This is a genomic window from Pararhizobium sp. O133 (assembly GCF_051669845.1).
Taxonomy (GTDB): Bacteria; Pseudomonadota; Alphaproteobacteria; order Rhizobiales; family Rhizobiaceae; genus Pararhizobium.
Genome location: NZ_CP196426.1, coordinates 1,263,530 through 1,318,092 on the forward strand (window position 1 = coordinate 1,263,530; position 54,563 = coordinate 1,318,092).

A 54,563-nucleotide genomic window follows, 5' to 3' on the forward strand; every position below is an offset into this window, starting at 1 on the left:
GTCTAAGAGTGTGATTGGCATTGAAATGCAGGGCCCGGGCGGCGATTCGAGGTTGTCCGGAGCGTATCGGGAAAGCGTGATGGCGGCAGGAAAGACAGTCAAAGCGGCGATCGAAGAGTTGCGCAACGCAGTCGGCAGCCTCGAAAACGCCATTGACGGGCGCTTCGACCGGGAGCGTGACCACGGCGAGATCGAAGGCGAGGTTCGCCGCGTCAACACCGACCGGTCGCGCCTCGCGCAGGAACTGGACCAGTCGCAGTTCCGCGCCAATCGCCTTGAGGAAGTCAACCGCGAAGTCTCGCGCCGTCTGGTGACGGCCATGGAAACGATAAGGGCAGTGCTGGACCGCTGAGACGGGGTCCGCCTGCGGGTCAGGTGACGAATGGCGCAAGTAACGGTGATGATCGACGGCAAGGCCTATCGCATGGCATGCGAGGAGGGCCAGGAAGATCACCTGACCGAACTGGCCACCCGCTTCGATCAATATGTCAGTCACCTCAAGAGCCAATTCGGCGAGATCGGCGATCTCCGGCTGACCGTCATGGCCGGCATCATGGTGATGGACGAACTCAGTGAAGTGGACCGCAAGCTGAAAAGCCTGCAGACCGAAGCCGACAATCTCAAGCAGGGTCGTGACGCCACCCAGTCCGACAATGCCCGGGCCGAGGAGGCACTCGCTTCCGCGCTGTCCGAGGTGACGGCGCAAATCCACGGCATCGCGCAGAAGCTGTCGGGCAAGCCGGCTTCCGTTTCCAACTGAATTTTGATTAGTTGCCACCGCGCCACTGGCGCAAGCCATCACCACACTCTATATTGCCAATGCGGTCTGCGCTTCCCGACAGGAACCACAATCCCTGGGGCCATACTCGATCCAACGGGAGCTGTCCCTGACCTGGCCCGTGGGCTAGGTCACATGGCGCCCACCTACGTTTGTAGGCACCCAGGATCGTAAACATCCATCGGTCGTGTGGATCGCACTTTCTCTTCCCCAAAAATTCACGCCTGCCCCGACGCCCGAAACGCCTCACGAATGGCATTGCACATCGTCTCGACGATCCGCTTGTTGCCGCGCGGTCGCGCCTTCAGGATGACATTGGAAAAGTCGATGACGTCGTAGCCGTCATCCGCGGTCAGTTCGCGGCAGCCGGCGGGGATGCTGCTGCGGGTCAGCGGCGCGATGGCGAGGCCGGACGTGACGGCGGCGATCAGGCCGCTGCTGGTGCGGCTGACATAGGCGACGCGGCTTTCCCTGTTGCGCTTGATCAGGCTTTTCAGCGCCAGTTCGTCGCACCATCCGTTCTTGAGATAGGTATAAGTGGCGATCGGTAGCGGGTGGCGGAGATGGGTCTGGTGCTGATCCGATGTCACCCAAACGGTTGGGTCAACCATCAGCACTTCGTTGCGCGTCGGGCCTCCGGGCTCGAAGACGATGGCGATGTCGATCTCGCCGGCATCGAGCGCCGCGAGATTGTGCATGGAGACCCCTTGCTGCACGGTGACCTCGACGCCCGGATGAACGGCAGCGAAGGCGCCGAGCGCCCTGGGCAGGGTCGAATTGATATATTCCTCGGAAATGCCGATCCGCACAGACCCATCCAGCGCCGGAAGGCGGATGGCGGCGGCGGTATCATCCAGTAGCGTCACGATGCGGCGGGCATTGTCGAGAAGCCGGATGCCGTGACCGGTCATGTTGACACCGCGCGATCCGCGCTCGAACAGCGTCTCGCCGAGGATATCCTCGAGCTTCTTGATCTGCATGCTGACGGCCGATTGCGTGCGGCCGACCGTTTCGCCGGCCTTGGTGAAATTGCCGCTTTCGGCCACGGCGACGAAGGTGCGCAACAGGTCGCTTTCGAGGGGAGGGAACATCACGGCCGCCATCTGTTTTTCTGATGGCAGACATTTTTGCAATTCGTTTGTCTCATGTCAAATCCGCGCCGATACTATGCCCGCATAGCAGGGAGTGCGGATGATGGCCCATGTGACGGAACACGGTTGGATCGAGGTCGGGCAACGGCTGCAAGACCTGTGGACGCGGGTGCATGGGTGGTTTGTTGTGGAGGCGGTCGAAGTGCATCTCGACGAGATCATCCGCCGGGGCGGCAATCATTTGCTCGATGATATCGGTGTCGAGCGAACACGATCAGAGGATCAGGCCCTGACAAAGGGCGTACGGCACCGCTTCTGGATGTTATGAAATCAGGTCCATGCGGGCGGCGCGAAAGACCGCTTCGGCGACATTGCTGGCCTGCAGTTTCCGCATCGCGCTGTCGAAAGCCTCGTCGATCCGGTCGTGGGAAATATCGGTTTCCCGCGTAATGTCTTCGCGGTTGCGGCCGCGCGCCGCAAGCGACAGGCAACGAAGTTCCAGTGGATCGAGTTCCGTCAACATCTTGTCCTTCATGGACATGTCCGGCTCCGCTTCAAAGCTGAACAGTTCCCCGCAACGCCGGAAGCGGGCACAGAACTGTTTTCATGATGATAATGGTTTCTGTCTCTCGCATATCGGGACAAGCGCGCGAAAGCGTAACTGGTTGGCATGATGAACAGACCTCTAATCTGTTTCAGAATGGGAAAGGACGGTTTTCCGTCGCAAAAAGTTGCAGGGCGGACGTTTGCGCGGCCCCTGTCCACGCTTTATGGTCTATGAAAGACAGTGGCAGCCGGGAAGACATGCTGATGACACCGAGGGAACTGAAGGCCGCGTTGCGCACCGAGCGACTGGCGTTGCGTGATTCGATGACCGCGGAAGCGCGGATCGAGGCGAGCCTCGCGATGCTCGACCATGCCGGCGATACCATCGAATTCGAGCCGGGGCAGGTCATTTCCGGCTTCTGGCCCATCCGCTCCGAAGTGGACGTTCGGCCGCTGATGGCGCGCCTGCGCGAACGCGGCGCGCGTCTGTGCCTGCCGGTTATTCTCGACAAGCAGACGATCGTCTTTCGCGAAATGGTGCCGGGCGCGCCGGTCGTCGCCACCGGTTTCGGCACGGCGGGGCCGGGGGAAGACGCGCCGGAAGTCGACCCGGATATCATGCTGATCCCGCTTTCTGCCTTCGACAAGGCCGGCCACCGCATCGGCTATGGCGCCGGTTATTATGACCGCGCGATCGACCGCCTGCGCCAGAAAGGGCATATGCCGGAACTGATCGGGATTGCATTCGACTGCCAGGAAGTGGCATCTGTGCCCGCTGAGCCGCATGACGTGGCGCTGGCTGCCCTCTTGACGGAAAGCGGGCTCAGGATTTTCGGGCTAGGAATAAGCAAATATGAGACTTTTGTTTCTGGGTGACATGGTGGGCAAGACCGGCCGGACGGCGGTCTGGGAAAAGCTGCCCGGCCTGATCAGCGACCTGAAACTCGATTTCGTCATCGTCAACGGTGAAAACGCCGCCGGCGGTTTCGGTATCACCGAGGAAATCTTCATCGAGACGATCAATGCCGGCGCCGACGTGGTGACCACGGGAAACCATGTCTGGGACCAGAAGGAGGCTGTTTCCTTCTGCCAGCGACATGACCAGTTCCTGCGCCCGGCCAATTATCCGGCGGGCACGCCCGGCCGGGGCTCGAACCTCTATTTCGCCCGCAATGGCGCCCGCGTGCTCGTCGCCAACGTCATGGGACGTGTCTTCATGCACCCGGAACTGGACGATCCCTTCAAGGCTGGTGAGGCGATCCTCGCCGCCTGTCCGCTGAAGGAACAGGCCGACGCCATCATTTTCGACTTCCACGCCGAGGCGACCAGCGAGAAGCAGTGCTTCGGCCATTTCGTCGATGGTCGCGCCTCGTTCGTCGTCGGCACCCACACCCATGTGCCGACCGCCGATGCCCAGATCCTCAACGGCGGCACAGCCTATATGTCGGATGCCGGCATGTGTGGCGATTACGATTCCTCGCTCGGCATGGAAAAGGAAGAGCCGCTCAACCGGTTCATTTCCAAGATGCCGAAAGGCCGTTTCGAGGCGGCGTCAGGTCCCGCCACCCTTTGCGGCGTCGGCGTCGAGATTTCCGATCGCACCGGACTTGCGGAAAAGATCGCGCCTCTCAGGATCGGGCCACGGCTGGCGGAAACGATCCCGGCGTTCTGGAGTTAAGCCGGTCTGTCGATCCTTGCTCTGCGATTAAATGTGATACAAAAATCATGAAAATCGTTTATGATGAAAACAAGCGAATATTGAACCTGAGAAAGCATGGGCTCGATTTTGCAGCGCTTCGCCCGGAATTTTTCGCAGCAGGCATTGTTGTGCTGGCCAAGTTGAACCGGCTAAAAGCGATCGGCCCCTTCGATGGAGAGACCGTATCGGTGGTATTTTTTCAGTTGGGCAGTGAAGGCCTCTCCGTGATCTCGATGAGACCCGCAAGTCGAACGGAAAGGAAGCTCTATGGCAAACGTTAAGAAGGTTGAATTTGATATCCCGCCTATTACAGACGAGGAGGAAGCGCGGATTCAAGCCATGATCGCTAGTGATCCTGACAACCCGGAATGGACAGAAGAAGATTTCAAAAACGCCCGGCCCTTTGCCGAGGTTTTTCCTGAACTGATGGAAAGCATCCGTCGTTCGCGCGGGAGGCCCGTGGTCGAGGCGCGAAAGCAGCAGATCTCGCTGCGACTCGATCCAGACGTAATCGCCAAGTTCAAAGCGACAGGTAAAGGCTGGCAGGCGCGGATTAACGACATCCTGAAAGAGGTCAAGCTCTAACGACCTTCCGCAATGACGCGATTGTGAGCGCTTGGCTGCAATCGGCGCTTTACCCCGCATTTTCCATGCCTATCTTCGTCGGTCATGCAAACCTGAGCCGAAGGTGCATGATGACGCGATTGTTCCTATTCGCATTTGCCGCCATCGTTCTTCTGCATGTGCTCTGGCCGATGCCGGCGCATGCGCAGGATGCGCGCCTGCCGGTCAGCCAGTGCCAGGCGATTGCGCAAGGTCTTCCCGATGTCACTTTCGCCAATTTCAAGCCGGCGGTCCTGCTCAATGTCCAGGCGGCGGCGGAAGAGGTCACGATTACCTATATCGGCCATTCCACCTTTCTCATCGAGACGCCTGATGGTGTTTCCATCGCGACCGATTTCAGCGGCTGGTATGCGCCGCCAAAGGTGCCGGATGTGGTGACGATGAACAAGGCGCATTCCAGCCACTATACGCTGACACCCGATCCGGCGATCAGGCATGTGCTGCATGGCTGGGGCGACGACGGAAAGCTTGCGGATCACGACATCGTCGTCGGCGACACCTATATCCGGAATGTAACCACGGACATCCGGTCTTTCGGTGGAGCGATGGAGCCGGACGGCAATTCGATCTTCATCTTTGAAGTGGCCGGGCTCTGCATTGGTCATCTCGGCCATCTGCATCATGAACTCGATGATACCGACTATGCCGAGATCGGCCGGCTCGACGTGGTGATGGTGCCGGTCGATGGCGGGCTGACCATGGGCGCCGAAAGCATGAGCCGGGTGGTGACACGGCTGCGCTCGTCGCTGATCCTGCCGATGCACCGGCGCGGACCGCCGGTCACGAACTTCCTTCAGATGTTCGGCGATGGCTTCGACAAAAGTTTTGCGACGTCGGACAATCTTCGAGTGTCCCTGCGTTCCTTGCCAAGGAAGCCGCTGATTTATATCCTGCAGGGCGTTTGATGCCGGATTTGATGGAATGAAATTGATTACCGCCTGCCTGCTCGCGTTGTTCTCCATGTCGTCCTTCGTCCTAGCCGATGGCGCACCACCGCCGCGGATGCCCACCGCAGATGGAGGCAAGACAGCTGATGTGCCGGAAGAAGCGCCCGACGTGACGTCTCACGGCAAGCAGGAAGAGTTCGTCCTGCCCTCCGGCAATATCGGCTGCATCTATACGCCGAAAGGCGGAACGGCGGTCTACCAGCCGGCGGATGGCGGCCCGGAACTCTCCTGCGACCGGATCGAGCCGCGCTATGTTCGCGCGACATTAGCCCGAGAAGGTGCGGCCACGCTCTACAAGGATGTCAGCGACCAGAGTTGCTGCTCGGCCGGCCCGGTGCTCGACTACGGCGAGACATGGACAGCCGGCCCGTTCTCCTGCCTATCGACCCGAACCGGTCTTTCCTGCAAGCGCGACGACGGTCATTCCTTTTTTCTCAGCCGCAAACGTCTGGCCGCCAATTGACCGGCTCAGCGGAAAAAATCGGCGTCCTCTGGACGCAAAGCGCCAATGAAATTATAAGGCGCCCAATTCCAAACACGACAAGCATGTGAAGAGGGCGTCATGGCCGGTCATTCCCAGTTTAAAAACATCATGCACCGCAAGGGTCGCCAGGACTCGATCCGCTCGAAAATGTTCTCGAAGCTCGCGCGCGAGATCACCGTCGCGGCCAAGAACGGCCTGCCTGATCCGACGATGAACGCGGCGCTCCGCCTCGCTGTCCAGAACGCCAAGGCGCAGTCCATGCCGAAGGACAACATCGACCGCGCGATCAAGAAGGCTTCGGGCGCCGATGCGGAAACCTATGATGCGGTCCGTTACGAAGGCTATGGCCCGGGCGGCACGGCTGTTATCGTCGAGGCGCTGACCGACAATCGCAACCGCACCGCCTCCAACGTCCGCTCGACCTTTACCAAGGCCGGTGGCGCGCTGGGAGAAACCGGCTCGGTTTCCTTCTCCTTCGACCATGTCGGCGAAATCACCTACAAGCTTTCCGCCGGCAGCGCCGACAAGGTGATGGAAGCGGCCATCGAAGCCGGTGCCGAAGACGTCATCAGCGACGAAGACGGCCACTCTATCATTTGCGGCTTCGAGGATATCGGCGAAGTCTCCAAGGCGCTGGAAGCCTCGCTCGGCGAAGCCGAAACGGTCAAGGCGATCTGGAAGGCACAAAACACCGTACCCGTCGACGAAGAACGCGCGCAGTCGCTGTTGAAGCTGATCGACACGCTGGAAGACGACGATGACGTTCAGAACGTCTACACCAACTTCGAAGTTTCCGACGAAGTTCTGGCCAAGCTGTCGGCCTGATCCGATCAAACGTGAACCGGCCCGCATGGACTGGTTCACGCCGCGGCCTGTCGGAATTGGCAGGCCGGCTTCGCTCATCGATGGTTAGGCTTGGCCTTTTTAAGAGGATAGCTGATCATGCAGACCGTAACGAAACTCGCCGCACCCGTTCCTGCCGACGGAGATTCCGCCACATTGGATGGCTGGGTCGTGGTATCGGGCACACCATCCATGAAGACCTGGGCGCTGCACACATCGTCCGACGGCTCGATGGTCTCCGGCTACTGGGAAGCGACACCCGGCACCTATCACGCCACCTACACGGCTTACGAATTTGTCCACATGATCGCCGGCACCATCATCATCACGCCGGATGGCGGAACGCCCGTCACCGTGGGTGCTGGCGATGCCTTCGTCGTCGAGGCCGATTTCAAGGGAACCTGGGAAATCATCGAGACGGTGCGCAAGCACTTCGATTTCAAGGTTTCAGCCTGATCGCAGTAAGCCCCGGATCATCTCCGGGGCTTATTCATTAGGCAGCCTTTGCCAATTCCTGTTGCGCGCCCGCAAACAGGCGCACCGATTTCAGCCTGGCGTCCATGTCGTAGATCGGCATTGAGACGATCAGCTCATCGGCCTCTGTCTGCGCAAGGAAGCGGTCGAGCTTGGTCTTGACCGTTTCGGGGCCGCCGACGACCGCATAGGTCATGGCATGATCGACGAAGATCTTTTCGTTTTCGCTCCACAGGCCATCCATGGAATCGACCGGCGGCGGAAACTGGCCGCGCGCGTTGCGTCTCAGTGCCGCAAAGGATTGCTGCATCGAGGTAAAAAGATAATTTGCTTCGGCATCCGTGTCGGCGGCCACGCCCATGATGCCGACCATGGCATGCGGCTGGTCGAGATATTGCGACGGCTCGAAACGTTCGCGGTATATTTCCAGAGCCGAGAGCAGCATGTCCGGCGCGAAGTGCGAGGCAAACGCGAAGGGCAGGCCGAGCATGCCGGCGAGGTGCGCGCTGAAATGGCTGGAGCCGAGCAACCAGATCGGCACATTGCTGTCGGCGCCGGGTACGGCGATCAGGTCCTGGCCGTCCTTGTTCGGTCCGAGCAGGGCTTGCAGTTCAACGACGTCATTGGGGAAATTGTTGGCGCTGGCCTCCATGTTGCGACGGAGCGCCGACGCGGTGCGCATGTCGGTTCCCGGCGCGCGGCCAAGGCCGAGATCGATGCGCCCGGGATAGAGCGCCGCCAGAGTTCCGAACTGCTCGGCAATCACCAGCGGCGAATGATTGGGCAGCATGATGCCGCCGGATCCGACGCGGATCGTCTTCGTGCCGGCCGCCACATGTGAGATGACGATGGATGTTGCAGCGCTGGCAATGCCCTTCATGCCGTGATGTTCGGCGAGCCAGAAGCGCTTGTAGCCGGAGGCTTCCGCTTCCTGCGCCAGGCGCCGGGAATTCTGTAAAGCCTGGGAGGCGTTTGACCCTTGCGTGATCGGTGAAAGGTCGAGGATCGAAAAGGGGACCATGGAAAAAGCCTTTGATCAGCGAATTTGATGAAAGACTATGTAAGATCAAATTTCCGGAATCCAAGCTAAGTGGCAATCGGAATTGCAGCGGCCGTTTATCCACCAGATCGCTGTGGATGTTTTTGTTTTGTTCACATTTTGCTGGCAGCGTCCGGCTATGAGTATTAAGCTTCCCGTCATGCAAAACACGATTCGTATCATCGGCATCGACCCCGGCCTGCGCCGCACCGGCTGGGGTGTTATCGATACGCTCGGAAATTCGCTGCGTTTCGTCGCTTCCGGCACGGTGACCTCCGATGGCGACATGGATCTCGCCTCACGGCTCTGCCAGTTGCACGATGGCCTTGCCGACGTCATCCACCTCCACAAGCCGGACGAAGCCGCTGTCGAACAGACCTTCGTCAACAAGGACGCCGTGGCGACGCTGAAGCTCGGCCAGGCGCGTGGCATCGCCATGCTGGTGCCGGCGCGTGCCGGCCTGCAGGTGGCCGAATACGCGCCGAATGCGGTGAAGAAGTCGGTGATCGGCGTCGGTCATGGCGAAAAGCAGCAGATTCACATGATGCTGAAAATCCTGATGCCGAAGGCCGAGTTCAAGGGCAATGACGCGGCCGACGCCTTGGCGATCGCCATCTGCCACGCCCACAATCGCGGCGGCGCCCGCATGCGCATGGCGGCGCTTGCAGGGTAGTTCGTTCTTGACTTGTTCCGTTCTCGCGATTAAGTAATACCTGAGAGGTATTACCATGCGTGTCACTGAAAAAGGCCAAGTTACCATTCCGAAGAATGTGCGGGCGAACTTGGGTATAGAGCCCGGGTCGAGCGTTGAATTTATCTTGCAGGGAAACGAAGCCGTTCTGCGGCGTGTCGAGCCTGCCCAGGCGGCGATCGAGCGTTCGGTGCAGGAGTTTTCTGATCATCTAAACCGCCATAAGGGGTCGATGAACCTCGGCGATATGGATGGCGGTGAATTTTATCGGCTGCTGAGGAGCTGATGGCAACGTTGGTCGACACGAATGTGCTGATTGATGTGTTCCATACAGGCAGCGTTTTTGAGGCCTGGTCTGCGTTGCGCCTTGCGGACGCGAAACGCATCGGTTCCGTCATCATCAATCCCTTGATCTATGCCGAAATGGCAGCTGGTTTCGTTCTCTCATCGACACTCGACGCGGTCCTGTCTCCGTCCGCTTTCCAGCGGGAGGATTTGCCGTGGGAGGCTGCGCATGCTGCCGGACAGGCCTTTCTGAGGTACCGGAAATCAGGTGGGGACAAGCGGTCACCCTTGCCGGATTTTTATATCGGCGCCCATGCAGCGGTACGCGGTTATCGGATTTTGACGCGTGATCCAGCCCGCTACAAACTCTATTTCCCGTCCGTCGAACTGATCACGCCGGAAACCCACCCATGAAGGATTTTGCGCCATGATTGGCAAGCTCAAGGGAACGATCGACGAGATCGGCGACGACCATGTCGTGCTCGATGTGCATGGGGTTGGGTACGTCGCCCATTGCTCGTCGCGCACATTGTCGAAGTTGGGTTCTCCCGGCGAGGCGGCGATCCTGTTCATCGAAACCTATGTACGGGAAGACCAATTCCGGCTGTTCGGCTTCCTGACGGCGCTCGAGCGTGAATGGTTCCGTCTTCTGCAGAGCGTGCAGGGCGTCGGCTCCAAGGTGGCGCTGGCAGTCTTGTCGGTGCTGACGCCTGGCGAACTGGCAAACGCCATCGCGCTGCAGGACAAGACATCGGTTTCCCGCGCTCCCGGCGTCGGCCCGAAGGTCGCCGTGCGTATCGTCACCGAGTTGAAGAACAAGGCGCCGGCCTTCGCCGGGGAAGCCGCCGCCAATATCGGCCTGAAGCAGGAAATCGGGGAGGGAGTTGCCTCCGCCCCGGTTGCAGACGCAGTTTCGGCGCTCAGCAATCTCGGGTACTCGCGCGACCAGGCGGCAAATGCGGTGGCCGCCGCCCTGAAGAATGGCGGCGAGGGACTGGATAGCGCCAAGCTGATCCGCCTTGGGCTGAAGGAACTGGCGCGGTGATGCCTTGCTTTTGGGATGGCGCCTTACTATTTTTAAAAGGTAAGGAGCAGACTTGGAGGTTGGTTTGAAACATAATGCGACGATCACGTCGAAAGGCCAGATGACCGTTCCGAAAGCAGTACGGGATGCGCTTAACATCCAGCCGGGCGACAAATGTTATGTCTGGGTTCGCAATGGCGAAATGATCGTTATTCCGCGTAACAAGAATTTTGCGGATATGGCGGGTATACTCGGAAAGCCCCCTTATGGAACTGGCGCAACGATTGAAGACTTGTCCCGCGCAGCGATGGAAGGGGCGGCGGAAGATGTGATGCGGTCACTTCGGCAGGCCGATGTCGACTGATGGCTCGAATTGGCGTGGATACCAATATTCTTGTTCGTCTCTTCGTAAAGGATGACGCGTTGCAGTTTGCATCCGTTGTAAAACTTTTGAAAAGTCGTGGCGATAATGATGTCTTTTTTATTAACATTATCGTTCTGATCGAAACTTTATGGACGTTGCGCAGTCAATACAGGTATGGAAAGCCGGCCCTTCTAACTCTTGTACAAGCACTTCTGGAACGCGCAGATCTGGAAATCGATCAATATGAAATCGTTGGAAATGCCGTCAATCTGTCGAGAGTTTTAGGCGCGGATATATCCGATGCAATCATCGGCGAGTTGAACCGCCTGTCCGATTGCAGCTGTACAATGACTTTCGATGCCAAGGCCGCCAAGACAGTCCCCGGAATGGAATTACTCGCATGACTGACGCCACACGTCTGATCGCACCGGAAAAGCGCGGCGAGGATCTCGATACGACGCTACGGCCGCAGACGCTGGACGAGTTTACCGGCCAAGCGGAGGCGCGCGCCAATCTGAAGATCTTCATCGAGGCGGCGAAGAATCGTGGCGAGGCGCTGGATCATGTCCTGTTCGTCGGCCCGCCGGGCCTAGGCAAGACGACGCTGGCGCAGATCATGGCCAAGGAACTCGGTGTCAATTTCCGATCGACCTCCGGTCCGGTCATTGCCAAGGCAGGCGACCTCGCCGCCCTTCTGACCAATCTCGAAGATCGAGACGTGCTGTTCATCGACGAAATCCACCGGCTGAACCCGGCGGTGGAGGAAATCCTCTATCCGGCAATGGAGGATTTTCAACTCGACCTGATCATTGGCGAGGGACCGGCGGCACGTTCGGTCAAGATCGACCTGTCGAAGTTCACCCTGGTTGCGGCCACGACCCGGCTCGGCCTGTTGACCACGCCGTTGCGGGACCGTTTCGGCATTCCGGTGCGGCTGAATTTCTATACGGTCGAGGAGCTGGAATCGATCGTGCGGCGCGGCGCCCGCCTGATGGGGCTCGGCATGACCGATGACGGCGCCCGTGAAATAGCCCGCCGCGCGCGCGGTACGCCCCGCATTGCCGGTCGCCTGCTGCGCCGGGTGCGCGATTTCGCCGAGGTCGCCAAGGCGGAGGCTGTCACCAAGGAGATTGCCGACGAGGCGCTGACCCGGCTGCTGGTCGACAATATGGGTCTGGACCAGCTGGACAAACGCTACCTCACCATGATCGCGCTCAATTTCGGCGGCGGTCCTGTCGGGATTGAAACGATCGCAGCGGGCTTGTCGGAGCCGCGCGATGCGATCGAAGACATCATCGAACCCTACATGATCCAGCAGGGCTTCATCCAGCGCACGCCGCGCGGGCGCATTTTAACCGCAAATGCATGGAAACACCTTGGAATGCAGGTGCCGAAGGATCTGGAAGCCACCCAGTTCCGCCTGTTCCAAGAGGATGATTGATTGATCGACGGCTCGGCTTTCCGAAATTGGTCGGCGGCCGCTGCGACAGAATGGGTGTATGGGGGAACGGTGTTCCTGCTGTATAAAGTGCGACAGGGAACCCGATTGCGTCATATATGACGCACGGCGCTGTAGAGCCCGATAGCCGGCGGTGGCTGTGACGTGGTCGCCATATCGGCAGCGAGCTCCGCGACGGTGCGCTCCAGCAACGCCTTGCCGCCCGGCATCCAGCCAAGTGCGCCGATCTTGCAGCAGCCCATCGCGTTGATCGCCCTATCGTCCCCTTCCGGCGTCGGATGCGGACAGTCGGTCACGCGCTGCAGGACCGACAGGATTTCCCGGTTGCTGGTGAGGACGTCCGAGACATTGAACGTCTCGCCGTTGACGCGGACAGCATCGGCTTCGAGCATCAGCCGGACGGCGCGCGCCACGTCATCGCCGTGAACCTCGGTGCCGGAGCGCGGCGGGACCGGTCGGCCCGACAGATAATCTTCGAAGAGCGAGGCCCATTTGTCCCGGCGGCCCGGTCCGGCCGGCCCGTAGATGCCGGTTGCCCGAAGGCTGGCGGTGACGAAGCCATGGTCGCAGAGCGAAAGCAGACTGCGTTCGGCCTGCAGCTTCACCTCGCCGTAGAGCGTCTCCGGCTTGCCATACATGTCTTCCTTCAGCAGCGTGCCGAGCGGTTGCGGGCCGTAGGCCGCCCGGCTCGACAAGAAGACGCAGCGGCGTACGCCGGCATCGCGGGCCGTCTCGAACAATCGCACGGTTCCATCCAGATTGGCGCGGCGAAAACCATCCGGATCGTCGCCTTCGCCGCCGCGAAACTTTCCCGGCAGATGATCAAAGGCGGCATGGACGAAATAATAGATGTTGTCGAAAGCCTCGATCTGGTCCGCTTCCGGATCGAGCCGAAGCGGCACGAAAGGCACATTCCTGGAAAAGAAGTCCGGTTGCGGCGCGGTGCGGCCGCCGACGGTGACCTTGTAACCGCTGGCCAGCAGGTGCTCGACGATGAAGCGGCCGGCATAACCGGTACCGCCGGAAACAAGAACACGTGTCATGAGCTTCCTGACTTCAACCTGCCGGATTGGGCAGGCTGGTTATCTCCGGAATATCCTCGCCGGTGAAGAAAGCATACCAGAGATCAATCAGCGGCTGCAGCCTCTCCGACTTCGGATGGTCCTTTTCCCATGGTTTCTCATATTGATAATGCAGCACCCCGATCGACGCCCAGTTCCACAGGTCGGGCATGGCAAACCAGACATATTGCAGCATGTTCATCGTCACCGGCAGGCCGTGCCAATCCGGGAAGAAGGCCTGCAGGAAGGTCTGGTCGGTGCGCGGCCAGAAGGCATCCGGCGTATCCAGTCGCGCCAGCATGGCATCGAATGTTTCGAGGGACGGCTTTGCGACGAAGACGCCGGAGTTCAGCCGGTGAAAGTCGGCCAGACTCTCATAGACATTCGGCGCGGCGGAAAATTCCGGATAATCGAAATAGCGGTCGATGTTCTTCAGAACCAGCGCGTCTGCATCGATGAAGAGACAGCGGTCATAGTCCGTCAGTTGCCAGAGGCGCAGCTTGCAGAAATTGTCGAGGGGCGAATGAAAGGCTGGCTTGCGACCCTTGGTGAACGGTGCGTTGCCATGCACGTTGTTGCGGCTGTGGCGGTTGTTGAAGCCGTCTGATAGCGGCAAAAGGTCGGTCGGGACAAGCCGGCAGCCGAAGGCACGCAAGGGCTCCAGCATCTGCGGCTCGACGCCATCGGTGTGCAGGGCGACGATGTCGGCGCCGGTTTGCGTGTGGCGGATCGAGCGGGCCAGTGCAATCGCGCCCATGGCGTAGTCGGCATTGGTCACCAGCGTGACGAATGCGTTGCGCGAGTCGGCTACACCGGACGCCGTGATGCCGCTTTCGGACCCTGACGGTGTCATGAAACCGATTTCAGCCTTCTTCCTTCCGGATCGTGATTGATCTTGGCGGCGATGTCCCTGGTCCAGGCCGAGACCGCCGGAACGCGGCTGCGATCGACGCGGTAGGCGTATTTCTTGCCGACATCGACGATTTCCGCAAGCAGGCCGTCCTGCAGGGTGATCGGGTTCAGGCCGAGGCTGCGAAACTTTTCGTTGCGCACGACAAGTTCGTTTTCGGCGGCTTCCTTGCGCGGGTTCGGCAGCCAGGCGATTTCGGAGCCGGTGAGGCCGGCGATCATCTCGGCCAAGTCGCGAACCCGGTGCGTCTCGGTCATCTGGTTGAAGATTTCAACGCGGCTGCCGCGCTGTGGCGGGTTCTTCAGCGCCAGTTCGATGCAGCGGACCGAATCCTGGATGTGGATGAAGGCACGCGTCTGGCCGCCGGTGCCGTGTACGGTCAGCGGATAGCCGATCGCCGCCTGGATCAGGAAGCGGTTGAGCACGGTGCCGTAATCGCCGTCATAGTCGAAGCGGTTGATCAGCTGTTCGTGGCGGCGCGTCTGCTCGGTATGCGTTCCCCAGACGATGCCCTGATGCAGGTCGGTGATCCGCATGCCGTCGTTCTTGGCGTAGAACTGGAACAGCAGTTGATCCAGGCATTTGGTCATGTGGTAGATCGAGCCCGGATTGGCTGGATAGAGGATTTCCTGCCGTGCCGTCTCGCCACTCTCGGTCTCGATGCCCACCGAAAGGTAGCCTTCCGGAATGGCGGCGCCGACCGTCGAATAGCCGTAGACGCCCATCGTGCCGAGATGCACCAGATGCGCATCGAGGCCGATCTCGACCATAGCGTTCAGCAGGTTATGCGTGGCGTTGACGTTGTTGTTGACCGTGTAGTTCTTGTGCCGGTCGCTTTTCATCGAATAGGGCGCGGCGCGCTGTTCGGCAAAATGAATGATGGCATCCGGGCGGTTTTCGGCAAGCCATTTCTTCAGGAGTTCGTAATCGCGGGCAAGGTCGATCAGATGGAAGTGGATGCGGCGACCGGTCTCGGCGTGCCAGATGCGGGTGCGTTCCTGGATGCTGTCCATCGGAGTCAGGGATTGAACGCCGAGTTCGGTATCGATCCAGCGGCGTGACAGATTGTCGAGAATGTGAATGTCATGCCCGGCATCCGACAGATGCAGCGACGTCGGCCAGCCAACGAAGCCATCACCGCCAAGGACAGCAATCTTCATAGGTCAATCTCCTGTGAGACGAGAGGTCATGGGTACGGTGATAGGGGCGGAATGTGACAGGACGACAATGCTTGCCAAACGGCTTTTGTTCCGCCACAGAAAAAGAAAAATTCGAGGATCGGGATGACTTTGATTGCGCTGTCAGGCGAGTTGACGGACCATGGCCACCGGCTGGTGCAACGGGTCTATTACGAGGACACCGACTTCTCCGGCGTCGTCTATCACGCCCGCTATCTGCATTTCATGGAACGGGCCCGCACGGACTATCTGCGGCTTCTCGGCGTCGAACAGGCGACGCTGGCGATCAAGGGCGATACCGAGGGGTTGGTTTTCGTCGTTCACCGCATGGAAATCGATTTCAAGGCGCCGGCGCGCATGGACGATATCCTGACGATCACCACGACGACGGAAAAGGCAGGTGGCGCCAAGATGGTGCTTGTCCAAGAAATCCATCGGGAAGGGACGCTGCTAATCGCCGCCAAAGTGATCATTGCTGTGATCAACGGGCAGGGCAGGCCGCGGCGCCTGCCGGAAACGCTGGGAAAGAAGTTCCGGGGCGAGGCCTGAGCCTCAGGCTTCGATCGCCTTCAGCATTGCCTTGGTCAGGTTCTGCTTCCAGTCCGCGTCGGCCCAGGGGGCCGGCTCATTTTCCAGCCGTTCAAGGATATCCGGAATATGGAAGCTGTTGGCGGCGTCGAGATCGGCGAGTTCCTCCCAGGTGACGGGCGTGGCCACCGGCCCACTGGCGCGGGCGCGCACCGAGTAGGGGGCAACGGCCGTCGAGCCGCGTTCATTGCGCAGCCAGTCGATGAAGATGCGGCCTTTGCGCTTCGCCTTGGACATGGTGGCAATGTAATTGTCGGGGTCATTGTCGGCGATTTTTGACGACAGGCCCTTGGCGAAAGCTTTGGCGTCTTCCCAGACGGCCGGGCGCGACAGCGGCACGATCACGTGGATGCCCTTGCCGCCGGACACCATGGCCACGGACTTCAGTCCCAGCGTCTGCAACGCCTCGCGCAGCACAAAAGCCGCCTTTTTCACCGTCTCGAACGTCACGCTCGGATCGGGATCGAGGTCGAAGACGAGCCGGTCGGCTGCATCCAGCCGCTTGATCGTCGAGCCCCAGATGTGTAGTTCGATTGTGCCCATCTGCACTGCGGCGACGAGCCCTTTCGCATCGTCGACATAGAGATAATTGGCCGTGTCGCCGTCCGATTCCTCGATCGGCACCTGATGGATTTCATTCGGAAAGCCGTCGCTGGCATGCTTCTGGTAGAAGCATTGGTGATCGGGGCCTTGCGGGCATCGCAGGATGGAGGCGGGGTGATCGGCAATGAAGGGCAGCATGCGGTCGGCGACGACACCGTAATAGCGGGCAAGATCGATCTTGGTGATATCCGGATCGGAAAACAGAAGCCGCTCCGCATGGGTAATGCGGATGCCGAGCACGTCTCCGTCCGTGTCCTTCTCCCTGCGCTTTGCAACAGGCTTTTCCGCGGCGGCCTCGCTATGTGCCGGTTTGCTCTCCTTCTTCGCCGCAGCCTTGGCCGGCGGCGTCTTCTTCGTTTCCGGTATCACGGCGGAAGCCTCCTTGTCCTCGCGCAGGCCTTCGAAGGCACCGTGGCGAATATGACCATCAGCGGTAAATTCGGCGAAATCGACCTCGGCGACAAGCTCCGGGGTCAGCCAGACGGCGCCGCGAGAAATATCTTTCGGTACGGTTTCAAACGGCGAGGTCTTGCGCTTCAATTTCTCGAACCGAGCCGCCAGGTCCGTCATGGTCTCCTCGTCGAAGCCGGTGCCGACCCGGCCCTGATACACGAATCGATCACCATCATAGGCGCCGACCAACAGGGATGCGAAGGCCCTTCCGCGTTTGTCGGACGGCGAATAGCCGCCGATGACGAATTCCTGCCGTTTGGTGCATTTGATCTTCAGCCAGCTGCCGACGCGGCCTTCTCGGTAGGGCGCATCGGCCTGCTTGGCGATGATGCCCTCCTGTCCGGCCTTGCACATGGCCTGAAAGACCTTTTCGCCATTGCCGCGAACATGCTCGCTGTACTGGATGGCGCGGCTGGCCTCCAGCGTATCGAGCAGCTCTTTCAAGGCCTGCTTGCGCTCGACGAGCGGCTTCTTGCGCAGGTCCTGGCCGTCCAGGTGCAGGAGGTCGAAGGCATAGAAGCGCGTCTCACCGCCGGTTTTGATGGCTTTTTGCAGGGCGGAGAATTTCGAGCCTTCCTCGGATGGGGCGACCGCTTCTCCGTCGATCAAAGCGGTATCGCAATCGAGATCGGCAAATGCGTGGGCGATGTCCGGAAACTTTGCCGTCCAGTCGAGTCCCGTCCGGGTAAAGCAGGTGACGCCCTGTTTGCCGATGGAGATCAGCAGCCGGTAACCGTCGAATTTCGCCTCGTTCAGCCAGTCATCGCCAGCGGGCGCGTCTTCGGTCAGCGTCGCGAGTTGCGGGTTGACGAAAGCCGGAGCATCGCCGCGACGCTTCTTCTCCGTCTTGTGCGAGGTTTTCTCCGCGATGGCACCGGCCCTGACATTGGCTTCGGCACTTTTGTTCGACTGCCAGACATGGGCTTTTTCTTCGCCATGGCCGGAGGCGATCTCCTCCATAGAGCGTCCCGTCTTGATGCTCGTCAGGTTTTCTGTGAGCAAGCTCTCGCCATCTTCGGCCATCTCATCGTCATGTTCCTTGATGAGCAACCAGTTTTCGCGCTTCTCGCCATGTCGCGGCTTCATCCGCACCAACGTCCAGCCGCCATGCATGCGCTGGCCGTGAATATGGAATTTCAGTTTGCCGTCCTTCAGGCCCTCGTCCGGATCGTTATCCGGCTCCCACCAGCCTGTGTCCCAGAGCATGACCGTGCCGCCGCCATATTGCTTCTTCGGGATCGTGCCCTCGAAATCGCCATAGGCCAGCGGATGGTCCTCGGTGCGCACGGCAAGGCGCTTGTCATCCGGATTGATGCTCGGTCCGCGCGTCACCGCCCAGCTTTTCAGCACGCCTTTCCATTCCAGCCGGAAATCATAGTGGAGCCGCGTCGCGTCATGTTTCTGGATGAGAAAGAGCTTTCCGGCCTTCGAGCGTTTTGTCGAACCTTTTGGCTCAGCGGTCTTGGTGAAGTCACGCTTGCGATTGTATTCCGTCAGCGGATCGTGGTGCTGGGCCATGGTGCTCACGCAGACTTTTTCTTCGCGGCCGTTTTCTTCGGCGCGGACGATTTGCTGCTGCTTTCCAAGCTCTTCTTCAAGGCCGACATGAGGTCGACGACATTGTCGCCACGCTTGCCCTTGTCGTCGTCGTCTTCGTCCACTTCGATCTTGGCCTTCTTGCCCTTGAGCTTCCGCTGGACGAGTTCCTTCAATGCGGTGGAGTAGTTGTCCTTGAAGTTTGCGGCATTGAATTTTGAGGTCTTCTTGTCGATCAGGGCGGTCGCCACGTCCAGGAGTTCGTCCTCGGACGTCTTGCCGGACAGTCCGTGGAACATCGGATCCGCCTTGCGCAGTTCATCGGCATAATGCAGCGTTTCGAGGAGCAGGCCGTCGCCGCAGGGCCTGATGGCGGCGATGTATTCGCGGCCGCGCAGGGTCAGTTGACCCAGTCCCACCTTGCCGGCCTTGCGCAGGGCGTCGCGCACGACGCGGTAGGCGTCCTCGGCGAGGTCATCGGCAGGCACGACGTAATAAGGCTTGTCGTAGTAGATCGGCGAAATTTCCGAGGAATCAACGAACTGGACGAGTTCCAGCGTCTTCTTCGTCTCGAGCTTCACCGCGTCGATTTCTTCCGGTTCCAGCAGGACATACTTGCCGCTCTCGTATTCATAGCCCTTGACGATTTCGTCGGTATCGACGGGGCCGACGCCTTCGACCACTTTGTCGTAGTGCACCGGCTTGCCCGAGGGCTCGTGGATTTGGCGGAAGGAAAAGCGGGCGCCGGTCTTGGTGGCGCTGAACACTTCGACGGGAATGGAAACGAGGGAGAGGCGAAGCTGACCTTTCCACATTGCACGCGATACCATGTCTCCACCTTTGATGTTTGGGACGTTAGTGTGAAATCTTTCCGCTATCGCTATCGCTATCGCTATCGCTATCGCGGGCGAGCAGCCGTTCCAGTGCCGCGACGTCCTCGCTGGTGATCACCGGTACGGGATCGGATGCCATCGCCTGCAGGACTTCCGGCGATATGGCGTCGTTCTCGATCGCCCATTCCAACGCTTCCCGAGTTTCCCGCTCGGCGCGCAACTGGGCGTAAAGCGCCAGGATCAGACGGTCGCGATGGTCGAAATGCGGCCGGGATCGATGTTTGGACGAGGGTTTTGGCGTGATCGTGCTCATGGCTGCATAACGTGGCGCCGGGCAGAATGTTCCTTGGCCATCACGCCGGTAAGGCTTCCGAGAGCGGCGTTGCAGTGCAGTAAAGTAACACTCCCTTAACCATAATGATGTCTTAATGCCTCTATTAGGGTTTTGTGCAATGCACGTCATCCTTTCACCAAGATTGAACGCAAGAAGGCAGACAGGAAGCTTAAAGACCGGCATGACGTCGGTTCAACGGCAGCTGCCGGGTCAATCTTGCAACAATGACGTTTGAGCACCCTGGCTGTGAGCATGAGACTGCTCTTGCCGGGCGTTTGGATTCGGGGATTTGAGAACGATGGAACAGGTTGGATTGGCTGCGGCGACGACGGACGTGACGCTGTGGTCGCTATTCATGGAAGCGGGCTTCGTCGTGAAGCTGGTCATGCTGGGACTGATCGGCGCCTCGATCTGGACCTGGGCGATCGTCGTCGACAAGACGCTAAAGTTCGGCAAGGTCCGCCGCCAGCTGGATGCCTTCGAGCAGGTATTCTGGTCCGGCCAGTCGCTGGAAGAGCTCTATCGGACTCTGTCCGACCGGGCGACGTCGGGCATGGGCGCGATCTTCGTCTCGGCGATGCGCGAATGGAAGAAGTCCTTCGAACGCGGCGCCCGTTCGCCGATCGGCCTGCAGATGCGTATCGACCGCGCCATGGACGTGACGCTCGCTCGTGAAGCCGAAGCGCTGGAAGCGCGTCTGGGGTCGCTGGCGACCATCGGTTCCGCAGGCCCGTTCGTCGGCCTGTTCGGTACGGTCGTCGGTATCATGACCTCGTTCCAGGCGATCGCCGGCTCCAAATCGACCAACCTCGCGGTCGTTGCCCCCGGTATCGCCGAGGCGCTTCTCGCCACCGCGATCGGCCTTCTCGCCGCTATCCCGGCGGTTATCGCCTACAACAAGTTCTCCGCCGATGCCGGCAAGCTGACCTCCCGCATGGAAGGTTTCGCCGACGAATTCTCGGCCATTCTTTCGCGCCAGATCGATGAGAAGCTGCAGCCTCGCCAGGCCGCACAATAAGCGCTGCGCGACAAGCGCACGGTCTCGCAGGAACAGGGGTATAGACGATGGGTATGTCAGCAGGTGGAGCCAAGGCCTCGGGTGGCCGGCGTCGCGGTGGCCGTGGCGGTCGCGGCGGCAAGGCCGTGATGAGCGAGATCAACGTCACGCCGTTCGTCGACGTCATGCTCGTTCTTCTGATCATCTTCATGGTCGCGGCCCCGATGATGACGGTCGGCGTGCCGATCGACCTGCCGGAAACACAGGCCAAGGCGCTGAATTCCGAAACGCAGCCGATTACCATTTCCGTCAAGAGCGACGGCCAGGTCTTCCTGCAGGAAACCCCGATTCCTGTCGAGGAAGTCGCCGCCAAGCTCGAGGCCATCGCCACGACCGGTTACAGCGAACGCATTTTCGTGCGCGGTGATGCGACGTCGCCTTACGGCGTGATCGCCGACGTCATGTCGCGTATCCAGGAAGCCGGCTTCAAGAATATCGGCCTCGTGACCCAGCCGAAAAAGGGCCAGTAGAGCGCGTACGATGAAGACCAGTCTCATCACATCGGCTGTTCTGCATGCGCTGGTGCTCACATGGGCGCTGGTGTCGCTCGGCAGCCCGGCTGACTTCCAGGTCGCCGATGTCGAGGCGCTGCCTGTCGATATGGTTCCGATTGAAGAACTGACGCAATTGCAGCAGGGCGACAAGGAAGCGCCCAAGGCCGAGGTTCCGTCGGTCACGCCGACCAAGCGTCCCGACACCGTCGAGAATGCCGAGAACGTTGGCGAAAACAATGTCGATCTGAAGTCGGCCCCGGTACCGGACGCCAAGCCGAGCAACAATGAGTCAGCGGCGGCACCGGAGAAGACCGAGAAGGCCGAACCAACGCCGGATCCGGCCAAGGAAGAAACCAAGGAAGTAACCGAGGAGAAGCCCGCTTCCGAGCCGGCGACCGAGGTTGCCTCGCTTCCCGAACCGAAGCAGGAAGTCAAGCCGGACCCGAAGCCGGAGGAGCAGCCGGCCGAGGAAAAGCCTGCTGAGAATACAGAGGCCGAGGCCTTGCCGGACAAGGTGCCGACGCCGATGGCCAAGCCGAAGGTCGAGCAGAAGGCACAGACGGCCAAGACCCCGGACCGCAAGAACGAAGAGAACAAGAAAGAGAAGAAGAAGGCCTCGTCCGCCAACGAATCCGATTTCAACGCGGATGAGATTGCAGCCCTTCTCAACAAGACCGACCCTTCCAATGGTGGCGCCAAGCGCGGCAAGACGGAAAAGGCGTTCGGCGCCTCCAAGACAACCGGCAACACGCTGTCTCAGAACGAGATGGATGCGTTGCGCGGGCAGATCCAGAAGAACTGGAGCTCCTTTGCTGGCATCGAGGGTCTGGACGGCATGATCCTGACGGTGAGCTTCGAGCTCGACCCGCAGGGCAATATCGTCGGCCAGCCGGAGGTCGAGACCAAGGGCGGCTCGGAAGCGGCGCGCCGGACGATGGCCGGCAGCGTGCGCCGCGCCATCCTCAAGTCGCTGCCGTTCGAGGGCTTGCCCGCTGATAAATACGATTCCTGGAGAGAGATGGTCGTCAATTTCGACCCGAGCTCCATGTCGATCCAATGACAAGCAATGAATGAATGGCTGAAAGGCTTGGATAAATGCTGAAACGCAATCTCTTCCGTTTTTTCGTCGCCCTCGCGGCGGTCGTCACACTGTCGACCTCGCCCGTATTGGCGCGCGTTGAACTCAACATCAACAAGGGCAATGTCGAGCCCATGCCGATCGCTATCAGCGATTTCCTGCAGGGTGAGCTTGGGCAGAAGATCTCCGACGTGGTCGCGGCCGACCTGAAACGTTCCGGTCTGTTCGCGCCGATCGACAAGAACGCCTTCATCGAGAAGATTTCCAACCCGGATGCCGCACCGCGCTTCGAGGACTGGAAGGTCATCAATGCGCAGGCACTGGTCACCGGCCGCGTTACCCAGGAAGGCGATGGCCGCCTGAAGGCTGAATTTCGGCTATGGGATACGTTTGGTGGCTCGCAGATGACCGGCCAGCAGTTCTTCACCCAGCCGGAAAACTGGCGCCGCGTCGCCCATATCATCGCCGATGCGATCTACAAGGAAATTACCGGCGAGGACGGTTATTTCGATACGCGCATCGTCTATGTCGCCGAAAGCGGCCCGAAGACGGCCCGCAAGCGTCAGCTGGCGATCATGGACCAGGACGGCTTCAACGCCCGCGCGGTCACCAATTCCAACGATATCGTGCTGACGCCGCGTTTCTCGCCGAACAAGCAGGAAATCACCTATATGTCCTTCGAGGGCAACGAGCCGCGCGTCTACCTGCTGCAGCTCGAAACCGGACAGCGCGAAGTCGTCGGCAATTTCCCCGGCATGACGTTTTCGCCGCGCTTCTCGCCGGATGGCCAGCGGGTCATCATGAGCCTGCAGCAGGATGGCAATGCCAATATCTACACGATGGACCTGCGTTCGCGCACGACCACACGCCTGACATCAACCGCCGCCATCGACACCTCGCCGTCCTATTCGCCGGACGGTAGCCAGATCGTCTTCGAAAGCGATCGTGGCGGCCGTCAGCAGCTCTATGTCATGAGCGCGGCTGGTGGCGGTCAGAACCGCATTTCCTTCGGCGATGGTTCGTATTCGACCCCGGTCTGGTCGCCGCGCGGAGACCTGATCGCCTTCACCAAGCAGTCTGGCGGCAAGTTCTCGATCGGCGTGATGAAGCCGGATGGTTCGGGCGAGCGCATCCTGACCACGGGCTTCCACAATGAAGGCCCGACCTGGGCACCGAACGGCCGCGTGCTGATGTTCTTCCGTCAAAGCGCCGGCGCCGGCGGCCCGCAGCTCTATTCGATCGACATCACCGGCTATAACGAGCAACTGGTCCAAACCAAGGGTTTCGCTTCCGACCCGGCATGGTCGCCGCTTCTCGAATAGCTTTGTCACAATGCGGCGGGAAATGTGGCGACGCGCCGCTTTCCTGCCGCAAAGTGCTGATTTAGCAGGCCTTAACACGCATTTTGACTTTCTGTTAACCATAGCTGTTGAAAGTGGATTAACCGCTTCCGGTTACAGTTCGGCAACCCTGATTTTACCCTTTCAAGGAGACCGGCCCATGAGCCGCATTCACGCCCAGGCCGAAGGCCGCATGCACACCATCGCTCGCAACCCGGTCATGGTTGCCCTGTTCATGACGCTCGCCATTGCCGGCTGCGCCAACAAGAAGAACAACCTGCCGAACGACGCCGCAGGCCTTGGCCTCAACGCGGCAACCCCGGGCTCGGCTCAGGACTTCACGGTCAATGTCGGCGACCGCATCTTCTTCGACACGGACTCCACGTCGATCCGCGCCGATGCACAGTCGACGCTCGACCGTCAGGCTCAGTGGCTGGCCAAGTATCCGAACTACGCCATCACGGTCGAAGGCCATGCCGACGAACGCGGCACCCGCGAATACAACCTGGCGCTCGGCGCACGCCGCGCTGCCGCGACCCGCGATTATCTCGCTTCGCGCGGCATTCCGGCCGGCAAGATCAAGACGATCTCCTACGGCAAGGAAAAGCCGGTCGCCGTCTGCGACGACATTTCCTGCTGGTCGCAGAACCGCCGCGCCGTGACGGTGCTCGGTGGCGCCGGCATGTAATTGCCGGATAGTCGAAAAAACTTCGAGAGAGGGCGGTCTTCGGGCCGCCTTTCTTTTTTTGTCACACTTTGACCGAACTCCGTTGCTTTTTGGGGCCGATTGGAAAACTGTGCGGCAATCGTCCAGAGCCTGATTTGCACCGGCTTTCGGCGAGAGTGGAATCTTCAAACAGGACACATGACATGAAACATTTTGTCGTGGCGGGGATGATCGGCCTCACTGCCTTCGCCGGCTTCGGGCAGATGGCAACCGCCATGCCGCTTTCCGCGTTATTGAACCGCGTCATTCATGGCGAGACGCAATCGCCGCGCAAGGCGCCGCTGGTCCAGGTCCAGTCGAGCGAGATTGGACGCGTCGGGCAGCTCGAGGAACAGATCCGCCAGCTCAACGGGCGTATCGAGGAAATGAGTTTCCAGCTTCTGCAGATGCAGGAGCAGATTCGCAAATTCCAGGAAGACAACGAATTCCGCTTCCAGGATCTGGAAGGCGGCAAGTCGGGCTCGACCAAGAAGAGTCAGGTGGAAACACCTGCGACAGACGATACGGCATCCGCGACCGCACCGGCCACGGATGACCAAGCAGCGACATCCGATCCCAACGCAGGTTTGGGATCGGATACCACCGCCGGCGCAAGCAACGGCGCGCCGCCTTCGACACTCGGCCAGATCATCTTCGACGATGCGGGCAATCCGGTCGCGGCAAACCAGGACACGTCCAGCCTCGACGCGACGCTTCCCGGCGTCGATTCCGGCATCAACCAGACCCCGGAAACACAACAGCAGTCGGCAGCGATCGATAGCAATCCCGGCGATCTCTACCAGTCCGCCTATGGGCATGTGCTGACAGGTGACTACAGCACGGCCGAAAACGAATTCCGCAACTATCTCGAAGCATTCCCGAAGGGCGACAAGGCCGCGGATGCCAGCTTCTGGATGGGCGAGGCACAATATTCCCAAGGCAAGTTCAACGATTCCGCCAAGACGTTCCTGGATGCGCATCAGGCATACAGCAAGTCGCCGAAGGCGCCCGAAATGCTGCTGAAGCTCGGCATGTCGCTGGCCGCCCTCGACAACAAGGACACCGCCTGCGCCACGCTGCGCGAGGTCAGCAAGCGTTATCCGAAAGCCTCCACCGCCGTGAAGGCGAAGGTGACCAGCGAACAGAGCCGCCTTGCCTGCTGATCATGCCGCGCCTCAGCCCGTTAGCGCGCAGCACCGTGCCGTCGCAACGGCAAAACGCTTTCTTTCCTCTTTCAAGACGCCGGGCCTGATCCTCATCGCCATTTCCGGCGGTAGTGATTCCAAGGGACTGTTGCTGGCCTTGCATGCGGCGATCTCCACGGGCGGCTTTTCGGCCTTCACCCTTGCGGCCTGCACCGTCGATCACGCGCTCAGACTTGAATCCGCTTATGAAGCCCACGCCGTCGCCACCTTCTGTTCAGCGCTCGGAATTACCCATGTCACCCGTCGATGGAATGGCGAGAAGCCGGCAACGGGCATTCAGGCCGCCGCGCGACTGGTCCGTTACGGTCTTCTGGCCGATGTTGCGCAGACGATGGGCGCGCAATGCATCCTCACCGGTCATACGCTGGACGATCAGGCCGAAACGATCGCCATGCGGAAGGCTCGTTCAGAGCCGGATGCGCTTGGGCTGGCGGGCATGGCGGATGGCACGCTGGTCGATCGGCGCATCTGGGTGCTTCGGCCGTTTCTCGGCCTGCGCCGTGGCGAGATCCGTGATTATCTCCTCTCCCTGAACGAAAATTGGTTCGACGATCCCAGCAACGCCAATCGCGGTTTCGAACGCGTCCGGGTCCGGCAGGACATGAGCAAGCATGTTGCGCCAAACCAGTTCACCGCAGCCGCCATGTCGCGTTACAAATCCGCAGAGCAGGTCGCCGCGCTTCTTGCCTGCCATGCCACCGGGTTTAATGGCTTGGCCGTGCGGATCGACCCGGTGTTGGCTGGGACAATCGCCGATCCGGATAGTCAACGCGCGATCCTGGCGCTTGCGGCGGTGATTGGCGGGCGTTCGCATCCAGCCGGCCGCGAGACGGCGGGCCGGATCACTGCGTTTCTCGCCGGCGGGCAGGATGGCCGAATGGCGGCCGGCCGTGTCGTTTTCGATCGCCGTCGCTCAGGTCTCTATCTTTACCGGGAGCGAAGAGGGCTGCCGGACGTAACCATCCCGCCGTCTGGCAAGGCGATCTGGGATCATCGATTTCTGATCTCGAATTCCGGCCCCGAACCATTCACAGTGCGGCCCGGTGCCGATCCTGCCCTTCTCTGCGCGGGACCGATTGCCGCAGGCCTGCCCGAAGCGATCGTCAAGCGCGCAGCGGCGTCCGTCCCGTTCTTTCTCGGCAATGTGCCCCAGGGGATAACGATCGAACCCGCAATCAGCCTGTGCGACACCTTTTTGCCGCGTTTCGACCTGATTATGGCCGACAGGATAGCCGCGCTCTTTGGTCGTGACCGTTTTGTTCCACCTCCGGTTCACGATGTTTTGACGGAAAAGTCAGGTTGGGCTTGAGTTTGCCTTGGCAAGGCAGTCACGCAACCCTATGTTAAGCGCAAGAATGCAGCCACAAATCATTGCGGGTTGCTACAGAGGTTCCGGGGAGTTCGATGAACCCTAATTTTAGAAATTTCGCCCTTTGGGCGATCATTGCCCTGCTGTTGATCGCGCTGTTCAGCATGTTTCAGCAGCCGACGGAGCGCACGGGATCGAAGGATATTCCCTTTTCCCAGTTCTTGAAGGACGTTGACGGCAGCCGGGTCAAGGAAGTGCTCATCACCGGTAACAAGGTGATCGGCTCCTACACGGAAAGCGGCGCGACGTTCCAGACCTATGCGCCGGCGATCGATACGGCGCTGACCGAACGCATGCAGGCCAAGAATGTGACCGTCACGGTTCGCCCCGAGACCGACGGTTCGTCCGGCTTCCTGAGCTATGTCGGTACGCTTCTCCCCATGCTGCTGATCCTCGGCGTCTGGCTGTTCTTCATGCGGCAGATGCAGGGCGGTTCGCGCGGCGCGATGGGGTTCGGCAAGTCCAAGGCGAAGCTTCTGACCGAAGCGCACGGCCGCGTCACGTTCGACGATGTCGCTGGCGTCGACGAAGCCAAGCAAGACCTGGAAGAAATCGTTGAATTCCTGCGCGATCCGCAGAAGTTCCAGCGTCTTGGCGGACGTATTCCGCGCGGCGTCCTGCTCGTCGGCCCTCCCGGCACCGGTAAGACACTGCTCGCACGCTCTGTCGCCGGCGAAGCCAATGTGCCGTTCTTTACCATTTCCGGTTCGGACTTCGTTGAAATGTTCGTCGGTGTCGGTGCATCCCGTGTGCGCGACATGTTCGAACAGGCCAAGAAGAACGCGCCTTGCATCATCTTCATCGATGAAATCGACGCGGTCGGTCGTCATCGTGGCGCCGGCCTTGGCGGCGGTAACGACGAGCGCGAACAGACGCTCAACCAGTTGCTTGTCGAAATGGATGGCTTCGAAGCCAATGAAGGTATCATCCTGATCGCCGCGACCAACCGTCCCGACGTTCTCGACCCGGCGCTTCTGCGTCCAGGCCGCTTCGACCGTCAGGTCGTGGTTCCGAATCCGGATATCAATGGCCGCGAACGCATCCTCAAGGTGCATATCCGCAATGTGCCGCTGGCACCGAATGTCGACCTCAAGGTTCTTGCCCGTGGTACGCCCGGTTTCTCCGGTGCCGACCTGATGAACCTTGTCAACGAAGCCGCCCTGATGGCCGCGCGCCGCAACAAGCGCGTCGTCACCATGCTGGAATTCGAGGACGCCAAGGACAAGATCATGATGGGCGCGGAACGCCGTTCCTCCGCCATGACGGAAGCCGAAAAGAAGCTGACGGCCTATCACGAAGCCGGCCATGCCATCACGGCGCTCAAGGTTCCGGTCGCCGATCCGCTACATAAGGCAACGATCATCCCGCGCGGTCGTGCGCTCGGCATGGTCATGCAGTTGCCGGAAGGTGACCGCTATTCCATGAGCTATAAGTGGATGGTATCGCGCCTCGTCATCATGATGGGCGGCCGTGTCGCGGAAGAGATCACCTTCGGTAAGGAAAACATCACCTCCGGCGCGTCGTCCGATATCGAGCAGGCGACCAAGCTGGCGCGTGCGATGGTTACGCAGTGGGGTTTCTCCGACGTCCTCGGCCATGTTGCCTATGGTGAAAACCAGCAGGAAGTGTTCCTCGGCCATTCGGTCTCGCAGTCCAAGAACGTCTCGGAATCGACGGCGCAGAAGATCGACATGGAAGTGCGCCGCCTGATTGACGAAGCCTATGTGGAAGCAACCCGCATCATCACCGAGATGCACAGCGAGTTCGTCGCTATCGCCGAAGGCCTGCTTGAATACGAGACTCTGACCGGTGACGAGATCAAATCGCTGATCCGCGGCGAAAAACCGGCTCGTGACCTCGGTGACGACTCGACCCCGCATCGTGGTTCCGCTGTTCCGTCGGCCGGCACCAAGAAGGACGGCTCGGTCGGCAAGGGCGATGAAGCCGAAGGCGGGTTCGAGCCGCAGCCGCAATAAGGCCAGCCGCCCAGGCTTGTGTGTGACAATAAACCATCATAGAACCGCCGCGCCGAGAGGTGCGGCGGTTTTTCTTTGCCATTCATAGTACAAATGCGCTTGTTGCCAGTTCCTGCTTGGTAACGTGCTGTAATGAATTCTGATGATAAAACGGGATGCTGTCGCGCCGGTTTTATGGCAAGAGAAGAACCATCGCAGTTTTCTACGCGATCGCAGCCTGATGCAACCTATCGGCATGCGATCCGGAAATGCCGGCATTGCGGGAAGAAGTTCCTGCGTAGCGCGAACGGTTTTGCGCCGGCACCTTTGACCAGAACTGGAGTTTTTATGAAGCGCAAATATTTCGGCACGGATGGCATCCGCGGACAGTCGAACCTCTTCCCGATGACCCCGGACCTCGCCATGCGCGTCGGCATCGCCGTCGGTACGATCTTCCGCAACGGCGCCCACCGTCATCGGGTGGTGATCGGCAAGGATACGCGCCTTTCGGGCTACATGCTGGAAAATGCCTTGGTCGCAGGCTTCACCGCCGCCGGTCTCGACGTCTTCCTGCTCGGCCCGATCCCGACGCCGGGCGTCGCCATGTTGACGCGCTCGTTGCGCGCGGACGTTGGCGTGATGATCTCCGCCTCGCATAACCCTTTCGAGGACAACGGCATCAAGCTGTTCGGACCGGACGGCTACAAACTTTCCGACGAGATCGAAAGCCAGATCGAGGATCTGCTCGACAAGGACATGACGGCGCAACTGGCCAAGTCCCACGAAATCGGCCGGGCCAAGCGCGTCGAAGGTGACATTTATCGTTACGTCGAACACGCCAAGCGCACTTTGCCGCGCGACGTGACCCTGCAGGGTCTGCGGATCGCCATCGATTGCGCCAACGGCGCGGCTTACAAGGTTGCCCCGCTGGCGCTTTGGGAACTCGGCGCCGAAGTCGTCACCATTGGTAACGAGCCGAACGGGATGAACATCAATCTTGAATGCGGCTCCACCCATCCCGAGACACTCGCCCGCAAGGTCCATGAAGTGCGCGCCGACATCGGCATCGCGCTCGATGGTGATGCCGATCGTGTCCTGATCGTCGACGAGAACGGCACGGTCGTCGACGGCGATCAGCTGATGGCGGTGATTGCCGACAGCTGGGCGTCGGACGGCATGCTGCGCGGCGGCGGCATCGTCGCGACCGTCATGTCCAATCTGGGCCTTGAGCGTTACCTCAAGGGTCGCGGGCTCGACCTGCATCGCACCAAGGTCGGCGACCGTTACGTCGTCGAACAGATGCGCAAGGGTGATTTCAATGTCGGCGGTGAGCAGTCCGGTCATATCGTGCTGTCGGATTTCGGCACCACCGGCGACGGCCTTGTCGCAGCCCTGCAGATCCTCGCCTGCGTCAAGCGTCAGGGCAAGACGGTGAGCGAAGTCTGCCACCGCTTCGATCCCGTGCCCCAGGTCCTGAAGAATGTCCGGATCTCGACCGGCGCGCCGCTCGAGGATATCACTGTCCGCCAGGCGATCGCCGATGCGGAGGCTGAGCTTGCCAAGAACGGTCGACTGCTGATCCGTCCTTCCGGCACGGAGCCTTTGATCCGCGTCATGGCGGAAGGTGATGATCGTATCCAGGTCGAGCGGATCGTCGATGAACTGATCGGCGTTATCGGCGGTGTTCGCAACGTCGCCTGATAAACAAAATTTTCCAGACGTTTAAAAGAAAGGCCGGGCATTGCTCGGCCTTTTCATGTGTTGCTGCAGCGAGATTTCACGTTGCTTCAAATGGAAATCGAATCCTTAAGACTTACGGTAAATTTTTGTAGTTAATCAGCCCTTAACCATTCTTGTTTACGCTCGGCTTCAACGTCAGATTTTGGTCACCATTCGAGCGGCTGGCCAAGCAACACGAAGTATTGGAGTTGGGGCCATGAAGACTATATTGATTGGCGTTGTTGCGACTATTCTAGGCAGCACCGCAACTTTTGCAGCGGATTTGTATGAGCCGCCGATCGAACAGCCGATCGCCGAGCCGGTCATCGCGGAAGCCAGCGGATGGTACTTGCGCGGTGACGTCGGTTATGCCTTCACCAATCTGCGCGGCGCGCACTTCTATCAGGGCCCGGGCCGCTACGTCCGTGACTTCGACGATGCCGATCTCGACGATACCTGGACGATCGGCGTCGGTGTCGGTTACCAGATCAACAACTATCTGCGCACCGACGTAACGCTCGACTATCTCGGCAATGCCGACTTCGAAGGCTCGACGACCGGTGGCTGCGGCGTCGCTGTCGCTTGTACCTCACGCGATGTTTCCGCGCTGGCGGCATGGAGCCTGATGGCCAACGCCTATGTCGATATCGGCACCTATGGTTCTTTCACGCCTTATGTCGGTGCCGGTATCGGTGGCACGCAGGTTCGTTGGGACACGCTGAAGAACACGAGCTGCGAAACGGGCAATTCGTCGAATTGCGATCCGTCCTTCGATCATGATGGCCGCAGCAAGTGGCGCTTCACTTACGGCCTGATGGCCGGTACCGCAATCGACCTGACCTGCAACCTGAAGGCAGATGTCGGTTACCGCTTCCGTCACGTTCTCGGCGGCGACATGTTCGGTTACCGTGCCAACAGCGGCCCGGGTTCGGACGAAGGCATCTACGTTCACGAAGCCCGCGCCGGCCTGCGCTATTCCTTCGGCGGCTGCGAGCAAGCCTACATTCCGCCGGTCGAGCCGGCCATCTACAAATAAGCGTTAGGCAGCATCCTCTCCAAGGGGCCGTCCGGTTATCCGGGCGGCCTTTTTGCGTCCCCTATCCCTTTGGTTAAGAGGCATGGTTAACTGCCGGTTAACCTGTCGCTGCAATAGTTAACGCAGTAAACACGGGCGATGCAGGGTGATTCCCGCCGCCGTGACTTGATTTCCAAGGGTGACGGGATGAACTGGCGGCACATATTCCTGAATGCATCGGCGCTTGCGCTGCTGTTTGCCGGGGGTCCGGCAATGGCGGCCGATGATCAACTGCTTGATGCACCGGAGGTCACCATCTCCGCTGCAACGACCGGCGCCAGCGGCTTTTATCTTCGCGGTGATCTGGGATATGCTGGCTGGACGGGCGAGGGTACGCCTTCGCTGCGCGCCTTCGATACCATTGCTGGAACCTCCGATACTGCATCCTTCGACGACACCCGCTTCGGCAAGCCGTTCTCGGGGTCGCTTGGCGTCGGTTATCAGTTCAACGACATGGTCCGTGCCGACCTGACGGGCGAATACTTCGGTGGCGACTACGATGCATCGGGGCAGGCGGATTTTGCCTGCGCTGGAGAAGCGATCGGGACGAACTGCTCCGGTGATGCGCGCGCCGACTACAGGGCCATCGGCCTGATGGCGAATGCTTATGTCGATATTGGTACGGTCGCCGGTTTCACGCCTTATCTCGGCGCCGGCCTCGGCGTCACGCGGCTGGACTGGAGCGACGTGTCTCTGACGACCGAATGCGTGCCGGGTGCCGTCGCCTGCTCCGGGGCTGCGGCCGCGACGCAGTCGCTGAATGGAGACAGCAGCTGGCGCTTTACCTACGCGCTGATGGCCGGCGTGTCCTACGATGTGACCCAACGTCTGAAATTCGATCTCAACTATCGCTATTCGCAGATCGACGACGGTGACATGTTCGGCGGCACGGATATCGAAGGTTTCGACGACGGTCTGTCGCGTCATGAAATCCGCGCCGGCCTGCGATTGTCGCTCTGGTAGGTGGGCACATTGTCGTTACCGCCAAAAATCTTGTCAGCAGCGACATAAGTTTCTTGACTTCCTTCCGGTCGCGCCATATTCACGGCGGCAGGCCACCTCTCCCTAACGAGAGGCTTTCTATCTGGAAGGATAGCTCAGATGACGACCCCTGCGACGCCGGAATTGCGCCCGGCGAACACTCATTTTTCTTCTGGTCCTTGCTCGAAGCGTCCCGGTTGGTCGCTCGAAGCGCTCTCCGATGCAGCCCTCGGCCGCTCGCATCGCGCCAAGGTTGGCAAGAGCAAGCTCAAGCAAGCCATCGATCTCACCCGTGAAGTCCTGAACGTGCCGGCGGAGTACCGCATCGGCATCGTGCCCGCTTCCGACACCGGCGCCGTTGAAATGGCGCTCTGGTCGCTGCTCGGCCCGCGTGGCGTCGACATGGTCGCCTGGGAAAGCTTCGGTTCCGGCTGGGTTTCCGATGTCGTCAAGGCGTTGAAACTCCCCGACACCCGCAAGTTCGTTGCCGATTACGGCAAGATCGTCGATTTCACAAAGGTCGATTTCGACCGTGACGTCGTCTTTACCTGGAACGGCACGACTTCGGGTGTGCGTGTTGCCAACGCCGACTTCATCCCGTCAGATCGCAAGGGTCTGACCATCTGCGACGCAACATCCGCCGCCTTCGCGCAGGATCTCGATTTCGCCAAGCTCGATGTCGTCACCTTCTCCTGGCAGAAGGTTCTGGGCGGCGAGGGCGCGCATGGTATCCTGATCCTCAGCCCACGCGCCGTCGAGCGCCTGGAAAGCTACGAGCCAGCCTGGCCGCTGCCGAAGATCTTCCGCATGACCAAGGGCGGCAAGATCATCGAAGGTATCTTCCAGGGCGAAACGATCAACACGCCGTCGATGCTCTGCGTCGAGGACTATATCGATGCGCTTAACTGGGCGAAGTCGCTCGGTGGCCTGAAGGCCCTGATCGCCCGCGCCGATGCCAATGCGCAGGCCATCCAGGATTTCGTTGCAAAGACCGACTGGATCGCCAACCTGGCGGTCGATCCGGCGACGCAGTCGAACACTTCGGTTTGCCTGAAGATCGTCGACCCGCAGGTCGCGGCACTCGATGCCGCCGGACAGGATGCCTTTGCCAAGGGCATGGTCGCGCTGCTCGAAAAGCAGGGCGTCGCCCATGACATCGGCGCCTACCGTGATGCTCCCTCGGGTTTCCGCATCTGGGCTGGCGCGACGATCGAAACGTCCGACATCAAGGCGCTGATGCCATGGTTCGACTGGGCGTTCGCGATGCAGAAGGCTACGCTTTCGCAGGCCGCGGCCTGATCGGCTTTCGACCGCGCTGATCGGCGCGGTCCCATCATCCTTTCCATTTTGACGAAACTCATGGAGGCCTCTCATGGCACCTCGCGTACTCGTATCTGATGAACTTTCCGAAACCGCCGTCCAGATTTTCCGTGATCGCGGCGTGGACGTCGATTTCCAGCCGAAACTCGGCAAGGACAAGGACAAGCTCGCCGAAATCATCGGCAATTATGATGGCCTTGCCATCCGCTCCGCCACCAAGGCGACCGAGAAGCTGATCGCCGCCGCGACCAACCTCAAGGTCATCGGCCGCGCCGGCATCGGTGTCGACAATGTCGATATCCCGGCCGCCTCGCGCCGCGGTATCATTGTCATGAACACGCCGTTCGGCAACTCGATCACCACGGCCGAGCACGCCATCGCGCTGATCTTCGCCGTTGCCCGCCAGTTGCCGCAGGCCGACGCCTCGACGCAGGCCGGCAAGTGGGAGAAGTCCAAGTTCATGGGTGTCGAAATCACCGGCAAGACGCTTGGTGTCATCGGCGCCGGCAATATCGGCGGTATCGTCTGTGCGCGTGCCATCGGTCTGAAGATGCATGTCGTCGCCTATGACCCGTTTCTGTCGAAGGAACGGGCCGAGGAAATGGGTGTCGTCAAGGTCGAACTCGACGAACTGCTGGCCCAGGCCGATTTCATCACCCTGCATGTTCCGATGACCGACAAGACGCGCGGCATCCTGAGCCGCGAAGCGCTCGCCAAGACCAAGCCGGGCGTGCGCATCATCAACTGCGCCCGTGGTGGTCTGGTCGACGAGCAGGCGCTGGCCGACGCCATCAAGTCCGGCCACGTCGCCGGCGCCGGTTTCGACGTGTTCGAGGTCGAGCCTGCGACGGAAAGCCCGCTGTTCGGCCTGCCGAATGTCGTCTGCACCCCGCATCTTGGTGCATCGACCACGGAAGCGCAGGAAAATGTCGCCCTGCAGGTTGCCGAGCAGATGTCGGATTACCTGATCAAGGGTGCCGTTTCCAACGCCATCAACATGCCTTCGATCACCGCCGAGGAAGCACCTCTCCTGAAGCCGTTCATCAAGCTTGCGGACGTTCTCGGCGCCTTCGTCGGCCAGGTCACGGAAAGCGCGATCAAGGAAATCGAAATCCTCTATGACGGCGCGACCGCCGGCATGAACACGCGGGCCTTGACCAGTGCCGCGCTCGCCGGCCTGATCCGCGCCCAGGTGGCCGACGTCAACATGGTTTCGGCACCGGTAATGATCAAGGAAAAGGGCATCATCCTCTCCGAGGTCAAGCGCGACAAGTCCGGTGTGTTCGACGGCTACATCAAGCTGACGGTGACCACCGAGAACCAGACACGCTCGGTCGCGGGCACGGTGTTTTCGGACGGCAAGCCGCGCTTCATCCAGATCAAGGATATCAACCTTGATGCCGACGTCGGCAACCACATGGTCTACATCACCAACACCGACGTTCCCGGCATGATCGGCTTCATCGGCATGACCTTGGGTGATGCCGGCGTCAACATCGCCAACTTCCAGCTCGGCCGCCACAATGCCGGCGCGGATGCCATCGCGCTTCTCTATGTCGACGGCGCGGTGTCGGAAACGGTGCTCGACAAGCTGCGTGCCAACCCGGCCATCCGCGCCGCCAAGCCGCTGGTGTTCAACGTCGACTGACGCCCGACGCAAACCGCAATTCAAAGGCTATGCCGTGTTTTCGCAGGGCATAGCCTTTGCTCGTTTTCGCTGTGCGCGATCCAGCCAGCAGGTCTCGGTTCATTTTCATGACCAGTTTCACATTCCGAAATGCCCGGCTGGAAGACCTTGATGGCGTCTTGTCCGTACAAGCGGTGGTTTTTCCCGCGTTTCAGGAGGGTAGGGCGACGTTCTCGGAGCGGCTACAGCTTTATCCGGACGGTTTTTTCGTCGTCGAGGAAGACAGCCTTATCAAGGGATATCTGGTCTCCTATCCGTTTCAGCGCCTGAACCCACCGCCGCTCGATACGCTGATCGGCTCGGTTTCACCGGATAGCGACGCCTATTACGTTCACGACCTGTCGCTTCTGCCGGAAATGCGCGGACGAGGGGCTGCGGTCGCAATGGTGGAGGCCATGACATCCGTGGCCCGAAGGGCGAATTTCGCGACAATGGGGCTGATCGCCGTGGGTGGCGCCGATATTTTCTGGCGCCGCTTCGGTTTTGCCCCGGTATTCGCCGAGGCGCTGGAACCGCGGCTTCGCGCTTATGGGGCCGAGGCTGTCTACATGGAGCGGCCTCTCTGACCGCCCGCGTTCAGCTTTTCGGCCGTCCCTTTTCGGCGACGGCAATGCCGCCGAGTACCAGCGCCATGGCGATGATGTGGAACGTCTGCAGCGTCTCTCCGATGAGGAGGATCGACAGCAGCGTTCCAAAGATCGGGATGGTGTTGATGAAAAGCCCGGCCCGGTTGGGCCCGATCAGTTCGACGCCGCGCACGTAAAGAATCTGCGACACCAGCGATGGCAGGAGGCCGGCATAGGCGACGATCATCCAGCCTTCCGCATCCGGCCAGATGACCCGGTCCGTCGCCATCTCCCAGCCGACCAGCGGCAGGCTGCTGACCAGCGCGCCGAAAGCGGAAATGGCGATCAGGCTTTTCCAGTGGATATCGGGCTTGAAGCGCAGCGCCACGGTATAGCCGGCATAGACCAATACGGCGAACATCATCAGCACATCACCCTGGTTGAGCTGCAGCGACAGCAGCGTGGTGAGATCGCCATGCGAGGCAGTCAGCGCCACGCCGAACAGCGTCAGCGTGAAGCCGGCGATCTGCGCCATCGAAAAGGCCGTGCGGAACAGCACATAATTCATGACGAAGATCACCATCGGGATACCGGCCTGTTCGATGACGGCATTGATGGCGCTGGTATATTGCAGGGCGGAATAGAGAAAGGCGTTGAAGGCGGTGAAGCCGACGATGCCATAGCCGAACAGCAGCAGCCAGCTCTTTCGGATCGTCGGCCAGTCGCGGCGCACCTGGGGCGCGGCGAAGATCAACAGCACGACGCAGGCGATGACCCAGCGCAGGCTGGTCAGCATCATCGGGCTGACATGGCCTACGGCCATTTTGCCAGCGACCGAGTTTCCACCCCAGATCAACGTGGTGATGCAGAGAATGACATAGGCTTGTAAGTTCACGGGGATTGCATTCCTGGGCGAGGCACTTGAGCCGATGAAGAAGATGGTTTCTTGCGGTCCCATCAATTCATCGTGGCATCGCATCGTGAGCCGCATTGAATCAATCTGAAGCGCAGATGGCAATGGATATTATATGGGTTTGCCTGAAACATGGTCCAGCGGGCGCCTCATGAGACTTTCGGCTATTCCCGAATGCCCTCGGCTTGCGCTATCAGGCACCCGCGTTCTGAATAATCAGCGCCCCAGACCCGTTTAAGGGAGGGAGACTCTTCAACGCTTGTCTTGGTCAATCACCGATCTACCTCATTGTTGCCGCTTAAACGCGGCATTTCCCATGCAAAAACCCGGAAACCCGGTCTAAACAGGGTCGCTTTCCAAAAAACAAAACAGTATAGATGCGCGGGTTTGAAGACAGCGCATGACTGGCGCCAAGGAAACAGGAAATCTGAAATGACGAATGTCGTGGTGGTCGGATCGCAATGGGGTGATGAGGGCAAGGGCAAGATTGTCGATTGGCTCTCCGAGCGTGCCGATATCGTCGTACGCTTCCAGGGCGGCCACAATGCCGGCCACACCCTCGTGATCGACGGCACCAGCTACAAGCTCTCCCTCCTGCCTTCGGGCGTCGTGCGCCCGGGCAAGCTTGCCGTGATCGGCAATGGCGTGGTCATCGATCCGCATGCGCTGATCGCCGAAATCGAGAAACTCGACAAGCAGGGCGTCACCATCACCCCGGAAAACCTGCGCATCGCCGACAATGCCACGCTGATCCTGTCGCTGCACCGCGAGCTGGACGGTATTCGCGAGGACGCCGCCTCCAACAGCGGCACCAAGATCGGCACGACGCGCCGCGGTATCGGCCCGGCCTATGAAGACAAGGTCGGCCGCCGCGCCATCCGTGTCATGGACCTCGCCGATCTCGACACGCTGCCGGCCAAGGTCGATCGCCTGCTGACGCATCACAACGCATTGCGCCGTGGCCTAGGCGAAGCCGAAGTCAGCCACGAGGCGATCATGGAGGAACTGTCTTCGGTCGCCGCCCGCGTCCTGCCCTTCATGGAAACCGTCTGGCTGCTGCTCGATCGCCAGCGCCGCAAGGGCGCGCGCATCCTGTTCGAAGGCGCGCAGGGCACGCTGCTCGACATCGACCACGGCACCTATCCCTTCGTCACCTCATCCAACACGGTGGCGGGTCAGGCTGCGGCCGGTTCTGGCATGGGTCCGGGCGCGCTCGGCTATATCCTCGGCATCACCAAGGCCTACACGACCCGCGTCGGCGAAGGTCCGTTCCCGACCGAGCTGTTTGACGAAATCGGCCAGTTTCTCGGCGAGAAGGGCCATGAATTCGGCACGGTCACGGGCCGCAAGCGCCGTTGCGGCTGGTTCGATGCGGCGCTGGTGCGCCAGTCGGTCGCCACCAACGGCATCACCGGTATCGCGCTCACCAAGCTCGACGTGCTCGATGGCCTCGACGAACTGAAGATCTGCGTCGGCTATACGCTGGATGGTGTCGAGATCGATCACCTGCCGGCGAGCCAGGCCCAGCAGGCCCAGGCGAAGCCTGTCTACATCACCCTCGAAGGCTGGAAAGAGTCCACCGTCGGCGCCCGCAGCTGGGCCGATCTGCCGGCACAGGCGATCAAATATGTCCGCCAGGTCGAAGAGCTGATCGGCGCGCCGGTGGCCCTGCTTTCGACCAGCCCGGAGCGTGATGACACGATACTTGTGACGGACCCGTTTGAGGACTAGTCTTCAACCTTGAGACTAGGCAGTTTGGCGTGCGCGCGCTGATGGTATGAGAAAGTTCTGATGGCAGATTTTGTCGCTGTTATTCGAAGGACCGTTGACGGTCTGTCGGACAATGTTCCTGAGATGCGGGCCAAGGTCTATGACAAGGCCCGTGGCGCCGTTCGCCGTCAGCTGGAAAGCATGAAGCCGCGTCCGTCGGACGAAATGATCGAACGCCAGATGATCAAGCTGGAGGCGGCGATCAACGAAGTCGAGAGCGATAATGCGGAAGCGTTGCCGGCTCTCGACGAACCGCAGGTCGATCCGGCCCCCGAGGTCGTTGATGTCGAGGAATATGTTGCTCCCGAGCCGGAGGCCGATCCCGTCGTGGAAGCGGCGCCCGTCGCCGAGGAAACTCCGGTTGGCGAAGAGCAGCCGGTAGAAGAACCGCGGCCCGAGCCTGTCGAGCATCACGAACCCGTCAAAGAATACCAGGAACCCGCTGTCGATACGTCGGAGGAGGCGTCCGAACCGGTTGTTGTCGAAGAGGCTGCAGATCACACGCAGCATGACGTCGCAGCTGATCCGATCGACGAGCCTGAACAGGCATATGTTGAGGAGCCCCAGCTCGAGCCGGGACCTGAACATGGGACCGCACCGGAAGAGCAACGCCACGAGGTGGTTGCCGAGCCGGAGGTCTTCCATCATCATGAACCTGAGCCTGTCGTCGAGACAGGCAGCGAAGCCGTCCAGGACGAGGCTGCTCCCGAACCAGTCGAACCGGGACCCGTCGAGCCGGAGACGGTCCAACCAGAACAGACCGCTCAGGAGACGGTCGAAGCCAGGCCCATGCCGTCGGCAGCATCGGAATGGGAACTGCCGGAATGGAGCGATCCGGTGCCTGCCACGGCCCATACGGAAACCGTCTGGGAAGAGCCTGTTGATTCCGCTGCGATCGTCGACGAGATTCCCGACCTGAGCAATTACGAACCGGTCGAAACCGTCACGCCGCTCAGCAGCGACGCCGAGGGCAAGGAACACGCGCCGGGCGATCCCTCGCATTCCTGGGCCTGGGACGACAGCGATCCCTTCGCGCAGGCAACGCCGGGTGCGGCCGTCGAGGGCTCCGAGCCGGCCATTTCCGACTGGTCCTGGCCTGTCGAGAAGACGGTCGCCGCGGCTGAACCGGATCGGCAAAAACCTGCGCCGGCCAGTGACGGCTGGGGCGATATCGACGAACTGCTGGAACATGGCCGCAACGCTGCACCCGCGGCCGGTGCTGCGGTCGGCGGTGCTGCCGCGTCACAGACGGCAAGAGCAGATACTGCCGCGACCCTCCAGGACGAAATGGAAGTGCCGGCACGTCCGGTGTCTTACCGCGTCGAGCCGAAGCGTTCACGCCTCAACCTGAAGGCCCTTGGGCTGGCTGCCGGTCTTGTCCTCATTCTCGGCGGCGGTGCCTATGCCTATTGGCAGAACCAGACGGTCGTAAATGCGTGGGTCACGGAAACGGTCGCGTCGGTCACGTCGCAGGCTCCGATCCAGACGACGCCGGACACGCCCGCCGAAGGCACGAAGGACCTTTCGAACCCGGCGCAGACAGATACGCAGACCCCGACGCCTGCGACCAACGCAGTGGCATCGGCAGACAGCAGCACCAAGTTCACGCAGCGTCTCCAGCAGGACGGCACGGAGATCGATGAAGGGCCGGCTGCGGTGCCGGCCGGCGAAAGCACAGCCGAGGAAGGCAAATCGGTCGCCGCCCAGACGGAAGCCGGGACGCCGCCACAGGATACCGCACAGGCCACGCCAGCAACGCCCGACGGTCAGGCAACCGGCACACAGCCGACCGATGGCCAGCCGGTGCAGCCCGTTCCGGGCCAGCAGACCACGGCCGATCCAGCAGTCCAGCAGATCCCTGCCGGTGCCCAGAAGATGTTCCTTTACGAGGAGCGGCTCGGCCAGTCGGCGCCGACGGCGATCGAAGGCAATGTCGTCTGGTCGGTGAAGGAAGAATCCCCGGGCGGCGATGCCAAGCCGGAACCAACCATCCAGGCGCAGATCAATGTGCCCGAACGCGGCCTGACGGCGCTGATGACGATCAAGCGCAATGCCGATTCTTCGCTGCCGGCGAGCCATGTCATCGAATTCGTCTTCTCGCTGCCGGAGAATTTCGAAGGCGGCAGTATCGACAGTGTCCAGCGTGTCGCGATGAAGCGGAACGAGCAGGATCGCGGCGATGCGCTGATCGCGGTCCCGGCCAAGATCACCGAAGACTTCCACATGATCGCGCTGAACGATTTCCCGGAAGCGGTGGCGACCAATACCGATCTGTTGCGCACGCGCAGTTGGATCGACATTCCGCTGACCTATCGCAACGGCCGCCGTGCGCTTCTCACTCTTGAAAAGGGGCCGGCGGGAACGGAAGCCTTCACCAAGGCGATGCAGGCCTGGAGCCTTGTAGCAAAGCCGACACCGGCCGTTCAGTAATCCGGCACAGACACGATAAACCCGGCTGGAGCGATCCAGCCGGGTTTATTATTGTGAACCGATACGGTGGCCGTCAGGCATCTTCAACGACGCGCAGCGCGTTCAGGCGATCCTGGGCAGCCTTTCGGACAGCATCCTGAACCTTCTCGAAGGCCCGTACCTCGATCTGGCGGACGCGCTCGCGGCTGATGTCGAATTCACTCGACAGGTCTTCAAGCGTCACCGGATCCTCGGTCAGGCGGCGGGCCTCGAAGATGCGGCGTTCGCGGTCATTCAGCACCTTCATCGCGTTGGACAGAAGGCTGCGTCGGCTTTCCAGTTCGTCCTGCTCGATCAGGATATCTTCCTGGCTGTCGTGATCATCCACCAGCCAGTCTTGCCACTGGCCGGACTCACCTTCGCCCGCCTTGATCGGCGCATTCAGCGAGGCGTCGCCGGACAGGCGCTGGTTCATCGAAATGACCTCTGCTTCCGAGACTTTCAGGGTCGTCGCGATCTGCGTGACCTGTTCGGGCTTCAGGTCACCCTCGTCGAGAGCCTGGATCTTGCCCTTTAGCCGGCGCAGGTTGAAGAACAGCCGCTTCTGGTTTGCGGTCGTTCCCATTTTGACCAGTGACCAGGAGCGCAGGATATATTCCTGGATCGAGGCCTTGATCCACCACATGGCATAGGTCGCCAGACGAAAACCACGTTCCGGATCGAACTTCTTGACGGCCTGCATCAGGCCGACATTACCTTCCGAGACGACTTCGCCGATCGGCAGGCCATAGCCGCGATAGCCCATAGCGATCTTCGCCACGAGGCGCAGATGGCTGGTGACGAGCTGGTGTGCCGCCTTGCGGTCGTCATGCTCTTGATAGCGCTTGGCGAGCATGTACTCTTCCTGCGGCTCGAGCATGGGAAATTTGCGGATTTCGTCGAGATAACGATTGAGACCGCCTTCTCCGGCTGTAATAGACGGCAACGTACTGCGGGCCATGATGCACCCCCCTTTCGCTTTCCGGCTTCCTTCTGGCAGGCCGGGCTTGTGGGTCTATCCGACCCCACATGCTCATAGATAAGTGCGGCGAAAGCATGATTCAAGAACTCCGGTTTCACGCTTGCGTGAGACCAGAGAAGCAAAATGCTCAGGGTGGGTTACACCGTGTAGATTGTGTCCGCCCTTGAAATATCAAGAGCGGAAATGCTGTTTACGACCGTTTTGCCGCTTTTGTCGCAGTCAGTGAATGGGAGAGCCGCTTTCTTCCTCTTCCGCGGAAACAACGTCGGCGCTGTTGGCCGTCAACCGCACACGGTTGTTGTAGATGCTTTCAACGAGATCCAGTTCGATGAAATGGTGATGACCTTCATGGCCCGCACCGCTATCCTTCTTGGTCAGCTTGATCCTGCTGCCTTCGACGCGATCGACGGTGCCGACATGCAGGCCATCCGCGCTGATGATTTCCGCATGTTCCTTGATCTGGCTGGCATCAAACATGATTTTCTCCTCTACTCTGGATCTGTGCAACGCGTGAGACCGGAAAAGGATGCATCGGTCCGCAAAATCCGGTCATCGTGACGGCGAATGACCGGGTGTATTGTTTGCGGCGCTCGCCATGCTTCAATCACCGCTACGCAGGGCCTCGACCAGTTCCTTCATGTCGGCGGGCACGGGGGATTCGAAATGCATGGTCTCGCCGGTCGCCGGATGCTCGAAGGCCAGCATGAAGGCATGCAGGGCCTGCCGTGGGAACCGGTTGACGACAGCCTTGGCTTCGTCCGGCAGCAGATTGGCCTTGGTCCGGAACGCGGCTCCATAGTCCGTATCGCCGATCAGCGGATGACCGATATGGGCCATGTGGACACGGATCTGATGGGTGCGGCCGGTTTCAAGGTTGCAGCGGACCATGGCGGCCAGTGCTGTCGAATCCGGCCTTTCATGATAGCGCTCGATCACCTGGTAATGGGTGATCGCTTCGCGGGCGTCGTCATCACCCTCGCGTTTGACGGCTCGCTTGATCCGGTCACCGGCGCGGCCGAGCGGTGCATCGATCGTGCCCTTCAGGCCACGTGGGCGGCCCCAGACGACGGCCATATAGGCGCGCTCCAGGGGGCCGGTGCGGCCGTGGTCGGCGAACTGGTCGGAAAGGTGGCGGTGGGCAATGTCGTTCTTGGCGACGACCATTACGCCGCTCGTATCCTTGTCAAGACGGTGGACGATGCCGGGCCGCTTGACGCCACCAATGCCGGACAGGCTGTCGCCACAATGGTGGATCAGCGCGTTGACCAGCGTGCCGGTCCAGTTGCCGGCGCCGGGATGGACGACCAGGCCTGGCGGCTTGACGAGAACGATGACATCGTCGTCCTCGTAGAGCACGTCGAGGGGAATGTCCTCACCCTTGGGTTCGGGATCCTCAGGTTCGGGCATGCCGATCTCGAAGACGTCGCCGGGTTGGACCTTCTTCTTGCCTTCGGTGACGACCTTGCCGTTGATGGAGACCTCGCCCTGCTCGATCAAGCTCTTGATACGGTTGCGGGAAAACTCGCCGCCAAGCGCCTCTGTGAGGAAGGCATCAATGCGACCGGCCGCGTCCTCGTTTGCCGTGAGGACTTTCCTAATCGCCGAGGCTTGTTTAAAGGGGTCGTTCATTCTTCATTCCATTCCGCAGGTAAGGCCAACAATGTCCAATCAGAAGCCAGTCGAACAGGAAGACAAGCCGCTCGATCCGGTGATGGAGAACGTGCGCCGCAAGATGATCAAGCTGCAGCTGGTCTCGGCCGGTGTGATGGTTGTGATGCTTATGGTCGTGCTTTCGGCGATTGTCTACAAGCTAACGCGTCCAGGCAAGGTGGACACGGTGCAATCGGCCTCTGTTGCCGTGCCGAGCGATGCACCATTGGCGGCAACCGCGGCGCTACCCGCCGGCTTCGAAGTATCCGATGTCGCCCTGTCAGGCGGCCAGATCCTGTTCTACGGCTTGGTTCCCGGCGGCGAACGCAAGGCGATTGTATTCGACATCGCCGCCGGTCGCATCGTCGCGGATGTGTCCGTCAAGGCAAACTGAGGCTTCGGTCCTGTGGCCAGCGTTCCCGTTCGCATCAATGACCCAGCCGATCCGCGCATCGCGGGTTTCGTCTCGATCAAGGAGCGGGATTTGACTGGTCGGCATGGCCTGTTCATTGCCGAAGGAACGGTGGTGCTGCGCATGCTGGCGGCTGCGGATGGGGCAGTGCAGGGTATTCGGGCGGAGGCGATCCTGCTGCTTGAAAACCGGGTCGAAGGCGTTGCAGCCGTCCTGGCGGATTTTCCCGGTTCTGTTCCGGTCTATGTCGCCAATGCTGCCGTCTTCGACGCCATCGCCGGGTTCAACATGCATCGCGGCGTGCTGGCGCTGGGGAGCCGGGATCAGGCGTCGCGAATGGATGAACTTGTCGGCGGTCTGCCCGAAAAGAGCCTGGTGCTTGCCGCCTGTGGCATCTCCAATCATGACAATATGGGATCGATGTTCCGCAATGCCGCGGCCTTCGGCGTCGATGCGGTGCTGATGGACGAGACCAGTTGCGATCCAATGTATCGCAAGGCGATCCGCGTTTCGGTCGGGTCTGTTCTCTCGGTTCCTTTCGCGCGCGAGGGCTCGGTGACGGCGCTGGTCGGGCGCCTGCAGGCGGACGGTTTTTCGATCTGGGGCCTGTCACCGCGCGGACAGACGGATCTTCATGATATTCCGCCCGCGCCGCGCACGGCACTGTTGGTTGGCACGGAAGGCGAGGGGCTGCCGCAGCATATCCTGTCGTCGATCCGCACCGCACGCATTCGCCAGAAGCCGGGGCTCGACAGCCTGAATGTGGCGACGGCGACGGGAATCGCGCTGCATCAGGTGGCGATGATCAACGGACACATCTGAGCGGCCAAGCGCTTATCGCTGGTCGGGTGGCAGCATGTCGCGGCTGCGCCTGGCGAGGCTGATGCCGGCGCCACTATTGGTCTCCTTCGCCATTTTCAGCAATGCGGGGATCGGCGATCCAGAACCTTCGTGGGCGGCCGTCAGCATCACCATGGTCGCTGCGATATCGGCAATCTCCTCGCGGATCGCATCATCATGCACGTCATTTGTCGAATGGGTCAGCCGGTCGGCAAGGACGGCGGCGCGATTGCGCACATATTCGGTCGATACCGTCAGGTCGACAGCTGCCGCCTGGATGGTCATGTCGTCTGTCTTCATGCTGTCGGGTGTCACGGTTGCTGCTTGCTGTTCTGCCGAGCTGTCGGTCGGCGCCGGCTTCTTGTCCCTGCGGGTCGGCACTGTCAGGCCGGCGGCGCGCAGGGCCTTGGATGCGTCGCGCAGGTCCGTGCCGGATTCCTTGACCTTAGCCTTCAGGCGCTCGATCTCGGCTGCCCGGCGTTCGAGGAAACTGTCCTTATCGGCATTGCTGGCGATTTCCCTGCCAAGCTTGGCGTCCAACTGGCGAAGGCGGGTTCCGTCCCGGGCCAGCCGTGCCTCCAGTTCCCGGTTCTTGGCGCTTTCGGTTTTCAGGTCCTCGCGCAGTGTTTCGCGTTCGTCACGCAGGCCGGCCATGCGGCTTTTCAGGTTCTCCGCCTCCGCGTTATAGGCCGCGACATCGATCCGGAGGCTGTCGGTCTCGGCTGAGACGTGATCGAGCTGCCGCGTCAGCGTCTTGATGTCGATGCCCTTCTTGACATTGTCGCGCTCGAGATCGGCCAGCGTCGCTTTCAACCGCTCGATATTCAGCTCCTGCTGGCGTGCCGTCGAACGCAGGTCGGCGGCCTCGACATTCATGTCGGCCAATTGCGTGTGGAGATCGGCGTTTTCGCCGGCGACGCGTTGTGCTTCCTTCTGGATCGCACCGTTCTGCACAAGGAGATTGACGTTCTTGTCGCGCTCGCGTTTCAGCGCCTGGCTGGTGCGGGCATTTTCAGCGGCATAGCCGGCGCGGGCCGCATCCTTCTGCGCGCGCACTTCCTGGGGCGACAGCGGCATGGTTGCCTTGAGGCGGTCTTCGGCGAACCGAGTGATGCGCTTGTGCACGGCGGGCGCGACCAGCAGGCCAAGGATCACCGCCGTCAGGAAGCCCAGGGCAAACAAAAGTGCGAATTCAATCACGGACTGGCCATTTCACTTCGAAGCACGCAGCATGCTCTGGTCTCGGTTCGGATCCGTCCGTCCGAGGGTAGACGGCAGAGGCGCTTCAAGTATTCGCGAACGCGGCTTTTTTGCAAGACGCGACGGCATCGAAAAGGCCTGGAAGCAGGATAACGGAGTGTTTCCCGCTCAGAAAGGGTTCCAGGTCGGCTGCTGGGTGAGCTTGAGATAGCCGACATTGATGCCGAGCCGCGCACCGATGCCGGTACGGATCGGCACCAGCACGATATGCTCGTCGGTCAGAACCGTCATGCCGACGCCGGCGACCACATAGGCCGAACCCGAGACACCGCCGAAGCGTTTGTACAGCGCAGGCACGGACGGCAGGTTATAGACCAGCATCATCGTCCGGCTGCCTTGGCCACCCCAGTCGATGCCGAGCGAGGGGCCCTGCCAGAACACGTTGTGCTGGCCGGCGTTCTTGGTATAGAGGTCGCCTTCGCCGTAGGTGAGGCCGGCCACGAATGCACCAGAGCCTTCCTGTCCGAGGATATAGCCGTTCGGCAGGCCGTAATTCTGGAAAGCCCGCTCCACGACCTTGGCAAGGCCCCCGGATGTCGATCCGAAAAAGCCGTGGCCGGCATCGACGATTTCCTGCATCGTGTACTGCGTGCCGTTGGCGCTCTGCGCACTTGCGCCAGTCATCAGGCCGAGGGCGGCCAGAACAATGACGAACGCTTGCAGGCAGGTGGTTTTCACGGCTGAGGCAATCCGCTGCATACTTGTCTCCGTAAAGTCAGGAGCGACCGGGATGGATGTCCGCGGGCTGTTTTCCTGTCCCGTACCAGATTGTCACGGGTTGGGCTGATTGTGAGCAATTTGAACCGATCATCTTAACAATCGGTTTACCAAATGTGGTGTCATTATGATCTTCGCCTTGACGCTATGTCCGCGCAATGTTCGCGGGCTACAGCAGGCTGGGCAAAGATCGCGGCACGCTGCCTGATATCGCTGGATAAGCCGAAGCCGGATGAAAGGCTATTGAGGAAACGACCATGGGAAAGAACCCGAACCTGACCTTGACCGGTCCCGATCTCGCAGCGCTTCTGTGCAGCCGCGTATGCCACGACGTCATTTCGCCGGTCGGCGCCATCAACAACGGACTTGAACTGCTGGACGAGGGCGGCGCCGATGCCGACGCCATGGACCTGATCCGCACCAGTGCTCTGAATGCCTCGGTCCGGCTGAAATTTGCCCGCCTGGCATTCGGCGCGTCCGGCTCGGTCGGCGCCTCGATCGATACCGGCGAAGCTGAAAAGGCCGCGAAGGATTTCGCCTCGGTCGAAAAGAAGACAGAAGTGACCTGGACCGGGCCGCGCGTCATCATTGCCAAGAACCGCGTCAAGCTGCTGCTCAATCTGTTCCTGATCGCCTACGGCGCCATCCCGCGTGGCGGCTCGATCGAGGTCATCCTGGAAAATCCGGAATATGACGCGGTCTTCAAGCTGGTCTGCAAGGGCCGGATGATGCGGGTTCCGCCGAAGCTGGTCGAGCTTTTGTCCGGCACTCTGGAAGAGGCGGTCGATGCCCACACCATCCAGCCGTACTACACCGTGCTGCTCGCGGAAGAGGCCGGCATGGACGTCGAGGTTAGCTCCACGCCTGAGGAAATTCTTTTCACGGCGAAGATGACTGAAGCCTGAGCTGGAGATAATTCGACTTTTCGTTCCCTCGGTAACTGAATCTTTGCCAAACCGGCATACGGTTGTTGATAGGGAATGAACTCCCGCTTAGGTATAAAGAAGGAGCCTCGGATGCAACGCTTGATGATTGCCGATGATTCAGATGTCGTACGCAAGGTCGGAAAGCGCATCCTCTCCGGGTTGAATTTCCTGGTATCCGAGGCGGCCAACGGCCTGGAAGCGCTGGTGCGTTGCGAGGCCGAACTTCCCAATATTATCATCGTCGATGCCGGCCTCGATGGCGCGCTCGAACTGATCGCCAACATTCGCAATCTGCCCAACGGCAAGACCGTGCGCATCTATTATTGCGTCGTCGAAGCTGACCTGAAGAAGATGATGGCCGGCAAGCGCGCCGGCGCCGACGACTTCCTGCTGAAGCCGTTCGATCGCAAGATCCTGACCAGCGTGTTCGGCGCCCTGTCGATCGCCGCCTGATCCCTCGATACCCATCCGGATTTCACTAGTGAGCCGCTGCCTCCCGGGCCGTGGCTTTTTTCGTGTTCCAGGACGAGGTTCCGCCAAGCCGGACGTGCACACAAACGGTTAAGGCATAGGCTGAAAACGCGAAAGCCCGCCAACATCGGCGGGCTTTGACGAAATTCTCGGCGGTATCGGCCGTGGCATCCCTGCATTATGCGGGATGGAGGAACACCAGCGGCTTGAATGCCGAAGCTGGATCAGGCGCTTTCCGCGAAATCGCCTTCCGGCTCGCGCAGCACATAGCCGCGGCCCCAGACGGTTTCGATGTAGTTGGCGCCGCCGGCGGCATTGGCCAGCTTCTTGCGAAGCTTGCAGATGAAGACGTCGATGATCTTCAGTTCCGGCTCGTCCATGCCGCCATAAAGGTGGTTGAGGAACATTTCCTTGGTGAGGGTCGTGCCCTTGCGGAGCGAAAGCAGCTCCAGCATCTGGTATTCCTTGCCCGTCAGGTGAACGCGCTGGCCACCGACTTCGACGGTCTTGGCATCGAGGTTGACGATCAGTTCGCCGGTCGAGATGACCGACTGCGCATGCCCCTTGGAACGGCGCACGATCGCGTGGATGCGAGCAACCAGTTCGTCCTTGTGGAACGGCTTGGTCATGTAGTCGTCGGCGCCGAAGCCCAGGCCGCGAACCTTGTCCTCGATGCCGGCCATGCCGGAGAGGATGAGGATCGGCGTCTTGACCTTGGAAAGGCGCAGCGTTCTCAAGACTTCATAGCCGGACATGTCGGGCAAGTTGAGATCGAGCAGAATGATGTCGTAGTCATAGAGCTTGCCGAGATCGACGCCCTCTTCACCGAGATCGGTGGTATAAACGTTAAAACTTTCCGACTTGAGCATCAATTCGATGCTCTGCGCTGTCGCGCTGTCGTCTTCGATGAGTAGAACCCGCATAATTGTCCCCTTTTCCGCCGCCGAAAGGTGTTGATGGCCCCCTTACGCGATACGGATCCAGTCGTTGCCTGATTTGGAGGCTGCCACGAAATGGTTAACAAATTCTGATTCACTCTGGCAAGTCCGCAGAATTCGTTAAATATTTTTCGCAGTCCTCTGTTTTTCCACGTGAATCCGGAATGAAATTCTTAACGCAGAACATTAAGAAATTCGGTTATCTGACTCATCTGACTCAATCTATGACGAACCTCAAATTTAACGTCCGGCATTTACTGACCCTTAAATGATCGTCCCTATGATTAACGATGCCCGTAAACGAAAGGTTACCAGCGGTAGGATTTTGTTAAGATCGCTGTAATTTTTTTCATTTTCCGACGCCGTAAGGTCGGTTGGACGGGTCAAATCAGTAACCGGGGTCTCGCATCACGGGAGTATTGCGTATGAAGTCACGTGAGAGCCTTGTTCGCCTGAAGGAATTTCAGGTGAAGGAGAAACAGCGTCAGTTGAGCCAGCTTCAACTGATGATGTCCGAATTTGAGCGGATGACCAAGGAATTGGAAAACCAGATCACGTTCGAAGAGAAGAAGTCGGGGATTTCCGATCCCGCCCACTTCGCCTATCCGACGTTTGCCAAGGCTGCCCGGCAGCGGGCCGACAATCTGCAGGTCTCGGTTCGGGAACTGAAGATTCAGCAGGATGCGGCGGAACTGGCGCTGGAAGAGGTTCAGGCGGAATTCGCCAAGGCCGCGGCGCTCGAAGAGCGTGACAGCAGCGTTCGCATGCGCGCCTAGGCGCGTTTGGGAATTGCGAAAGCCAAAGGCCCTTCTCACGGACTTGTCTCAAGTCCGTGAGAAGGGCCTTCAGCATTTAGGCCAGCTTGTCTACCTTCGTCAGGCTTGAATAACGTCCTGCCAGTCGGGATGGCGCAGGACCTGGGCGCGCATGAACGGGCAGAGCGGGATGATCTTCCAGCCGCCCTTGCGCGCTTCCTCGATGGCGTGCGCGGCCAGCGCCTGGCCGACGCCCTTGCCGCGCAGCGCATCGGGGACGCCGGTATGATCGATGATGATCAGGTTGGGCGATGTCCGGGAATAGGTCATTTCACCGGTATGGCCCTCGACCGTTGTGCTGTAGCGGCCGTGTGAGCCGGTTTCCGATTTTTCGATCTCCATCGCATCTCTCCATCTGCTGGCGCGGACCCGGTTGTTTCATGCCGGGCATGCGCCACTGTGCAAAGACCGGGAAGGTGGTATGTAATCCTGCTTGCAACAGAAGACATGATTCATGCGCCTCGTCACACCGATTTTCCTGGTTCTCTCGACGTTTTTCCTGGCGCTCGGCCTGGTCCTGCCGTTGGTGCGGTTCGAGAAGCTGATCTTCTTCAATGAGACGCCTTCGCTTCTGGGAATCGTCTGGGCGCTGTGGGAGAAGGACAATGCACTTCTCGCGGTGATCGTCGCGCTTTTTTCCATCGTGTTTCCATTTGCAAAGCTGATCGCGATCGCGTTTGAAGCGACAGTGCCGACGGATGATGCTTGGGCAAACGGCATCATCGCGCGTCTGATGCCCATTCTCGGCAAATGGTCGATGATGGATGTGATGCTGGTGGCGCTCGTCATCTTCGCCGCCAAGACGAGCGGCATGGCGCAGGCTTTCACCCAGCCGGGGCTGTGGTTCTATGCCGGATCGGCGATCCTGACGGGGCTCTTGCAGATGCGGCTGCGGCCGCATTGAGTGCGGCCGCTCTGGTCTTGCAAATCTGACGGGAAAACTAGTGGCGGTACTGCTGGATGCGGGTCGTGCGAAGACCGGCAAGGCCGTGGTCGCTGATGGAGGACTGCCAGGACAGGAATTCTTCGACGGTCAGGGTATAGCGTTCACAGGCTTCTTCCAGGCTCAGAAGCCCACCGCGAACGGCGGCGACGACTTCAGCCTTGCGGCGGATAACCCAGCGACGGGTATTGGCCGGGGGCAGGTCTGCAATTGTCAAAGGGCTGCCATCGGGTCCGATGACATATTTCACGCGGGGTCGTATCATTTCGGTCATTGGACTCTCTACACATACTCAAGACCATGTGGGCTCAACTTACCCTGCCACATTTAACATTTGCCTAAACGCGCGGTAACAATTTGCTCATAATTTGAGAGACTTCGGGGATCTGCACGAATCATGGGCCGATTCCGCGGCCCGCTTATCATCGGGCTCGTCCCGAGCAAGGGGCGTCCCGATCCCGCGCGCATTTTTACAACTGCTGATACCGTAGAGCGGGCGCCTGCATAGGAGCCATGCAAATATAACGATTCAATTTGCCTAAAATTTTTGCTATAGATGCATGGTAATTGAGCATAAGCGTCATATTGATGGCCCGGAATGCTCTCATTGCGCCACTTTATTTCAATGCCACGGCCATTTTGCTTCGATTGTGTCCTTCCGGGCACTTTCGGAGTTTTGCCAGTGGCGGATTTAAGCGTGTTGCTTCTGAAAAAAAGCCGGGATGAGATTTTTTTGAGGAGCCGGCATTTCTGATCCGGCAATTTGGTGATCAAAAATATGAAAGACCCTGACAAGCTGGCCTTGCGAAGCGAGGCTTATGCTGATTTCCTTTCCGGTATGACCAGTTCGACAGTCCAGACGGAGTACGAGGTCCTTCATCTGATGCGCCAGTGCACGGCGCAGTTCGGCTTCACTCACTTCATGATCGCGCGAATCCCCTTCGGTGAGCAGCAGCGCTTTGCCGAACGCCTGGTGTTGTCGAGCTGGCCGTCCGAACTGGTGCGCCAGTATGATACGGCGACGGTCTTTCATGCGAGTACGCTGGTGGAGCGGCTGCGTCATACCAAGCTGCCGATCTTCGGCGAGACCGTGGCCTTATTGAGCGCTCCTGCGACCGAAACGGCCGCTTCGATGGAAGGTCTGCTCGCCGACTATCCGCTGCGAAACACCTTTGCGGTCATGCTGCACACAACCTATGGCGAGGCCTTTGCCGTTCTTCTTTCCGGCGCCCGCTCGGAGCCCGATAGGGCAGAAGCGGCGGATCTCTGTTTCACCCTGCTGCAACTGTTCGAAACGCTGGAGCGGACCTTCGAGGTCGGCTCGTCAGCCCGCGACAAGCTGTCGACCCGCGAGATCGAATGTCTGCGCTGGGCGGCGGCCGGCAAGAGCAGCGACGAGATCGCCATCATTCTCGGCATTTCCGTCTATACGGTCTCCAGCTATTTCAAAACCGCGACCCGCAAGCTCGATTCCGTCAATCGCATGCAGGCAATCGCCCGCGCCATGCGCATGAAGCTGATCTGAATTCTGTTTTCGATCTTGGCGCGGCTTTGACGGTACTCTTGTCCCCATCCATGCAACTTTCTATATAGCGGCCTTGCGACGCCCAATAAAAACCTGCCCGCTTCGCTGCGGCGTTGGCCGTTTGCAGGAAACAGGGTATGGTCGCGCGCAAATGCCCGAAACCCGCCGATGGACCGGAATGCCGGATTGGATGCCGTGAACAGTCTCGATTTTGATCGCAAGCCCGAAGATACGCGCGTCGTCGTTGCCATGTCCGGCGGCGTCGATAGCTCCGTCGTGGCCGGTATCCTGAAGCGCGAGGGCTATGATGTCCTCGGCATTACCCTTCAGCTTTACGATCATGGCGCCGCGGTGCACCGTGCAGGCTCCTGCTGCGCTGGCCAGGACATCGACGATGCCCGCCGTGTTTGCGAAGTGCTGGGCATTCCGCATTACGTGCTCGACTATGAACAGCGCTTCCGCGAAACCGTGATCAATCCCTTCGCCGAAAGCTATGTCGCCGGCGAAACGCCGATCCCCTGCGTTGCTTGCAACCAGACCGTCAAGTTCGCTGACCTGCTGGCCACTGCACGCGATCTCGGCGCCGATGCGCTGGCGACCGGCCATTATATTCGTTCGAAGGCCAATCCGCAGCCGGGTGCCCCAGCCCGTCGCGCGCTGTTTCGCCCGACCGATGCCGATCGCGACCAGAGCTATTTCCTCTTTGCGACGACGCAGGAGCAGATCGACTATCTGCGCTTCCCGCTCGGCAACCTGACCAAGGCGGAAACCCGGCAGCTTGCCGAAGACATGGGCCTCGTCGTCGCCAAGAAGGCCGACAGCCAGGACATCTGCTTCGTGCCGCAGGGAAAATATGCAGATATCATCAACAAGCTGAAGCCGAATGCGTCGCTGGCTGGCGATATCGTCCATCTCGACGGTCGCGTGCTCGGCAGCCATGACGGCATCCTGCATTATACGATCGGCCAGCGCCGCGGCATCGGCGTCGCCACCGGCGAGCCGCTCTATGTCGTGCATCTCGACGCTCGTTCGCGTCGCGTCATTGTCGGCCCGAAGGAAGCACTGGAAACCCGCCGCGTCTATCTGCGCGACATCAACTGGCTGGGCGACGGTGACATTCATGATGCGGCGAAGGACGGCTTTGCCTGTTTCGCCAAGGTTCGTTCCACCCGCCAGCCGGCTCCGGCCATCCTGCGCGCCGATGCCTCCGGCATCTCGGTCGAGCTTCTGGAAGGCGAGGCGGGCGTCGCGCCCGGACAGGCCTGCGCACTCTATTCCGGCATCGGCGAGGACGCCCGCGTCTACGGCGGCGGCTTCATCCTGCGCTCGGAGCGGGAAGCGGCGGCTGAAGCCGCGCTGAAGGATCTGCTGCAGGGTGTCGTCGCGGCTTGAATGGTTACGGGCAGGGCGCATGTGGCACCCATCTCCCGGCCTTCTCCACCGGCTTTGGAAAACTTCCGCTTTTTTGAAACGGCTCGGCTTGACACCGGCACGAACCGCACCTTATAAGCCGCCCACCGATGACAAAGACGGCGGCCACGGCCAGCGTCGAAGTCC

General features: G+C 60.2%; 61 protein-coding genes and 1 other RNA gene. 44 read left to right on the top strand and 18 right to left on the bottom strand.

The annotated features are described in order from the left end of the window. Positions 1-79 precede the first annotated feature (79 nt). The 3 genes from ACST81_RS05825 to ssrS all read left to right on the top strand — a co-directional run bounded on the left by ACST81_RS05825 (position 80) and on the right by ssrS (position 978). Positions 80-352, top strand: coding sequence for a DUF4164 domain-containing protein (locus ACST81_RS05825; RefSeq protein ID WP_438751901.1), 273 nt, complete (start codon positions 80-82; stop codon positions 350-352). 30 nt (positions 353-382) lie between these two features. Beyond that, positions 383-760: a cell division protein ZapA gene (locus tag ACST81_RS05830; protein WP_438751902.1), complete on the top strand. Its 378-nt coding sequence runs from the start codon at positions 383-385 to the stop codon at positions 758-760. A 60-nt stretch (positions 761-820) separates the two neighbouring features. Continuing rightward, positions 821-978, top strand: a non-coding RNA gene (ssrS, locus tag ACST81_RS05835) — 6S RNA. An 18-nt stretch (positions 979-996) separates the two neighbouring features. On the opposite strand, the gene ACST81_RS05840 is transcribed toward ssrS, so the two are convergent. Further along, positions 997-1,881, bottom strand: a complete 885-nt coding sequence (locus ACST81_RS05840) for a LysR family transcriptional regulator (RefSeq protein ID WP_438751903.1) — start codon at positions 1,879-1,881, stop codon at positions 997-999. An 88-nt stretch (positions 1,882-1,969) separates the two neighbouring features. On the opposite strand from ACST81_RS05840, the gene ACST81_RS05845 reads away from it, so the two are divergent. Then, positions 1,970-2,197 (top strand): hypothetical protein, encoded by a 228-nt coding sequence (locus ACST81_RS05845; RefSeq protein WP_438751904.1) that lies wholly within the window; start codon positions 1,970-1,972, stop codon positions 2,195-2,197. Here the strand turns inward: ACST81_RS05845 and ACST81_RS05850 are convergent. Further along, the gene (locus tag ACST81_RS05850) at positions 2,192-2,410 is read right to left on the bottom strand and encodes a transcriptional regulator (RefSeq protein ID WP_113105388.1); all 219 of its coding nucleotides are present in this window, start codon (positions 2,408-2,410) and stop codon (positions 2,192-2,194) included. The genes ACST81_RS05845 and ACST81_RS05850 overlap by 6 nt on opposite strands. Positions 2,411-2,679: 269 nt before the next feature. Here ACST81_RS05850 and ACST81_RS05855 point away from each other — a divergent pair, with 269 nt between their 5' ends. The 8 genes from ACST81_RS05855 to ACST81_RS05890 all read left to right on the top strand — a co-directional run bounded on the left by ACST81_RS05855 (position 2,680) and on the right by ACST81_RS05890 (position 7,468). Next, positions 2,680-3,291 carry a 5-formyltetrahydrofolate cyclo-ligase gene (locus ACST81_RS05855; RefSeq protein WP_438751905.1) on the top strand — a complete coding sequence of 204 codons (612 nt, stop codon included), beginning with the start codon at positions 2,680-2,682 and terminating at the stop codon, positions 3,289-3,291. After that, positions 3,269-4,093, top strand: coding sequence for a TIGR00282 family metallophosphoesterase (locus ACST81_RS05860; RefSeq protein ID WP_438751906.1), 825 nt, complete (start codon positions 3,269-3,271; stop codon positions 4,091-4,093). Before ACST81_RS05855 ends, ACST81_RS05860 begins: the two co-directional genes overlap by 23 nt. Positions 4,094-4,140: 47 nt before the next feature. Beyond that, a complete protein-coding gene (locus ACST81_RS05865; protein ID WP_438751907.1) occupies positions 4,141-4,395 on the top strand; it encodes a BrnT family toxin in 255 nt (84 codons plus the stop codon). After that, on the top strand, positions 4,382-4,699 hold the full coding sequence (locus ACST81_RS05870) for a BrnA antitoxin family protein (RefSeq protein ID WP_438751908.1): 318 nt from the start codon (positions 4,382-4,384) through the stop codon (positions 4,697-4,699). The genes ACST81_RS05865 and ACST81_RS05870 overlap by 14 nt, the downstream gene beginning before the upstream one ends. Before the next feature lie 107 nt (positions 4,700-4,806). Then, positions 4,807-5,643, top strand: coding sequence for an MBL fold metallo-hydrolase (locus tag ACST81_RS05875; protein ID WP_438751909.1), 837 nt, complete (start codon positions 4,807-4,809; stop codon positions 5,641-5,643). A 16-nt stretch (positions 5,644-5,659) separates the two neighbouring features. After that, complete coding sequence (locus ACST81_RS05880; protein ID WP_438751910.1) at positions 5,660-6,148, top strand: hypothetical protein; 489 nt, start codon at positions 5,660-5,662, stop codon at positions 6,146-6,148. Between the two features lie 99 nt (positions 6,149-6,247). Further along, entirely contained in the window at positions 6,248-6,994 is a 747-nt protein-coding gene (locus ACST81_RS05885) for a YebC/PmpR family DNA-binding transcriptional regulator (protein WP_438751911.1), read from the top strand. A gap of 117 nt (positions 6,995-7,111) precedes the next feature. Continuing rightward, positions 7,112-7,468, top strand: coding sequence for a cupin domain-containing protein (locus ACST81_RS05890; protein ID WP_438751912.1), 357 nt, complete (start codon positions 7,112-7,114; stop codon positions 7,466-7,468). Positions 7,469-7,505: 37 nt separating this feature from the next. Here ACST81_RS05890 and ACST81_RS05895 read toward each other — a convergent pair whose 3' ends face one another. Continuing rightward, on the bottom strand, positions 7,506-8,507 hold the full coding sequence (locus tag ACST81_RS05895) for an LLM class flavin-dependent oxidoreductase (RefSeq protein WP_438751913.1): 1,002 nt from the start codon (positions 8,505-8,507) through the stop codon (positions 7,506-7,508). 178 nt (positions 8,508-8,685) lie between these two features. On the opposite strand from ACST81_RS05895, the gene ruvC reads away from it, so the two are divergent. From ruvC to ruvB, 7 genes are read left to right on the top strand one after another with little or no spacing between them, the layout of a single operon-like run. Next, complete coding sequence (ruvC, locus tag ACST81_RS05900) at positions 8,686-9,198, top strand: crossover junction endodeoxyribonuclease RuvC (protein WP_113105383.1); 513 nt, start codon at positions 8,686-8,688, stop codon at positions 9,196-9,198. A 55-nt stretch (positions 9,199-9,253) separates the two neighbouring features. Further along, positions 9,254-9,502 (top strand): AbrB/MazE/SpoVT family DNA-binding domain-containing protein, encoded by a 249-nt coding sequence (locus tag ACST81_RS05905; protein WP_438751914.1) that lies wholly within the window; start codon positions 9,254-9,256, stop codon positions 9,500-9,502. Next, positions 9,502-9,915: a type II toxin-antitoxin system VapC family toxin gene (locus tag ACST81_RS05910; protein ID WP_438751915.1), complete on the top strand. Its 414-nt coding sequence runs from the start codon at positions 9,502-9,504 to the stop codon at positions 9,913-9,915. Before ACST81_RS05905 ends, ACST81_RS05910 begins: the two co-directional genes overlap by 1 nt. Positions 9,916-9,928: 13 nt before the next feature. Continuing rightward, positions 9,929-10,546: a Holliday junction branch migration protein RuvA gene (gene ruvA / locus ACST81_RS05915; protein ID WP_438751916.1), complete on the top strand. Its 618-nt coding sequence runs from the start codon at positions 9,929-9,931 to the stop codon at positions 10,544-10,546. Between the two features lie 52 nt (positions 10,547-10,598). After that, positions 10,599-10,889 carry an AbrB/MazE/SpoVT family DNA-binding domain-containing protein gene (locus tag ACST81_RS05920; protein ID WP_438751917.1) on the top strand — a complete coding sequence of 97 codons (291 nt, stop codon included), beginning with the start codon at positions 10,599-10,601 and terminating at the stop codon, positions 10,887-10,889. Positions 10,890-10,903: 14 nt separating this feature from the next. Then, a complete protein-coding gene (locus tag ACST81_RS05925; RefSeq protein ID WP_438751918.1) occupies positions 10,904-11,293 on the top strand; it encodes a PIN domain-containing protein in 390 nt (129 codons plus the stop codon). Continuing rightward, the gene (ruvB, locus tag ACST81_RS05930) at positions 11,290-12,330 is read left to right on the top strand and encodes a Holliday junction branch migration DNA helicase RuvB (RefSeq protein ID WP_438751919.1); all 1,041 of its coding nucleotides are present in this window, start codon (positions 11,290-11,292) and stop codon (positions 12,328-12,330) included. Before ACST81_RS05925 ends, ruvB begins: the two co-directional genes overlap by 4 nt. 110 nt (positions 12,331-12,440) lie before the next feature. Here the strand turns inward: ruvB and ACST81_RS05935 are convergent, their stop codons facing one another. Genes ACST81_RS05935 through ACST81_RS05945 form a run of 3 tightly spaced genes read right to left on the bottom strand, consistent with a single transcriptional unit; the run spans position 12,441 to position 15,479 of the window. Beyond that, positions 12,441-13,391, bottom strand: coding sequence for an NAD-dependent epimerase/dehydratase family protein (locus ACST81_RS05935; RefSeq protein WP_438751920.1), 951 nt, complete (start codon positions 13,389-13,391; stop codon positions 12,441-12,443). A 13-nt stretch (positions 13,392-13,404) separates the two neighbouring features. Further along, positions 13,405-14,262 carry a glycosyltransferase gene (locus ACST81_RS05940; protein WP_438751921.1) on the bottom strand — a complete coding sequence of 286 codons (858 nt, stop codon included), beginning with the start codon at positions 14,260-14,262 and terminating at the stop codon, positions 13,405-13,407. Further along, a complete protein-coding gene (locus ACST81_RS05945) occupies positions 14,259-15,479 on the bottom strand; it encodes an NAD-dependent epimerase/dehydratase family protein (protein ID WP_438751922.1) in 1,221 nt (406 codons plus the stop codon). Before ACST81_RS05945 ends, ACST81_RS05940 begins: the two co-directional genes overlap by 4 nt. Positions 15,480-15,602: 123 nt before the next feature. Here ACST81_RS05945 and ybgC point away from each other — a divergent pair, with 123 nt between their 5' ends. Further along, positions 15,603-16,046: a tol-pal system-associated acyl-CoA thioesterase gene (gene ybgC, locus ACST81_RS05950; protein WP_438751923.1), complete on the top strand. Its 444-nt coding sequence runs from the start codon at positions 15,603-15,605 to the stop codon at positions 16,044-16,046. Between the two features lie 3 nt (positions 16,047-16,049). Here ybgC and ligD read toward each other — a convergent pair whose 3' ends face one another. The 3 genes from ligD to ACST81_RS05965 are packed head-to-tail and all read right to left on the bottom strand — an operon-like array spanning position 16,050 to position 19,823. Next, positions 16,050-18,659, bottom strand: a complete 2,610-nt coding sequence (gene ligD, locus ACST81_RS05955; protein ID WP_438753401.1) for a DNA ligase D — start codon at positions 18,657-18,659, stop codon at positions 16,050-16,052. Positions 18,660-18,664: 5 nt separating this feature from the next. Then, positions 18,665-19,507, bottom strand: a complete 843-nt coding sequence (locus ACST81_RS05960) for a Ku protein (protein ID WP_438751924.1) — start codon at positions 19,505-19,507, stop codon at positions 18,665-18,667. A 25-nt stretch (positions 19,508-19,532) separates the two neighbouring features. After that, positions 19,533-19,823: a hypothetical protein gene (locus ACST81_RS05965; RefSeq protein WP_438751925.1), complete on the bottom strand. Its 291-nt coding sequence runs from the start codon at positions 19,821-19,823 to the stop codon at positions 19,533-19,535. Between the two features lie 319 nt (positions 19,824-20,142). Here ACST81_RS05965 and tolQ point away from each other — a divergent pair, with 319 nt between their 5' ends. The 14 genes from tolQ (at position 20,143) to ACST81_RS06035 (ending at position 36,396) form a co-directional block, all read left to right on the top strand. After that, positions 20,143-20,862 (top strand): protein TolQ, encoded by a 720-nt coding sequence (gene tolQ / locus ACST81_RS05970; protein WP_438751926.1) that lies wholly within the window; start codon positions 20,143-20,145, stop codon positions 20,860-20,862. A 47-nt stretch (positions 20,863-20,909) separates the two neighbouring features. Further along, complete coding sequence (tolR, locus tag ACST81_RS05975; protein ID WP_062579556.1) at positions 20,910-21,371, top strand: protein TolR; 462 nt, start codon at positions 20,910-20,912, stop codon at positions 21,369-21,371. A gap of 10 nt (positions 21,372-21,381) precedes the next feature. Then, a complete protein-coding gene (gene tolA / locus ACST81_RS05980) occupies positions 21,382-22,455 on the top strand; it encodes a cell envelope integrity protein TolA (RefSeq protein ID WP_438751927.1) in 1,074 nt (357 codons plus the stop codon). Between the two features lie 35 nt (positions 22,456-22,490). After that, complete coding sequence (gene tolB / locus ACST81_RS05985) at positions 22,491-23,795, top strand: Tol-Pal system beta propeller repeat protein TolB (RefSeq protein ID WP_438751928.1); 1,305 nt, start codon at positions 22,491-22,493, stop codon at positions 23,793-23,795. A gap of 178 nt (positions 23,796-23,973) precedes the next feature. Further along, positions 23,974-24,501 carry a peptidoglycan-associated lipoprotein Pal gene (pal, locus tag ACST81_RS05990; protein WP_438751929.1) on the top strand — a complete coding sequence of 176 codons (528 nt, stop codon included), beginning with the start codon at positions 23,974-23,976 and terminating at the stop codon, positions 24,499-24,501. Positions 24,502-24,683: 182 nt separating this feature from the next. Then, on the top strand, positions 24,684-25,682 hold the full coding sequence (ybgF, locus tag ACST81_RS05995; protein ID WP_438751930.1) for a tol-pal system protein YbgF: 999 nt from the start codon (positions 24,684-24,686) through the stop codon (positions 25,680-25,682). Next, positions 25,672-27,033, top strand: coding sequence for a tRNA lysidine(34) synthetase TilS (gene tilS / locus ACST81_RS06000; RefSeq protein ID WP_438751931.1), 1,362 nt, complete (start codon positions 25,672-25,674; stop codon positions 27,031-27,033). The genes ybgF and tilS overlap by 11 nt, the downstream gene beginning before the upstream one ends. A 95-nt stretch (positions 27,034-27,128) precedes the next feature. Continuing rightward, positions 27,129-29,069 (top strand): ATP-dependent zinc metalloprotease FtsH, encoded by a 1,941-nt coding sequence (ftsH, locus tag ACST81_RS06005; RefSeq protein WP_438751932.1) that lies wholly within the window; start codon positions 27,129-27,131, stop codon positions 29,067-29,069. Between the two features lie 327 nt (positions 29,070-29,396). Further along, positions 29,397-30,749, top strand: a complete 1,353-nt coding sequence (glmM, locus tag ACST81_RS06010) for a phosphoglucosamine mutase (RefSeq protein WP_438751933.1) — start codon at positions 29,397-29,399, stop codon at positions 30,747-30,749. A gap of 235 nt (positions 30,750-30,984) precedes the next feature. Further along, positions 30,985-31,803, top strand: a complete 819-nt coding sequence (locus tag ACST81_RS06015) for an outer membrane protein (protein ID WP_438751934.1) — start codon at positions 30,985-30,987, stop codon at positions 31,801-31,803. A gap of 186 nt (positions 31,804-31,989) precedes the next feature. After that, positions 31,990-32,805: an outer membrane protein gene (locus tag ACST81_RS06020; RefSeq protein WP_438751935.1), complete on the top strand. Its 816-nt coding sequence runs from the start codon at positions 31,990-31,992 to the stop codon at positions 32,803-32,805. 138 nt (positions 32,806-32,943) lie between these two features. Then, a complete protein-coding gene (locus ACST81_RS06025) occupies positions 32,944-34,122 on the top strand; it encodes a phosphoserine transaminase (RefSeq protein WP_438751936.1) in 1,179 nt (392 codons plus the stop codon). A gap of 73 nt (positions 34,123-34,195) precedes the next feature. Then, on the top strand, positions 34,196-35,791 hold the full coding sequence (serA, locus tag ACST81_RS06030) for a phosphoglycerate dehydrogenase (protein ID WP_438751937.1): 1,596 nt from the start codon (positions 34,196-34,198) through the stop codon (positions 35,789-35,791). A gap of 107 nt (positions 35,792-35,898) precedes the next feature. Continuing rightward, positions 35,899-36,396, top strand: a complete 498-nt coding sequence (locus ACST81_RS06035) for a GNAT family N-acetyltransferase (protein ID WP_438751938.1) — start codon at positions 35,899-35,901, stop codon at positions 36,394-36,396. Positions 36,397-36,406: 10 nt separating this feature from the next. On the opposite strand, the gene ACST81_RS06040 is transcribed toward ACST81_RS06035, so the two are convergent. Beyond that, positions 36,407-37,291 (bottom strand): DMT family transporter, encoded by an 885-nt coding sequence (locus ACST81_RS06040; RefSeq protein ID WP_438751939.1) that lies wholly within the window; start codon positions 37,289-37,291, stop codon positions 36,407-36,409. Between the two features lie 450 nt (positions 37,292-37,741). On the opposite strand from ACST81_RS06040, the gene ACST81_RS06045 reads away from it, so the two are divergent. Both ACST81_RS06045 and ACST81_RS06050 read left to right on the top strand, forming a co-directional pair. Next, positions 37,742-39,040 (top strand): adenylosuccinate synthase, encoded by a 1,299-nt coding sequence (locus tag ACST81_RS06045; protein WP_438751940.1) that lies wholly within the window; start codon positions 37,742-37,744, stop codon positions 39,038-39,040. Between the two features lie 60 nt (positions 39,041-39,100). Beyond that, a complete protein-coding gene (locus tag ACST81_RS06050) occupies positions 39,101-41,509 on the top strand; it encodes a hypothetical protein (RefSeq protein ID WP_438751941.1) in 2,409 nt (802 codons plus the stop codon). A gap of 73 nt (positions 41,510-41,582) precedes the next feature. On the opposite strand, the gene rpoH is transcribed toward ACST81_RS06050, so the two are convergent. The 3 genes from rpoH to ACST81_RS06065 all read right to left on the bottom strand — a co-directional run bounded on the left by rpoH (position 41,583) and on the right by ACST81_RS06065 (position 44,138). Next, positions 41,583-42,488 carry an RNA polymerase sigma factor RpoH gene (rpoH, locus tag ACST81_RS06055; protein WP_438751942.1) on the bottom strand — a complete coding sequence of 302 codons (906 nt, stop codon included), beginning with the start codon at positions 42,486-42,488 and terminating at the stop codon, positions 41,583-41,585. Positions 42,489-42,728: 240 nt separating this feature from the next. After that, entirely contained in the window at positions 42,729-42,986 is a 258-nt protein-coding gene (locus ACST81_RS06060) for a DUF2171 domain-containing protein (RefSeq protein WP_438751943.1), read from the bottom strand. A gap of 123 nt (positions 42,987-43,109) precedes the next feature. Further along, on the bottom strand, positions 43,110-44,138 hold the full coding sequence (locus tag ACST81_RS06065) for an RluA family pseudouridine synthase (protein ID WP_438751944.1): 1,029 nt from the start codon (positions 44,136-44,138) through the stop codon (positions 43,110-43,112). Between the two features lie 31 nt (positions 44,139-44,169). Here ACST81_RS06065 and ACST81_RS06070 point away from each other — a divergent pair, with 31 nt between their 5' ends. Both ACST81_RS06070 and ACST81_RS06075 read left to right on the top strand, forming a co-directional pair. Next, positions 44,170-44,553: a hypothetical protein gene (locus tag ACST81_RS06070; protein ID WP_438751945.1), complete on the top strand. Its 384-nt coding sequence runs from the start codon at positions 44,170-44,172 to the stop codon at positions 44,551-44,553. Between the two features lie 12 nt (positions 44,554-44,565). Beyond that, entirely contained in the window at positions 44,566-45,393 is an 828-nt protein-coding gene (locus ACST81_RS06075) for a TrmH family RNA methyltransferase (protein WP_438751946.1), read from the top strand. A gap of 12 nt (positions 45,394-45,405) precedes the next feature. On the opposite strand, the gene ACST81_RS06080 is transcribed toward ACST81_RS06075, so the two are convergent. Both ACST81_RS06080 and ACST81_RS06085 read right to left on the bottom strand, forming a co-directional pair. Then, on the bottom strand, positions 45,406-46,611 hold the full coding sequence (locus ACST81_RS06080; RefSeq protein ID WP_438751947.1) for a hypothetical protein: 1,206 nt from the start codon (positions 46,609-46,611) through the stop codon (positions 45,406-45,408). A gap of 168 nt (positions 46,612-46,779) precedes the next feature. Then, the gene (locus ACST81_RS06085) at positions 46,780-47,370 is read right to left on the bottom strand and encodes a DUF1134 domain-containing protein (RefSeq protein WP_438751948.1); all 591 of its coding nucleotides are present in this window, start codon (positions 47,368-47,370) and stop codon (positions 46,780-46,782) included. A 275-nt stretch (positions 47,371-47,645) separates the two neighbouring features. On the opposite strand from ACST81_RS06085, the gene chpT reads away from it, so the two are divergent. Both chpT and ACST81_RS06095 read left to right on the top strand, forming a co-directional pair. Continuing rightward, positions 47,646-48,293, top strand: coding sequence for a histidine phosphotransferase ChpT (gene chpT / locus ACST81_RS06090; protein WP_438751949.1), 648 nt, complete (start codon positions 47,646-47,648; stop codon positions 48,291-48,293). 111 nt (positions 48,294-48,404) lie between these two features. Beyond that, the gene (locus tag ACST81_RS06095) at positions 48,405-48,767 is read left to right on the top strand and encodes a response regulator (RefSeq protein WP_325462203.1); all 363 of its coding nucleotides are present in this window, start codon (positions 48,405-48,407) and stop codon (positions 48,765-48,767) included. A gap of 242 nt (positions 48,768-49,009) precedes the next feature. Here the strand turns inward: ACST81_RS06095 and ctrA are convergent, their stop codons facing one another. Continuing rightward, positions 49,010-49,708 (bottom strand): response regulator transcription factor CtrA, encoded by a 699-nt coding sequence (gene ctrA, locus ACST81_RS06100; RefSeq protein ID WP_037163974.1) that lies wholly within the window; start codon positions 49,706-49,708, stop codon positions 49,010-49,012. A 440-nt stretch (positions 49,709-50,148) separates the two neighbouring features. Between ctrA and ACST81_RS06105 the strand changes: the two genes are divergently transcribed. After that, positions 50,149-50,499, top strand: a complete 351-nt coding sequence (locus ACST81_RS06105; RefSeq protein ID WP_438751950.1) for a flagellar export protein FliJ — start codon at positions 50,149-50,151, stop codon at positions 50,497-50,499. Positions 50,500-50,598: 99 nt separating this feature from the next. Here ACST81_RS06105 and ACST81_RS06110 read toward each other — a convergent pair whose 3' ends face one another. Next, entirely contained in the window at positions 50,599-50,880 is a 282-nt protein-coding gene (locus ACST81_RS06110; protein WP_438751951.1) for a GNAT family N-acetyltransferase, read from the bottom strand. A gap of 112 nt (positions 50,881-50,992) precedes the next feature. Here ACST81_RS06110 and ACST81_RS06115 point away from each other — a divergent pair, with 112 nt between their 5' ends. Further along, a complete protein-coding gene (locus tag ACST81_RS06115) occupies positions 50,993-51,442 on the top strand; it encodes a paraquat-inducible protein A (protein ID WP_438751952.1) in 450 nt (149 codons plus the stop codon). Positions 51,443-51,479: 37 nt separating this feature from the next. Here the strand turns inward: ACST81_RS06115 and sciP are convergent, their stop codons facing one another. Next, positions 51,480-51,755, bottom strand: coding sequence for a CtrA inhibitor SciP (sciP, locus tag ACST81_RS06120; RefSeq protein ID WP_004430042.1), 276 nt, complete (start codon positions 51,753-51,755; stop codon positions 51,480-51,482). Positions 51,756-52,259: 504 nt separating this feature from the next. Between sciP and ACST81_RS06125 the strand changes: the two genes are divergently transcribed. Together ACST81_RS06125 and mnmA are read left to right on the top strand one after the other, a co-directional pair. Continuing rightward, positions 52,260-53,006, top strand: coding sequence for a helix-turn-helix transcriptional regulator (locus ACST81_RS06125; protein WP_438751953.1), 747 nt, complete (start codon positions 52,260-52,262; stop codon positions 53,004-53,006). A 195-nt stretch (positions 53,007-53,201) separates the two neighbouring features. Further along, positions 53,202-54,398, top strand: coding sequence for a tRNA 2-thiouridine(34) synthase MnmA (mnmA, locus tag ACST81_RS06130; protein WP_438751954.1), 1,197 nt, complete (start codon positions 53,202-53,204; stop codon positions 54,396-54,398). Positions 54,399-54,563: the final 165 nt, after the last annotated feature.

Bases quoted from the DNA above. Each gene is read 5' to 3' on its own strand.
- ACST81_RS05825 (WP_438751901.1), top strand. From the start codon at position 80: ATGGCGGCAGGAAAGACAGTCAAAGCGGCGATCGAAGAGTTGCGCAAC.
- ACST81_RS05830 (WP_438751902.1), top strand. From the start codon at position 383: ATGGCGCAAGTAACGGTGATGATCGACGGCAAGGCCTATCGCATGGCA.
- ACST81_RS05840 (WP_438751903.1), bottom strand. From the start codon at position 1,881: ATGGCGGCCGTGATGTTCCCTCCCCTCGAAAGCGACCTGTTGCGCACC.
- ACST81_RS05845 (WP_438751904.1), top strand. From the start codon at position 1,970: ATGATGGCCCATGTGACGGAACACGGTTGGATCGAGGTCGGGCAACGG.
- ACST81_RS05850 (WP_113105388.1), bottom strand. From the start codon at position 2,410: ATGTCCATGAAGGACAAGATGTTGACGGAACTCGATCCACTGGAACTT.
- ACST81_RS05855 (WP_438751905.1), top strand. From the start codon at position 2,680: ATGACACCGAGGGAACTGAAGGCCGCGTTGCGCACCGAGCGACTGGCG.
- ACST81_RS05860 (WP_438751906.1), top strand. From the start codon at position 3,269: ATGAGACTTTTGTTTCTGGGTGACATGGTGGGCAAGACCGGCCGGACG.
- ACST81_RS05865 (WP_438751907.1), top strand. From the start codon at position 4,141: ATGAAAATCGTTTATGATGAAAACAAGCGAATATTGAACCTGAGAAAG.
- ACST81_RS05870 (WP_438751908.1), top strand. From the start codon at position 4,382: ATGGCAAACGTTAAGAAGGTTGAATTTGATATCCCGCCTATTACAGAC.
- ACST81_RS05875 (WP_438751909.1), top strand. From the start codon at position 4,807: ATGATGACGCGATTGTTCCTATTCGCATTTGCCGCCATCGTTCTTCTG.
- ACST81_RS05880 (WP_438751910.1), top strand. From the start codon at position 5,660: ATGAAATTGATTACCGCCTGCCTGCTCGCGTTGTTCTCCATGTCGTCC.
- ACST81_RS05885 (WP_438751911.1), top strand. From the start codon at position 6,248: ATGGCCGGTCATTCCCAGTTTAAAAACATCATGCACCGCAAGGGTCGC.
- ACST81_RS05890 (WP_438751912.1), top strand. From the start codon at position 7,112: ATGCAGACCGTAACGAAACTCGCCGCACCCGTTCCTGCCGACGGAGAT.
- ACST81_RS05895 (WP_438751913.1), bottom strand. From the start codon at position 8,507: ATGGTCCCCTTTTCGATCCTCGACCTTTCACCGATCACGCAAGGGTCA.
- ruvC (WP_113105383.1), top strand. From the start codon at position 8,686: ATGCAAAACACGATTCGTATCATCGGCATCGACCCCGGCCTGCGCCGC.
- ACST81_RS05905 (WP_438751914.1), top strand. From the start codon at position 9,254: ATGCGTGTCACTGAAAAAGGCCAAGTTACCATTCCGAAGAATGTGCGG.
- ACST81_RS05910 (WP_438751915.1), top strand. From the start codon at position 9,502: ATGGCAACGTTGGTCGACACGAATGTGCTGATTGATGTGTTCCATACA.
- ruvA (WP_438751916.1), top strand. From the start codon at position 9,929: ATGATTGGCAAGCTCAAGGGAACGATCGACGAGATCGGCGACGACCAT.
- ruvB (WP_438751919.1), top strand. From the start codon at position 11,290: ATGACTGACGCCACACGTCTGATCGCACCGGAAAAGCGCGGCGAGGAT.
- ACST81_RS05935 (WP_438751920.1), bottom strand. From the start codon at position 13,391: ATGACACGTGTTCTTGTTTCCGGCGGTACCGGTTATGCCGGCCGCTTC.
- ACST81_RS05940 (WP_438751921.1), bottom strand. From the start codon at position 14,262: ATGACACCGTCAGGGTCCGAAAGCGGCATCACGGCGTCCGGTGTAGCC.
- ACST81_RS05945 (WP_438751922.1), bottom strand. From the start codon at position 15,479: ATGAAGATTGCTGTCCTTGGCGGTGATGGCTTCGTTGGCTGGCCGACG.
- ybgC (WP_438751923.1), top strand. From the start codon at position 15,603: ATGACTTTGATTGCGCTGTCAGGCGAGTTGACGGACCATGGCCACCGG.
- ligD (WP_438753401.1), bottom strand. From the start codon at position 18,659: ATGGCCCAGCACCACGATCCGCTGACGGAATACAATCGCAAGCGTGAC.
- ACST81_RS05960 (WP_438751924.1), bottom strand. From the start codon at position 19,507: ATGGTATCGCGTGCAATGTGGAAAGGTCAGCTTCGCCTCTCCCTCGTT.
- ACST81_RS05965 (WP_438751925.1), bottom strand. From the start codon at position 19,823: ATGAGCACGATCACGCCAAAACCCTCGTCCAAACATCGATCCCGGCCG.
- tolQ (WP_438751926.1), top strand. From the start codon at position 20,143: ATGGAACAGGTTGGATTGGCTGCGGCGACGACGGACGTGACGCTGTGG.
- tolR (WP_062579556.1), top strand. From the start codon at position 20,910: ATGGGTATGTCAGCAGGTGGAGCCAAGGCCTCGGGTGGCCGGCGTCGC.
- tolA (WP_438751927.1), top strand. From the start codon at position 21,382: ATGAAGACCAGTCTCATCACATCGGCTGTTCTGCATGCGCTGGTGCTC.
- tolB (WP_438751928.1), top strand. From the start codon at position 22,491: ATGCTGAAACGCAATCTCTTCCGTTTTTTCGTCGCCCTCGCGGCGGTC.
- pal (WP_438751929.1), top strand. From the start codon at position 23,974: ATGAGCCGCATTCACGCCCAGGCCGAAGGCCGCATGCACACCATCGCT.
- ybgF (WP_438751930.1), top strand. From the start codon at position 24,684: ATGAAACATTTTGTCGTGGCGGGGATGATCGGCCTCACTGCCTTCGCC.
- ftsH (WP_438751932.1), top strand. From the start codon at position 27,129: ATGAACCCTAATTTTAGAAATTTCGCCCTTTGGGCGATCATTGCCCTG.
- glmM (WP_438751933.1), top strand. From the start codon at position 29,397: ATGAAGCGCAAATATTTCGGCACGGATGGCATCCGCGGACAGTCGAAC.
- ACST81_RS06015 (WP_438751934.1), top strand. From the start codon at position 30,985: ATGAAGACTATATTGATTGGCGTTGTTGCGACTATTCTAGGCAGCACC.
- ACST81_RS06020 (WP_438751935.1), top strand. From the start codon at position 31,990: ATGAACTGGCGGCACATATTCCTGAATGCATCGGCGCTTGCGCTGCTG.
- ACST81_RS06025 (WP_438751936.1), top strand. From the start codon at position 32,944: ATGACGACCCCTGCGACGCCGGAATTGCGCCCGGCGAACACTCATTTT.
- serA (WP_438751937.1), top strand. From the start codon at position 34,196: ATGGCACCTCGCGTACTCGTATCTGATGAACTTTCCGAAACCGCCGTC.
- ACST81_RS06035 (WP_438751938.1), top strand. From the start codon at position 35,899: ATGACCAGTTTCACATTCCGAAATGCCCGGCTGGAAGACCTTGATGGC.
- ACST81_RS06045 (WP_438751940.1), top strand. From the start codon at position 37,742: ATGACGAATGTCGTGGTGGTCGGATCGCAATGGGGTGATGAGGGCAAG.
- ACST81_RS06050 (WP_438751941.1), top strand. From the start codon at position 39,101: ATGGCAGATTTTGTCGCTGTTATTCGAAGGACCGTTGACGGTCTGTCG.
- rpoH (WP_438751942.1), bottom strand. From the start codon at position 42,488: ATGGCCCGCAGTACGTTGCCGTCTATTACAGCCGGAGAAGGCGGTCTC.
- ACST81_RS06060 (WP_438751943.1), bottom strand. From the start codon at position 42,986: ATGTTTGATGCCAGCCAGATCAAGGAACATGCGGAAATCATCAGCGCG.
- ACST81_RS06065 (WP_438751944.1), bottom strand. From the start codon at position 44,138: ATGAACGACCCCTTTAAACAAGCCTCGGCGATTAGGAAAGTCCTCACG.
- ACST81_RS06070 (WP_438751945.1), top strand. From the start codon at position 44,170: ATGTCCAATCAGAAGCCAGTCGAACAGGAAGACAAGCCGCTCGATCCG.
- ACST81_RS06085 (WP_438751948.1), bottom strand. From the start codon at position 47,370: ATGCAGCGGATTGCCTCAGCCGTGAAAACCACCTGCCTGCAAGCGTTC.
- chpT (WP_438751949.1), top strand. From the start codon at position 47,646: ATGGGAAAGAACCCGAACCTGACCTTGACCGGTCCCGATCTCGCAGCG.
- ACST81_RS06095 (WP_325462203.1), top strand. From the start codon at position 48,405: ATGCAACGCTTGATGATTGCCGATGATTCAGATGTCGTACGCAAGGTC.
- ctrA (WP_037163974.1), bottom strand. From the start codon at position 49,708: ATGCGGGTTCTACTCATCGAAGACGACAGCGCGACAGCGCAGAGCATC.
- ACST81_RS06105 (WP_438751950.1), top strand. From the start codon at position 50,149: ATGAAGTCACGTGAGAGCCTTGTTCGCCTGAAGGAATTTCAGGTGAAG.
- ACST81_RS06110 (WP_438751951.1), bottom strand. From the start codon at position 50,880: ATGGAGATCGAAAAATCGGAAACCGGCTCACACGGCCGCTACAGCACA.
- ACST81_RS06115 (WP_438751952.1), top strand. From the start codon at position 50,993: ATGCGCCTCGTCACACCGATTTTCCTGGTTCTCTCGACGTTTTTCCTG.
- sciP (WP_004430042.1), bottom strand. From the start codon at position 51,755: ATGACCGAAATGATACGACCCCGCGTGAAATATGTCATCGGACCCGAT.
- ACST81_RS06125 (WP_438751953.1), top strand. From the start codon at position 52,260: ATGAAAGACCCTGACAAGCTGGCCTTGCGAAGCGAGGCTTATGCTGAT.